Consider the following 57,107-nt stretch of genomic DNA (forward strand, 5'->3'; position numbering starts at 1 on the left):
CTGTAGTACTAAGCGTTTTTAGCGTATCCGGGTTACATGCGACGGGTGCGCATAAAAAAACGGCGGCTGGGTCAACCCAGTCGCCGCTTCATGGCCATCTCGATTTATCGATATCAACCCGTCAGGATATCGCAATAAATTTGCGGATCACGCTACGTTGCTCGTCGCCGTGACCCGTGCATTCGCCGACGCCACCGCCGTCATGTTGATGATCCGCCGCACGGTCGCGGCCGGCGTGAGGATATGCACCGGTTTATCCGCGCCAAGCAGGAACGGCCCGACCGTCACGCCTTCGCCGCTCACCATCTTGAGCAGGTTGTACGTGATATTCGCGGCCTCCACGTTCGGCATGATCAGCAGGTTTGCCTCACCGGTCAGCGTCGAGCCGGGGAATGCGGCCTTGCGCACGACCTCCGACAACGCCGCATCACCATGCATTTCGCCATCCACTTCCAGATCCGGCGCACGCTCGGCGATCAGCTTGCGTGCCTCCGCCATGCGCTTCGATGAAGCCGTCGGCACGCTGCCGAAGTTCGAGTTCGACAGTAACGCGACTTTCGGCGCAATCCCGAATTTCTCGATTTCGCGCGCCGCCAGGATGGTCATATCGGCGAGTTGCGTGGGCGTTGGGACCTCGTTGACATAGGTATCGCTGATGAAGAGGTTGCGCCCTTGCAGCATCAGCAGATTCATCGCGGCGAAGTTCTCCACACCTTCCGCTTTACCCAACACTTGCTCAATGAATTTGAGATGGTCATGGTACGTATCGATCATGCCGCAGATCATGCCGTCGGCATCGCCCAGTCGCACCAGGATTGCACCGATCAGCGTGTTGAACTTGCGCAGCGCCGCCTTCGCGTTGTCCGGCGTCACGCCTTCGCGTGCGGCGATATGGTGATATTCCTGCCAGCATTTCTGATACCGCGGATCGTCTTCCGGATTCACGATCTCGAAATCGGTGCCGGGCTTGAGCTTCGAGCCCATCTTCTGAAGGCGCATTTCCACCACCGCCGGCCGCCCGATGATGATCGGCTTCGCGATCTTCTCCAGCAGTACGAATTGCGCGGCGCGCAGCACACGTTCGTCCTCACCCTCGGCGAACACAATACGCGCCGGCGCTGATTTCGCCGCCGCAAAAACCGGCCGCATCACCATGCCCGTGCGATAAACGGTCGTGCCCAGTTCCTCGCGATACGCGTCCATGTCGTGAATCGGCCGCGTCGCGACGCCCGAATCCATCGCGGCTTGCGCAACGGCCGGCGCGATCTTGATGATCAGCCGCGGATCGAACGGCTTCGGAATCAGGTAATCCGGGCCGAATTCGAGCGAATGGCCTTCGTAGGCTTTCGCGACTTCATCGCCTTGATCGGTCTCTTCGGCCAGTTCCGCGATCGCGCGCACGCACGCGAGTTTCATCTCTTCGGTGATCGTGGTCGCGCCCACATCCAGCGCGCCGCGGAAGATGAACGGGAAACACAGCACGTTGTTGACCTGGTTCGGATAGTCCGAACGGCCAGTCGCGATGATCGCGTCCGGGCGCACCTTCTTCGCCTCTTCCGGGCGGATTTCCGGCTCCGGATTGGCGAGCGCGAGGATCAGCGGCTGCGTGCCCATGACCTTGACCATTTCCGGCTTTAGCACGCCGGCGCTCGAACAGCCGAGGAACACGTCGGCGTTATGGATGGCATCGGCGAGCGTGCGGTCCGGCGTATTGGCCGCGTACCGCTCCTTCGACGGATCCAGGCTGCCGCGTCCTTCATAGATCACGCCTTTCGAATCGCAGACCAGGATGTTCGACTTGTTCAGCCCAAGGTGAACGAGCAAATCGAGACACGCGATGGCCGCGGCGCCCGCGCCCGAACACACGAGCTTCACTTCGTCGAGCTTCTTGCCGACCACTTTCAGGCCGTTGAGAATAGCGGCCGATGCAATGATGGCCGTGCCGTGCTGGTCGTCGTGGAAGACGGGAATCTTCATGCGCTCGCGCAGCTTCTTCTCAATGTAGAAGCACTCCGGCGCCTTGATGTCCTCGAGGTTGATGCCGCCGAGCGTGGGCTCGAGCATCGCGATGGCATCGACGAGCTTGTCCGGATCGGTCTCCGCGAGTTCGATGTCGAATACGTCGATACCCGCAAACTTCTTGAAGAGACAGCCCTTGCCTTCCATCACCGGCTTGGCGGCGAGCGGCCCGATATTGCCGAGACCGAGCACAGCCGTGCCGTTGGTCACGACGCCGACCAGATTGCCGCGCGCGGTGTATTTCTGGGCGTCAAGCGGTTCGTCGAAGATCGCCATGCAGGCAGCGGCCACGCCCGGCGAATAAGCCAGCGACAGATCCAGCTGGTTGGACAAGGGCTTGGTCGGCGTAACCGAGATCTTGCCGGGCTTCGGGTACTGGTGATATGCGAGGGCGCTGAGCTTCAGTTGTTCGTCCATGATAGGCCTGAGACGTTTAGGAAAAGAGTTGAGAAAATGAGTGGAATGAAGGGCTCGGAAGCTGTGCGCGGACGTGCTCAAACGTCGTTACGGATCAAATGGATTTCGCGCGCCCGGCCGGATTCGATTCGATGACGCCGCGCAACGACCCGGCACATAGGCAACAACAGCGTTTGCACCGATGCGAAACACCCGGCCATAGCATTTTTCGGGGATAAATAGTGTACACCGCGCCATAAAATTGACGCACAGCACCATTTTCAACAGAAACGGTGCGTGGGCATGCAAAACCGTATGCATCGATTGCACGACAACTCCCGGATTCGCAAGACAATTCCAGCAACGAACAACCACTTCGCGATCGTCCCCGTCTTGTCACTCGGGTAAAATCTCGGGCTACGCGCGCATCGAACTCCGTCGACATTCCTCTCGACCGGACGTTACCGCTACGCCAGGCGCCAATGGCCGCCGCCGCTTGATCGCCAATCAAAACTGGCCCCAGGCGCCCCTTCAAAATCCAAGGATTCGCCCATGACAGGCCTCGACCGCCAGACGATCTCCGACACCACCGCCAAGATGCTGCTCGAAGTCCAGGCTGTGCATTTCAACGCGGACAAACCATACATTTTCACGTCAGGATGGGCGAGTCCGGTGTACATCGACTGCCGCAAGCTGATTTCGTATCCGCGCGTGCGCCGCGCCCTGATGGAGATGGCCGAGACCACGATTCTGCGCGATGTCGGCTATGAGCAGATCGACGCGGTCGCGGGCGGCGAGACGGCGGGTATCCCTTTCGCCGCATGGCTATCCGACCGGCTGATGGTTCCCATGCAATATGTGCGCAAGAAGCCAAAGGGTTTCGGCCGGAACGCGCAAATTGAAGGATTGCTGACGGAAGGCCAGCGTGTGCTGCTGGTAGAAGACCTGACCACCGACAGCCGCAGCAAGATCAATTTCATCAACGCGCTACGCGCGGCCGGCGCGAGGGTGAACCACTGCTTCGTGCTGTTTCATTACAACATCTTCAAGGAAAGTGTCTCGGTATTGAAAGATATCGACGTGGAACTGCACGCGCTGGCTACCTGGTGGGATGTGTTGCGCGTGGCGAAGGAAGCGGGTTATTTCGAAGCAAAGACGCTGGATGAAGTCGAGAAATTTTTGCATGCTCCGGCTGAATGGTCGGCGGCACACGGCGGCGTAACGGCGTCACCGCAATAATCCGTTGACACTGAATTTTCTTTGCAATAAAAAAAGCCGCTCGTTTCAATAAACGAGCGGCTTTTTTATGCAACGATATTAACGATTATTACGTGTTGGCGGGAATAGTATCGTCAAGATTCCCATCGCCCACGTAAGCCGAGAGATTCAATAACGCGTTACTCTGGGCATATTGAAATAATTCAGAATCCCGTTCAATCCCCAACTTGCGCATGGCGGTATTTTTTTGCGTGCTGATCGTTTTAATACTGCGCTTCAACTGCGCGGCAATTTCAGTAATCGTCATGCCGGACACGAATAAACGCACCACTTCGAGCTCCCGTTTCGACAACACCACGTCGCGCTGCTGACCACTCGCCGACACGCCCATGCTGTCGAGCGCGAGACGCACCGACGGCCCGATATATTCCTGCCCTCGCATCACATGAACGATGGCCAGTCCTATGTGGCTCAGATCGTCTGACTTATTGATCACGGCCGTCACACCCACTTCACGCAAGCGTTTCAGGAGCGCGGGATTTTCGAGCATGGTCAACACGACGATGCGCACCGCGCGGAAACTGACCCCCGATATAACCCAGCAACGGCATGCCGTCGCCATATCGACCGCCCGGCATGGCGAGGTCGGACACGACCACGTCGCAGGGCGATTTTTGCAAAAACTGAATCAATTCTGTCGATTGACGCGCCTGACCAATCACTTCTATGTCGGGAAATTTCAATAGCGCCTGCGCGGCGCCAAACAGAATGACAGGATGGTCATCGGCGATAATGACTTTTATCCGTTGACCCATTATTTGCCCCTCGCTCGTAAATGGACAAATCCCTCGCGCATTATCGGCAATGTGCTCTCGTTCATTACATTGTCCCTTCGGCCGGGAGAGCGAAGCTGCGGCTATACCCTACGTTACCGTGTTGCCCCTCGCTTAGTCTTGTTTTGAACATTTGAAAAGTTTTATCCTTTCGCGAAATGTTAAACTTGAATCCGCATCTAAGCCTATTTCTGAGACAAAATACATCGTTGCAGTGGGTGAAACGCCAGATTTGGCTGCGTCCGTGACAGGAGAACTCGCACCATGCGCTTGGGGATCGGGCTTGTGGTTTGTGCTGTGTACCGCGTTGTTGGTTGGCGTGTCGTCAGGTTCCGAATTTCCCGCCGCTCGTTGCTGCTACCGGTTTTCTGCGCCGCGATGGTATCAAATGTGCCGCGTGCGGTCGCCGAAGTTATTGCCGCAGTCCCTTTCACGTTGACAAGTACCGACCTCGCCGCGAACCAGCGAATGCCGCTCGCGCTCGTCTTCGACCAGAACGACTGCAAGGGTGGCAACCGTTCGCCACAACTGTCATGGCACGGCGCGCCGGCCAGCACGCAAAGTTTCGCGGTCACCGTCTTTGACCCGGACGCCCCCGGCCGCGGCTGGTGGCACTGGGCCGTCGCGGGCATTCCTGCGAGCGTCACGCAGTTGCCGTCGAACGCAAGCGCCTCGGGCGCCTTGCGCAAGGTGGGCGCGGTGGAATCGCGCAATGACTTCGATATCGACGGTTACGCGGGTCCTTGTCCACCGCCGGGCAAACCGCATCGCTACATCATCACCGTCTACGCGCTCAACAGCAGCGACTTGCGCCTGCGCCAGAGCAGCCCCGCGCTCATGTTCGAGCACGAGATCCGTACAACGACCATCGCCAGCGCGCAACTCGTGGTCACCTACGGGCGCTGAGCGGCCTTTATGGCGCGTCGGCGCGTCGAAATTAGCTTTGCTAGACTCGCCGGTGAGCTTCACCGGCGTCGTTTTTTTACAGCCGGCCAACTTTTATCGCGAAGGCGCGTGGCTCCGCCTGGTTCTCGGGCAGCCTGCGGCTTTGTATCGCAGACAGGAATGACATGTCGAAAATCGTTATCGTTTATCACAGCGGCTACGGCCATACGAAAAAAGTCGCCGAAGCCGTGCTGGCCGGCACGATCGACGCCGGCGCCGACGCGAAGCTGCTCGCCGTCAGCGACCTGGATGACGCCGGCTGGGCCGAGCTCGACGCCGCCGACGCGATCATCTTCGGCGCGCCCACGTACATGGGCGGCCCGTCGGCGGACTTCAAGAAATTCGCCGACGCCAGCTCCAAACCGTGGTTCGCGCAATCGTGGAAGGACAAGATTGCTGCCGGTTTCACCAACTCGGCGACCATGAATGGCGACAAGCACTCGACTATCGCCTATTTCATCACGCTCGCGATGCAGCACAGCATGATCTGGGCTGGCACGGGCATGATGCCGTCGAACACGAAGGCGGCGACGCGCAACGACCTGAACTATGTCGGCGGTTTTTCGGGCTTGCTGGCGCAATCGCCGGCAGACGCATCGCCCGACGAAGCCCCGCCGCCCGGCGACCTGGAGACGGCGAAAGTGTTCGGCGCGCGAATCGCGGCGGTGACGGCGCGGTGGAACGCGAAGTAGATTTTTCGACGGCGTTGCAACGGTTTTTAGGCCAATCGACCGATGTCCCCGGCAATGCCATCGCGTTGTCGCGGAAGCGCATTAAAATGGCGTTTTGACCACGCTCGGGCGATATGACGTCCGGGCGCGACCGAACCCAGCGAGATCGAGATGACCACGAAAGTATTTGTCGACGGACAGGAAGGCACCACGGGTCTGAAGATTTTCGAATATCTGTCCGGGCGGCGTGACGTCGAGGTGTTGCGTATCGAGGAAACGCTCCGCAAGGACGTGGAGGAGCGCCGGCGGCTGATCAACGCGTCAGACGTCACGTTCCTGTGCTTGCCGGATGTCGCTTCACGCGAGTCGGTTTCGCTGGTGGACGCGGACAATCACCGCACGGTGGTTATCGATGCAAGCACGGCATTTCGCACGCACGACGACTGGGCATACGGCCTTCCCGAACTGATGCCGGCGCAACGCGAGCGCTTGCGCACCGCAAAGCGCATCGCGGTGCCGGGCTGTCACGCATCGGCGTTCCTGCTGGCCATGAAACCCCTGGTGGCGGGCGGTCTCGTTTCCGCCGATTTCGCTGCGCACGCGTATTCCATTACCGGTTACAGCGGTGGCGGCAAGAAGATGATTGCGGACTATGAAGCGGGTGGAAATCCGCGGCTTGACAGCCCGCGGCCTTACGCGCTCGGCCTCACTCACAAGCATCTGCCGGAAATGGCAGTGCGCTCGGGCCTGAAGCAGGCGCCTGTGTTCACGCCGATCGTCGGCAACTTCCTGAAGGGCCTCGCCGTCACGACGTACTTTTCGCCCGATCAACTCTCGCGTGCCGCCAAGCCGCAAGACGTTCAGGCTTTGCTCGCCGAGTACTACACGAACGAACCGTTTGTGCGCGTGTTGCCGTTCAGCGCGGATAGCAATCTCGATGACGGTTTCTTCGACGTCCAGGCCTGCAACGACACGAACCGCGTCGAGCTGTTTGTGTTCGGCAACGAGGAGCGTTTTGTCACCGTCGCGCGCCTGGACAATCTGGGCAAGGGCGCCTCAGGTGCGGCAATCCAGTGCATGAACCTCGCGATCGGCGCTGACGAGGAATCTGGCCTCTCGCGCTAATCCGATTATCGATTCAAACGAATGTTGAGCGCGCCCGAGCGCTCATCGCTAAAGGCCGGTTTCCGCTATTGAGCGAAACCGGTTTTTTTTCGCCTTCAATCTGCGCTCGGGCGCGCTCTTCAAATCCCCTTCTCGAAATTTCACCGCAGGTCAATCGGAACTTCGGCCGCGGTTTCCATAGGGATTCTCCCAATTTATTTACGAACGTTCGTTCGTCGATGATTACGCGTTTTCGCACTTAAACCTTCTTCGTTTTTCATCGAAATGAAAAGTATTTTCCCTAATCAACCTTACGGAAAAACTTTTGTTTCAATGCGCCGGCAGTGCCTTATCAGTCAAGGCGCGGCCGGAAGACCACTGTTTGAATCGGTCTTTTAGACGTTTCAGTCGGTTGACATACGAAAAAGTCATAGCGAAATTACACGCGCAAAACTAGATAAGGGAGACAGCGGTATGTCGTATGCCATTTCGAAAGGACTCGCGCTCGCACTTGCGAGCGCCCCGTTGTTTGTTGCATGCGGTGGCGGCAACGCCGACAACCCGGGTCCGATCAACACGCCGCAATGTTCCGGCGCGAGTTGTGGCACGCAAGGCGCGCCGGCTGTCGGCGCGGGCGCGGGACCGCTGTGTCCGGCCAACGCAGATATTGTCGCGAGCACGTATCTGGGCGGCGCGGGCAGCGGTGAGATCGTGAGCCTGAACATCGATGCCGTTAACATGAAATACACGCTGAAATGGCTCGAATCGCCCATTCCGCTGGTCACGGGCACCGTCAATCCCACCCGCAAGGGCACAACGATCGTGGGCGCAGTGGTGCACCCGCCCGCAGGCACGCTGCCCACCGCGGAGCAAACGCGTTGCGCGTTCGTGCTGACGCCGGGAGGCGGGCTGGCATCGGACGGGTCGACGTATACGACCGCCGCCGCGTTCAACCAGGCGAATCCGCCGACCATTTTCATCGGTCAGGGGGTGGCCGGCGGCGGCATTCCGGGCGCGACCGTGCAATACAGCGGCGCGACGCTCACGGCCGACGGCGTCCATGCCTTTCCCGGCGTCCCGCCGCTGTTCCCGGTGCCGAACCGTCACTTCGACTTCTATCCGTTCATCGGTTTTTCGACGGTGAGCACGAACGTCGCGGATCTCAAGGGCACGTATAACGCACTGCTTTACCACCTGGTTCCATCGAATAACTACTCGACCACGACCACGCAAGCCCAGGAATCCTTCGATGCCGCCGGCAACTGCACGGTGCCCGTGCCGGCATCGAACACAACTTGCCAGACGACGGGCGGCGCCTGGACGGCGAACGCCAGCGGTTCGTACTTCACCAGCGCGGTCGCGCCGCAAGTGCAGGGCAAACGATCGTCACCGGCGTTGACGGCTCTCGGCTTCCCCGCGTTTCCTGCCGTCGCGAACGCGAACATGGTGATCGGCAAGATCAACGGCGCCATCGTGCCGATCGTCGCGCGCACGGGTCAGGTCTTCGTGCCATCGCCACTCACGCCGCTGAACGCGAGTGCCTCGCAAGTCGACGATGAATCCGGCATCGCCATGCTCGCTGCGAACACGGTGCTCAAGTCGGGCGCGTTCGATGGCGGTTACGTCGGCGCGGATTCGAACTTCAAGTACACGGCGACACTGCTGCAAGGTCCGGTCGGCTCGTTCATCAATCCAACGACGCAAGCTTCCGAGACCGGTTTCGGTATGAGCTACGCGCAACAGTTGCCTGGCTTGATCGGCGTGCAGGACCAGAAAGGCGGCCAGGGCGCGCTGATTTCGGCGGGCGGGCTGTACGGGATCTTCATTGCAGGCAGCACGGTGAACGGTGGCCTGAGCTCCACGTCCGCTAACGCCGATACGCCGGCGAGCCCGTACTTCGGTATCGGTGCGCTGCTCAGCAAATAAGCATTGCTAAGCACGCAACACGTACACAAGCACACAAGACCAGGGCCGGCACGCGCCGGCTGCCAACGAACGAATAAATGTGGATGGAGACAGCGGTATGAAATGGAGAACCTTTGCGTTGGGTGCGTCAATCGCCAGCGTCACGCCGTTCCTCGGCGCCTGCGGCGGCGGCAGCGACGCGCCTCAAGCGCCGGTCGTCCGGCTGTGCCCGGCATCGCTCGACTACACGACCACCTTCACCGGCGGCGGCGGCAGTGGTGAACTCGTCAAGCTGCAACTCGACACGACGAAACTCACGTGGCAAGTGACCTACGTAGAGTCGCCGATCCCCGCCGTCACCGGCACAGTCTCCCCCACTCGGGCCGGCACGACCCAGACCGGCACGCTGACGATGGAAACCGGCCTGCCCACGCAAAAGCTGAATCAGTGCGCATACCAGTTGAACGGTGCGACGCTCGATGCCACGCGTCCCGCGCGCATCTTCGTGGGCGAAGGCGTGGCAGGCGGCACGATTCCAGGCAAGGAACTCCAGTTCGGCGGGATTCTGGGCCAGGGCGTGGTACCCGACCGGACCTTTCCGTATTACCCGTTCATCGGCTTCTCGACGCTCGAGACGAATCTCGCCAACGTCGCCGGGACGTATAACCAACTGGGCTATCACGAGATTCCGTCGCAGAACTATGCGCGTCTCGCCGTCGATTCGAAGATCACCATCAATGCCGACGGCACCTGGCAAGAATGTGACAACACTGGCGTGAACACCGGCAAGTGCCAGCAGGCGGGGTCGAACTTTGCACAATCGCCGGATGGCAGCGGTGCATTCGTCACCAACAACTTCCTCGGGCAAGGCAAACCGACGCTCGCGGCTGGCGCGCTCGGCAAGGGCTACATGATCGTCGGCAAGTTGCGCGGCCAGAACGTGCCGATCGTCGTACGCGCCGGCACCGCGAACGCGACGATCACCACAGGCATCCCGCCTTTCGCCGACGACGAATCCGGCATTTCCATGATGTCGCCGCAGACCAACGTGGCGTCGGGATCGGTGAATGGGGAATACGTCGGCGTGGATAACGCCTTCAATTACCGGACGACCGCGCTCAGCGGCACGCAGGCCACCTTGATCGATCCGTTCCAACCGTCGCAGGTCGCGTTGTCGCGCGCGCTCAATCTCGATTACACGGAAGTCGTTCCGGGTCTGGTGACATCGACGGTAGTGGGCGCGTCGACCGGCACGACGCCGAGCGGCAAGTTCATCTTCTCCGGTGGCGTGTTCGGCTACCTCGACCAGAGCGACCCGACAACACCGTATTTCACCATCGGCTCATTTGTGCAGTAACCGTCCGGCAGCCCATCAAGAACGGCTGCATGCGAACAATGCCCGGATTTCTACGAAGACGAGCAGCGTTCGCATGACGGCCTGTAACCGAAGAGAGACGAAATGAAAAAGCTTTTGGCTGCGGGAAAACCGTTGGCGGTCGCGGTGGCAGCGTGTGCGTCACTGTCAGCACATGCGCAAAGCGCCGGCGATAACGTCGTGGGACTCGGCTGGTTCCACGTCATGCCACAGGATTCGAGCGATGCGCTGACCACGCATGTCGCGCCCACGCCGATCAATACGCCGCTGCGGTTGCCGTCGCAATTCACGTCGGCGGGCACAAGCTTGTCGACGAAGAGCGCCGATACCTTCGGGCTCGTCTTCACGCACTTTTTCACCGATCATATTGCGACCACGTTCGTAGGCGGTGTGCCACCCGAGTTCGAACTCGATGGTCACGGCACGATCCAGCCGCCGGGACCGGCAGGTGCGCTGGGCAACCAGAATCTCGATCAAACCAATCCGATCGTGAAAAGCGTGCGGCAGTGGAGCCCTGCGCTGATTTTCCAGTACTACTTCAATTCGCCGAGCGCGGCGTTCCGGCCGTTCGCGGGCTTGGGCGTGTCGTACAACTTCTTCACGAACATCAAGCTGACCAACGGCTTCGTCACATCGACGCAGAACAATCTTGGTGCGGTGCTGGCGGCGGGTGCGGGCAAACCGGGACAGACGTCGGTGGAGGCGAAGGCTTCGTCGTCGTGGCAGCCGGTGTTCAATATCGGCGCGACTTATAACTTCGACAAGCACTGGGGTTTGATTGCTTCGCTGACCTACATTCCGTTGAAGACAACATCGTCGTTGATCATCAAGGCGGCTGACGGTACCGAGCTCGCTACAACAAAGTCAAAACTCAATGCCGATCCGCTGATTACGTTTTTAGCGGTGTCGTACAGGTTTTGATCGGTGCGGGCGAAACCGGGCGAGCAGGCGAAAAAAAAAGCCCGCCTAAGATGGGCGGGCTGAATCCATATCAGTGGAGACATGGAGGAGACGACCGAACTATACCAAAACTATTGGTGCAGCGCAACATCCCCGATTCTCCTCACATTGATTCGTTGCATCGATACAACATCAGGGCTGCGTCATCGAGAGGATAAAGCCCAGTTGATCGATGGAAACGGGCTTCACCAGATGGATATCGAAGCCCGCTTCCTGCGTCATCGCGTGGTGCTGCGGCTGGCCCCAGCCAGTCAGCGCAACCAGCAGCATCGCCGGGCCGTCGGGCAACGCGCGCAGCGCTCGCGCGGCGGAAAGACCGTCCATCGGCGACATGCCCAGATCCAGGATCACCACATCCGGCGAGAATTGCCGCGCGACATCGAGCGCTTGCGCTCCGCACGACGCCTGCGCCACTTGATGGCCCAGACCCGTCAGCAGATTGGCCAGACAGCTCAGGGCGTCGTCGTCGTCATCGGTTATGAGAACACGCTTGGTCACGACTGCCCCCTCATTTGCCCGACACCGCGAGCGTCAACTTTCCAGCACCGGCGGTGGTCGCGGTGATCTGCGTGCGCTGCCCACGCGGGCCAATATAAAAATGCTGGCGACCCGGCGAGTTTTGATCGTGTGTGGCCTCCGGCAGGCATGCGGCAATGTCCGCCGCCACGCCCTGCAACGCGTCAGTCGCCGATCCGGCGTCCGACGCTTTCGTCCACATGCAGGTATATGTACGGGCTTTCGCCGCGCACTGCGCATCACGGCCGTACGTCTGCGCGACGGCTTTGCCATCGTCGGGTCGCAGGGAGGTAAAACCGTCAGGCGCTGCCGCCACGATGCGCTTCAGTGCATCGCAGGGATTGGGGGTGTCGTCAGCGAGAGCGATCCCCGGCGTACTCAGGCATGCCCACGCAAGGGCCGCCGATGCCGCCACGAACATGAGACCCCGAAGAGTGCTTTTCATAGTGGGCGCTGTCCTGTCTCCGCTTCGTCTTTTTATAAGCTGGCTTTCCAGGCGACTTCCAAGTCGCTTCCAAGCCAGCTTCCAAGCTGGTTCGTCGCCAACGAGACCTTTTAAAAAGCCTGCACCGGCGGCGTGTGCCCGTATGTGCGCCACCGAATGCTGTCCGATTCGAAACACTTCAAAACCTGAGGCAGACGGCGCGACAAGTATAGGGAACGTTCCCGTCCATTGCCGCTATTTCTTGCCGATACAACGCCGTCGCATCCGGGCTTTACAACTGTGCTTTACAACTGCGCAAGAATCACACCTTCTTTCCCGCGCGCCGTGCAGCGACTTTTCCCAGCACCGCCAAGTCCTTGTCGCCGTCGCCTTGGGCAAGAACGTCGATGAGGTTGTCGCGCACCAGGCTCCCCACCGGCAGCGCCACGTTCACGGCGTCGCCGGCTGCAAGCGCGAGCCGCACGTCTTTCAGCCCCAGCCGCGCCCTGAACAACGCCGGTTCATAACGGTTGTCGGCGATCATCCGGCCGTAGCCCTGGTACACCGGTCCCGGAAACAGCGTGTTTGTGATTACGTCGAGGAACGCGTGCGGATCGATGCCATGCCCCGTCATCAACGACGCCGCCTCCGCAGTTGTTTCGATCGCCGATGCCAGCATGAAGTTCGCTGCCAGCTTGAACACGCTCGCGTGTTGCGGTGCAGTACCGACGCGCCAGGTCTTCTGACCGATGACATCGAAGATGGGCTGGACGCGTGCGATGGCATCATCCGCGCCCGCAGCCACGATGTTCAGCTTGCCCGCCGCCGCCACATCCGGGCGCCCGAGCACGGGCGCCGCGACATACGCCACGCCGTGCCGCTCGTGCAGGCCCGCAAGCTCCTCGCAGAACGCGACGGAAATCGTCGCCATGTTCACGTGCACAAGGCCCTTCGGCGCGCGCTCGAGCAGGCCGCTGTCGAGCAGGACCGAGCGCAACGCGGCGTCATCAGCGAGCATGGAGAACACCGCGTCGCCGGCGAACGCTTCATCCGGCGACGCAACCACGCGCGCGCCGTGTTCGGCGAGCGGTTTCGCGGCATCGGGCGAACGGTTCCAGACGCGCACCGTGTGGCCTGCCTTCAATGCATTCAGCGCCATCGCGGCGCCCATGTTGCCAAGTCCAATAAACCCGATATCCATGTCGTGCTCCTGTGTCGACCAGAGTTCACGCTTTAGCGGGTTACTCTGGTCCCATGCAACTTTCGTTGCGGTTGACAAATGCGATGAGTTCCCAATGAACCCGGCGCCAGCGCGACTCAAAGCAGGCGCGTCGAAGCGATGCGATACTCGAATCCATGACGACTGCCACGTTCCGTTTTCATCGGGAGTTAAATGAGTTCCTGGCGCGGCCGCAGCGCGAACAGGCGTTTGCGTGCGCGTGTCCGGCGGCGTCGACGACCAAGCATATGATCGAAGCTCTCGGCGTGCCGCACACGGAAGTAACGCTGATTCTACGCAACGGCGTGCCTGCAGGTTTCGATACGCCTATCGAAAACGCTGACTTTATCGATGTCTATCCGCCCGGCGTGATGCCGCGCGCGCTCGAAATCGCGCATCCGCTGCGCGCGCCGTTGCGGCTGGAGACGCTGCGTTTTATCGCCGATGCACATCTTGGCGCGCTCGCTCAACTGCTTCGGCTAGCCGGTTTCGATACCCGCTATGACAATCATTTTCCCGACGATGAAATCGAGCAGCTTGCGCTGACCGAACATCGCGTAGTGCTCACGCGCGATCGCGAATTGCTGAAGCGCCGCACGCTCGTCCACGGCTGCTACGTGCGCGCGCTGCAACCCGATGCGCAATGGCGAGAAGTCGCAACGCGGCTCCGACTCGCGCAACACGTCCGCCCTTTCCGCTTGTGCCTGATGTGCAACGCGCCGCTGCGTCGCGCAAGTTCGGATGAAGTGAGCGATCGTGTGCCGGAAGGCGTGCTCGAACGGCACGCACGTTTTGTCACTTGCGATGTGTGCCGGCGGGTATTTTGGGAAGGATCGCACTGGAAGCGGATGCGGGCGCGAATCGAAGAACTGATGGACGGCGCGCCGGGCAATCCACCGGTTCCGGCGTCCGGCTAACAGGCCGGCCGCGCGACGTGCGTACAATACGCGCCTCGGCCTTCGTGCCTCTATAGCTTTTGGAGCTTCGCGTGAAAAAATTCGACCTGGAAAAAAACAAGGCGCTCAAGCTCGCCAACGGCTTGAAGCAAAACAGCGCGTCGAGCTTCGGCCCGCAAACCGCGCAGCCGAAACTCGACAAGCGCGAACAGCGCCGGCTGGATCAGGAGAAAGGGCTTGTGCCGTTCGCCTGCAAGCTGGACAGCGATCTCGTCAGGCAATTGCAGGAACTTGCGGCCAAGCATGAAGGCGGGATGACGGAAGCGCTGGCGGACTTGCTGGTGAAGGCGGGGCTGGAACGTAAGGCTGCGGTTTAAATTAGTACGATGAGCTTGGGCGAATGAACGCGGCTGGCTCAATGCGGCGTTATGACCGCTGAACGTCGCGGAGGTAAAGCGCAGCGCGGAGTTATCGTCTGCTGAATAAAGAGGCCGTTCCGGCGTGTCGCGGAACGGCTTTTTAACGTTGCTTCCGGCCTCGATTTCGCCGCGTGCTTGGCTTGATCTAAATAGTCAGATCAATCAAACACTCCCTTCCTTCTCGATCACCAGAATCCGCGCGATACCGACCGGCTCGGCAATATGCTCATCGCCGGGCTGGGCGTGAAAGATATCGCCGGCATCGAGCAGCACTTCTTCCTCCACGCCGTCTCGCCGCACGCGCATGCGCACCTGGCCGTGCATCACCGCGAAAACCTCCTCGCCGTCATTCACGTGCCATTTATATGGCGCGTCGGTCCAGTGCAGGCGGCATGAGACGCCATTCATGGTGGTGATATCGAGTGCGCCCCACGCGCGCTCGGCCGTAAATTCGCGGCTTTTAACGACTTTCATTAGTGTTCCATCAAGACATCAGGACAAGACCCGCGCTTCGTCGACATCGGCGTGGCGCGCGGCAGGAATGAAGGCGACCGCGATGATCGACAGTGCGATGCCCACCATCACGTAGAACGTTGGCGCCAGCGGCGAACCGGTCACCTTGATGAGCCACGTCACCACGAATTGCCCGAAGCCGCCGAACAACATGACCGAGACGTTGTACGCAATCGATAACCCCGTCGAGCGGATATGCGCCGGGAACAACTCGGCAAGCAGCGCGCCGAACGGCCCGTAATACCCGGCGAGCGTGATCGATAAAATGCCCTGCACGATAATCAATCGCGTCACGCTGGGTTCAGCGGAAAGCCACACGAACAACGGATAAATGATCACGAGCGTGACGATCAGCGACCACAGCGACAATCCCTTTCGGCCGATCCTGTCGGACCACGCACCCGCCACCGGCGACAACACCGTCAGCAGCAAATTGCCCACGATCAAGGCGGTGAACGACTGGCCGAACGGCAGCTTCAGTTGCTTGACGGCGAACGTCGGCAGATAGCCGATCAGCACATAGACCGTCACCGTCAGCGCGATGACTGCGCCGAGTCCGCACAAGACTTCGCGGCTATGTTCGCGGAACACTTCGCCGAGCGTCGCGCGCCGCGCCATCTTTTGCGCGTGAATGAACGCCTCAGTTTCAAGCATGTTGCGCCGAAGATAAAACCCCACCGGTCCAATGATCAGCCCGAAGATAAACGGCACGCGCCATCCCCACGACATCAGCGCTTCGGGCGACATATTGCGCGTAATGATCGATCCGACGATAGCACCCAGCAGCAGCGACGCCGCCTGGCTCGCCATTTGGAAGCTGCCGTAGAAACCGCGCCGGGAGAAAGGTGCTGCTTCGATCAGCAACGCCGTTGCGCTGCCGAACTCGCCGCCGGCCGAGAAACCTTGCAGCAGGCGCGCAAACACGATGATCAACGGCGCACCGAGACCGATGGCCGCGTAAGGCGGTGCGATCGCGAGCAGGAGAATGCCGAGCGTCATCAACGCGATCACCAGTGTCAGCGCCGCTTTGCGTCCGGCGCGATCGGCGTAGAGACCGAGCACGATGCCGCCGATGGGCCGCATCACGAACGCCACGCCGAAGGTCGCGGTGGTGAGGAGGATGGAGGAGTAGTCGCTGGTGGTGGGGAAGAACAGCTTCGAGATCACGACGGTCATGAAGCTGAAGACCACGAAGTCATACCATTCGAGCGCGTTGCCGATCACGGCCGCCACGACCGCGCGGGTGTTCGGCGTTCTGCGCAAAGCGCCGGAACCACTGGAACCGTTGGAGCTGCCTCGTCTCACCGTTGCCATGTCGCCTCCGCCCGTGAGGGCGTTTCGTCTGCGCTGGGTTGTGTCGCGTGCGTCGAAGGTGCGGCGATTCGACGCACCGGGTCAGATGCCATGCGAGTGTAAAGAGCGCTGAGATCGTTTTCAAGCGACGATAAAAAACGCGCCCGGCCCAAGTGGCGGGGCGCGTTTCGATGTTAGCTGAGTGCGTCAGTTTCTAGTTGTGGGCTGCTCAGGCTTTCTTGTTATACGCGTTGCACCAGCCCTTCGATGCAACCTGCTTGCCGCCAAACATGGGACATCCGGCGAAAGCGTCGGTAGGTTTGCCTTGATAGAACGAGCAGTTGCCGCAATCCTGGCCGGCGGCGTAGCGCGGGAATTTGGCTTTATCGACGGTCGTGGCGTCGAGCTTGTAGCCCAGGCTTTGCGCCATCGCATCCGATTCAACCAGCTTGACGGGATCGGCGGCGAACGCGGTGCGCGACACCGCCAGTGCCGATGCCACGCCAATGCTCGAGATCAGGAACGTGCGTCGTGAGGATTTCATGAAAATGTGCTCCGTTGTATTGGGGGTGTGCGCCGTTCTTGTCGACGGCGATGTCAAAGGATATCAACGTGGAGCGCAACGCACTTAGCCAAATCTTTGAGATAAGCGAGCGCTCATTCATCCCAGCATCCGCGCAACCTTTTCCGCAATCGCCAACGAAGCGGTCAATCCGGGGGACTCGATGCCAAACAAATTTACCAGTCCCGCCATGCCATGCGCCGCCCTTCCCTGAATCAGAAAGTCAGCGGCCGGCTGCCCCGGCCCGGAAAGCTTCGGCCGAATCCCTGCGTAAGCGGGTTGCAGCGCGTCGTCGGGAAGATTCGGCCAGTACGCGCGAATCGCTGCGTAAAAACCAGCCGCGCGCTGCGGATCGACGGAGTAGTCAATTTTCTGGATCCATTCCACGTCCGGACCAAACTTGGCCTGCCCGCCCATGTCCATGGTGAGATGCACGCCTAGTCCGGCTTCGTTCGGCATCGGATAGATCAGGCGCTCGAACGGCGTCCTGCCGCTCACGCTGAAGTAATTGCCTTTCGCGAAATACAACGGCGGCACATGGCGCGCGTCGAGCCCGCGGATGTTGCGCGCGATCTGGTTCGCCCACAGCCCCGCGCTGTTGATCACGCAGCCGGCCTGGAAACGCATCGGCGCCTCGCCTCCGGTTTCCACAATAAACGAACCATCGCGAGCATCGATATCCGTCACGGGCGTATGAAACGCCACCGTCGCGCCGTCGCGTTCGGCGTCGCCTTGCAAAGCAAGCATCAATTGATGACTGTCGATAATGCCGGTCTGCGGCGACAACATCGCTTCCACGCACTGAAGTTGCGGCTCCAGTTCCATGGCCTCGGCGCCGCTCACGCGCACCAGATCCGTGACGCCATTTTCAACAGCCTTGTGCTGGATCGCCGCGAGTTGCGGCAACTGGTTACGCGCCGTGGCAACGAGTAATTTGCCGCAGCGGTTGTACGGAACGCCATGCGCGTCGCAATACTCGTAGAGCATCGCGCGGCCGCGTACGCACAAGTCGGCCTTCAGCGAGCCGCGCGGGTAATAAAGACCCGCGTGGATCACCTCGCTATTGCGCGAACTCGTGCCGATCCCGACCGCTTCGCCCGCCTCGAGCACAATCACCTCGCGACCGCGGGCGGCCATCGCCCGCGCGACGGCGAGTCCGACCACGCCAGCGCCAATCACCACACATTCGATTCTGTCCATCTCACTATTCTAGGCCAGCCGGCGGAGCTGGCTCAGGTGCTTTATTGCGCTTTGTTGCATGATTCTCAACGTCAATTCCAGCGAGACCTCATTTTCCGAAACAATCGAGGCTGAATCGAGAAATATGGCCTTTTTGCCCGGAAAAAGTCAGTTTCAGGCCATATTTTGAGGGGTTTTTGCAGGTTTGGGCAATTCAGTTCGCTCAAAACCCGATCGGTTTCTTCCGGCTGCCATTACCGAGTTCAATGTCCTTCGCCTGCACCTCATGCCGGTTATCGATACGTGCATTGCCGAACGCATTGAGCATCGCGCGCCGCATTTCACGTGGCGACGCCTTCGTCAACGCATCGAGCGGCGCGTCGCCGAGTGTTTCCGGAAAGCGCGCGCCCCACGCATGCGCGCTGCGGATCTCGTGATAAATCGACTGCGCGATACGGCGCGCGCCATCGCGATCCGGCGGCGCGATCTCGTAGACGTTCATCCGGTTCAGCAGCGGCTCGGGAATCGTGTTCGCCTGATTCGCCGTCGCGATCCACACGACGTTGCCGGCGTTGATCGGGATCTCGGCGAATTCATCGATGAAACTCTGCGCCGTATCGTGTTCAAGCAACGCGTACAGCGCGCCGAGCGGGTCGTATTGTGCGTCGCCGGTGGCTTTGTCGATTTCATCGACCGTCATCACCGGATTGGCATAGCTGCCGTTCACCAACGCATCGAAAACCTTGCCCGGCTTTGCATTGCGCCATTGCGACGACGCGCCCGACAAGATCCAGCCCGCGGTCAGCGAACTCATGGCGAGGTAATGACAGGACGTGCCGAGCAAGCGCGCAAGCTGCTTCGCGAAATGCGTCTTGCCAATACCCGGATCGCCGAGCAGCAGCATCGGCATCAATTCGAGCCTGTCCTCAGTTTCGAGACACAGCGCGATCTGCTTGCGGATGTCGTTGAGCGGTTCCTCGAAATTGGGCAGATCGGCAACCAGATCGTCGATGGACGGCATTCTGTTCGGCTTCACGCAGAAGCGCAGATTGCCCGCTTTCAACATCTTTTCGTAAGTTGCGCGCAGCGCCTCGCTGCCCCCTTCGCTCAAGCCGTTCAACGCGGTTTCGACCTCGTCCAGGTCGTAGACCTTGCTGAACGACGCCACGGCGAGCTCTTGTTTGACTACGGCGGTGGTCATCGCTTTCCCCGAATTGTTGATCGATAAATTCAGTTTATCGGCCATAAAAATGCGCGCAAGCGAGCAGTCCCGGGCGTCTGCTGCTAATCGTTAAAAATGAGATGGCTTCGGCAGGCGAGCCGAAGCGCTTGTATCATCGACAGGTTGCGCTGCGCAAAAAACCGCTGCGAGCGGGTGCGAAAAGTGCGTCGCCTGACGCGTCGGGGCGCGAAGGATTACTGCAGCTTTTGCGCTCGCGTTTGTAGCTTTTGGAAACAGCAAGCGCTGAACGCAAGCATCAGATCAATGTCAGAAAACAAGCTACCCGGATCGAAGGGGCCATGGCCCATACGTAATAAGGGATCAGGAGAAAAGCTCATATGTTGAAACATCACACGGCAATGTTGCTGTTCTGCGCCGCGATCACTGCGCCTTTCAGCGCCCTTGCGCAAAGCACGCCGCCGCAACCAGTCAAATGGGAATTGCAGGTTTTGCAGGACGGTCAGCAGATCGACAGCTTCACCGGCACGACGAGCGTCGGCCAAGCCCGTACCGATACCCACCATCACGTGGTGAAGAACAATGTAGGTTGCGCGGACAAACCCGCCGGCGATATCGACCTGCAGCGCACCCTCACCGTCTCTCCCATCCACGCCAACAGCGACGACATCACGCTGCAAATCGACGCCCAGGAAACGCTGCAGGACAGCAGCGCGCCCGTCACCGCGGCGGGTTGCAAGCTGCCGCCGCAGCCGCGTCAGGTCAACGCCGCGCATCCCGGACTGGTTTTGAAGCCCGGCGAATGGTCGACGTGGCAGATCGTCGATAAAAACCCGTCGCTCGCCTACAAGGTTCGTGCGACGCTGGCAACGGCTGCGCAGTAGCGCGGGCGCGCGTCGAATCACACTCGGCGCCGCCACGTCCCGCACCGCGCCGTTCAACTCCGCGGTCAACTCATTCATCGCATGCGAAATCCAGAACATTTCACCTCCGGAATTCCCTCCGCTCACGACACCCCAGACTTCGTGGCCGTGAGCTGGAACCTGCACAAGGGCCGCTCACCGCTCGGCCTCCAGGCGTGGAGCGCCATGCAGCGCTGGGTTCAGTCGACCAAAGCCGATGCTTATTTCCTGCAGGAAGCCATGGCGCGCCGGATGCCGCAGCCCGTGCTGGCCGCGAGCTTCGGCAATCCGCTCGATGCCCCCGTCGACGACATCTGGCATTGCCAGGCGACGGAAATAGCGACATCGCTCGATCTGCAGATCGCGCTCGGGCAGAACGTCTTCAAACCGTCGTGGCGACACGGCAACGCGATTCTTTCACCGCATCCGCTCGATCTGGGTGGACGCTGGGATATTTCGGCGCATCGGTTCGAACGGCGGGGTTTGCTGGTCGCGCGCGCCACGTTCGCCGGGCGTTCGGTCACGCTGCTGTGCGCGCATCTCGCGCTCACGCGGGCGGCGCGGTTGCGGCAGATGAACTGGATCGCCTTATGGATTTCGAAGGAAGCGCCTGAAGGGCCGCTCGTTCTGGCGGGCGATTTCAACGACTGGCGCAACGACTCCGTGCCGTTGTTCGGTGAACTCGGTTTGAGCGAAGTGGCGACCATGCTCGGTGAATCCGGGCGGACCTATCCGGCGTTTTCACCGGCGCTCGCGCTCGACAAGATGTTCGTGCGTGGGATGAAACCGGTGGAATGGATCACGCCAACGCAGGACACTGCTTGGCTGTCCGATCATCTGCCGTATATGGCGAAGTTGCGGGTGGAGTGAGGCGGGGTTTTTACGATTTTTGGCCGCCAGAAAACGACGCAGCAATCACCGTTTCTATCGCCGTGAACGACACGGGCTTCACCAGATGATGATCGAAGCCAGCATCGCGGGCTTCCTGCTTGTCGCTGTCCGCGCCGTAACCGGTCAACGCGATCAGCAAAGCCGTTTTTGTCACTGCGCGCGTGCGCAATTCCCGCGCGACGTCGAAGCCGCTCATTCCCGGCAAGCCGATATCCAGGATCACTACCTCGGGCGCGAAGTCATCGACTATCGCGAGGGCGCTCGGGCCGTCGTGCATGACGCGCACCTCATGACCGAGCGTCTCGAGCAACATCGACATGGCTTCGGCTGCATCGACGCTGTCGTCGACGAGCAAAACCCGGCGCGGTTGTGTTGATTCGCCCGGCGCGCCGTCGATCGTCGTCATTGTGCTTCCCTGCATTTTTGAGATTTCTGAACGTGCTCTTACGGTTGATCAATCAAGCACGCGGATAATTTCAGGATGATACCGGGAAAGTGGAAGGCGGCTGTCAGGTGGTTGCTAATCCGGGACCGCGCGGTGTCCAGCCGAAGCGCGCCGTGCTTGTCTCGCCCGGCATCAACACCCCGCCGCCCACGTCCTCTCGCAACGCATCGAGATTCAGAAAATCCACCGTATTCGTCACCGGTTCCACGCACAGCAAATCCCGATGCGCCGCGGGTGCGTATAGGACCATGTGGTCGAACGGGGTATCAGCGGAAAGCGTGACGCTGCGGTGTTCGTCAGGCCAGTCGATGATCGCGGACCTCGACCAGCGGGCGAAGTTGTTGTCCAGATCGAAGGTATCGGCGGATAAGCCTTCCGGCGATGCCAGCAGATCAACGCATGGATGTGCACCGAGAAACGTCGGCAGGAGATCCTTTGTGGCATGCCACATCGCGCGGACGTTGGTGCGGATGCGCGTGGCGGGCGTGCGCGGGTAGTAAGGATGGTGGCCCATGCCGAACGGCATGGGTCGATCGGCGAGATTGCGCATCGACATCGTGACGAACAAGCCTTCTGAAGCGTCAAGTTCAAAACGCTGCGTCGCTTCGTATCGATACGGCCAGTGGTGCGCCGGTTCATCGCCGGGTTCGTGGTTCAGGTGTAACTCGACCGCGGTTGCCGATACCGAGCCAACACGCCACGGCCGCCGCCACGCGTGCCCATGCAGCGCGTGATCGAACGAGTTGCCATCGCGGGAGAGATCGACCTTTTGGCCATCGAAAACAAAACGCGCGTCGCGAAGGCGATTGCAATACGGCAGCAAGGGAAAGCTCGCCATGCCAAGCGGGTTGCAGGAGGCGAGCGCGTCAGCCGAAGCGGGACGCAGCCAATGCCACGGCGTGGCGCTAGTGACCCTGTCTGGCAGATCATAGAACGCCGCGATCGCGCCGCCTACGTGCGGCGCAAGCAACACCCGCCGATCCCCCGAGCGCAGTTCGATTAGCTCGCGATCATTCAACGCGATGCGAAACGCGTCGTTAGCGTGCTTCGTGGTGGGCTTGGCGGTGGCGTTCAATATGCGAACCGCTGATAACTTTCGTCGAAGGTCCGCGGCGTCTTCTCGACTTGCGGGCTGTAGCGCAGCAGCCGTTTTCCGCGTGCAGGCAGTGCGGCGAACACGTCGCGTGGCACTTGTATTTGCACTTCCGGCCGGAAATACCACGAGCGGCTATAACCGATAACGACCATCGGACGCGGGGTATCCGTGAAATTCGGCGTTCCTCGATGTAACCCGCGCACATCGCGGATCATCACGTCGCCGAGTTGCATCGGGACACGTTCAGCCGGGAACTTGCCGCGAGCCAAACCCGCAAGCGCCTCCTGCCGCGATATCCGATGCGTGCCGCGCGTCGTTTCCAGCGAGCCGTTTCGTTCATCTACATCAACGAGCGGAAAATTCACCGCCAATTGGAACGACGGTGTTTCGGGGAAGTCATCGAACAAAGGTGGCGTGTCGCGATGCCAGCCCTGGAAGTCGGAACCACGCACGGGGGTATCGGTGGCGAGCTGACACATCACCGGATCAGGCCCGGCGATTCGCTCGACGATCCCCAGCACGTCGTCGTCGCAAAAAATGGCGGGGTCGGCGAATTCGCCTTCGAACGGCAACGTGACGTAATACCGGCCCGGCCCGCGATTGCCGCTGCCGCCCTGCTCCTGCGCCGCGTCTGCATGGGGCTTAAACAGCCGCTCGAAAGCCGCGCGCCATGTTTCGAGCGTCGCACGCGAGAAATGGCTCGGCAGCAGGACAAAACCATCACGTTCGAAATCCTCAGCAAGCGTTTCGCGAGCGCGCTCGTCGTAGCGGGCCATCGTCGTCTCCTTGTGTTGCGCCACGCGAGTCGGGCGCGGTCGGCACGTGCGGCTTTCATCGAACCGACAGCCACGCGTGTGCCCCGAGAATCGCATGATCGTTATCGGCTAGTCAATATTATTAGTAATAGTACTTAGATCAGCCTAATCGCGTTGAAAGCCATGTATATCAGTGGTTTCGGAGCGTTGTCGGTAGGAAATATTAGTGGTACTGTCGGCGGCATCCAAAGAACGTTTCAGCGCATCGACAACGCCGCCTTTTCGCGGCCTCAAAAAATGAAAAAATCCACGCAACGCCGTCCGACGATGACCGACATCGCGAAGCTGACCGGCGTGTCGCAATCCACCGTGTCGCTCGTGCTGAACAACGCGACCGGCGCGAAATTCTCCGATACCACGCGCAACAAAGTACTCAAGGCGGCGCAGGATCTCGGCTACCGGATGACGACGCGCGAGCCGTTGGACGCAGCGATCACGGCGGATGAAAAGAACCTGATTGTTTATTTAGCGGACGAGATTTCGACAAGTCCGCATCCGGTGGTGAACATCGACGGCGCACGCGATACAGCGTTCGCAAACGGCCGGATGCTGGCGGTTTACTCGACGCATGGCAACGCGGAAATCGAGCGGCAAGTACTCGACGCGACGCTGACCAATCCGAACGTCCTCGGCGTGATCTACGCAACCGTGTACACGCGCAAGGTGACGCTTCCGGCTGCGCTTTCAAAAGTGCCGACAGTCTTGCTGAACTGCTACACAAGCGATTCAGAGCTTTCATCGGTGGTTCCGGCCGAGGTCGCGGGTGGCCATACCGCGACGGAATATTTGCTGAACGCGGGGCATCGAAGAATTGGGTATGTGAACGGCGAGCCCTGGCAAGACGCGTCGCGCGACCGGCTGAAAGGGTATCGGATGGCGCTCGCGACGGCTGATCTTCCATTCGCCGCCGAGCTGGTGCGTGAGGGTGACTGGAGCTCGGGTTCTGGCTTCGAACAAACGCTTTCCCTGATGCGCGAATCCAACCCGCCGACCGCCATTTTCTGCGCGAACGACCTGATGGCGCTCGGCGCGATCGAAGCGCTCAAGCAGCTTGGGCTACGCGTGCCGGAAGACGTATCGATACTCGGTTACGACGATCAGGAAATCGCCCGGCATACTCATCCGCCGCTTTCCACGGTCGTCTTGCCGAACTACGAACTGGGCCGATGGGCCGTCGAAACGCTGCTCCAGGAAGAGCACAACCGCGCCGCCGGCGCCCCCGTTCGTCGACGCACCGTGAAGCTCGATGGACCGTTGGTCGAACGCGCATCGGTAAGGGTAATCACCGTAGCAAAACAGCCAGAAATTAATAATATTAGCGATTGATCAATAATAGAATTCGGTGAAGTAATCGTCGCACGCCGACTTATTGAGATGGAGCGGAGAAGACGGAAAACAGAGCGGGACCGAAGCACCTAAAAAAGCAGGACCATCCATACCGGAGGAAGACATGCTGTCGCTTGAAAACTTCAACAAATGCAAATTCCCGTTGCGCGTGCTTGCCGCGTCCGTGCTCGCGCTGTCGATGTCGGTGGGCTTCAGCATCGCCCACGCCGATGACGCCGGCCTGCCGAAACTCGCGAACAAGAAGCCACTGCGCGTCGGCTTCGCTCAGACCGAGAGCAACAACCCGTGGCGTCTGGCCGAAACCAAGAGCTTCAAGGACATCGCGGCGAAGTGCGGCTGGCAACTGGTGATGACCGATGCGAATAGTTCGGCATCGAAACAGGTCGCCGATATCCAGAGCATGATCGCGCAGCACGTCGACCTGATCGTGTTCCCGCCGCGTGAAGAAAAGCCGCTTGCGCCAATCGTGTTGCAAGCTAAGAAAGCGGGTATTCCCGTGATCCTGGTCGACCGTAACGTGGATCAATCGGTCGCGAAAGCGGGCCAGGACTACATCACGTTCATCGGCTCGGATTTCATCGACCAAGGGCAACGCGCGGCCAACTGGCTGATTAAAGCGACCGGCGGCAAGGCCAAGATCATCGAGCTGGAAGGGTCGACGGGCGCGTCCGCTGCGAACGATCGCAAGAAGGGTTTCGACGACCTGATCGCGAAGAATCCGGGTATGCAGATCGTGGCATCGCAAAGCGGCGATTTTGCGCGCGACAAAGGCCGGCAAGTCATGGAAACGCTGCTCCAGGCGCATCCCGATGTAACCGCCGTCTACGCGCATAACGACGAAATGGCGCTCGGCGCAATCGCTGCGATCAAGGCGGCTGGCAAGCAGCCGGGCAAGGACATCACGATTGTGACTATCGACGGAACGAAGGGCGGCATGGACGCGATCGCCGCCGGCGAACTCGGTGCGAGCGTGCAGTCGAGCCCGTTCTTCGGCCCGCTCGCATGCGACGTGGCGCAGAAGTTCGCGAAGGGTGAAACGATCCCGCCATGGGTGAAAGTCTCCGACCGCTTCTACGATAAAAGCAACGTAGCGCAGAGCATGCAATACGGCTATTAAGCGGACGCCTTCAGCGAACGTGTGACGCTTGGTACAGAGCAACGAAGGTGTTCGAAGCGGCGCGCCCGGTCTTTAGCGGGCCGTCGCTTCTTTTGTATCCGGCGGATGGACCGCATTGATCGCGGGAAACCAACGCCAGGGAGACGCGCTAGATGAACACGCCGCAATCTGGATCTTCCTCCATGACCCGCCCGCCGCTGCTCGAGATGCAGGACATCGACATCAGCTTTGGCGGCGTAGCCGCGTTGCGCCATGCGCGGTTGTCCGTGTCAGCCGGAGAGGTGCATGCGCTGATCGGACAAAACGGCGCGGGTAAATCGACGCTCATCAAGATTCTCACCGGCGCCTATCGGCGCACGGCCGGCACCATTCGCTTCGATGGTCGCGAAGCCGATTTCCGCAGCCCGAAAGAAGCACGCGAAGCCGGTATTAGCACGATCTATCAGGAGATCAATCTCGTCCCGTTCCGCTCGATTGCCGAGAATATTTTTCTGGGCCGCGAGCCGCGCCGGTTTGGCTTGATCGACTGGAAGACGATTCATCGGCGCGCACAGGAATTGCTCGACTCCTTTGGCTTGCAGATCGATGTGAGCAAGCCCGTGCGTGAGTTTTCGACGGCCATTCAGCAAATGGTGGCGCTGGCGCGGGCGGTATCGTCGGAGGCGAAGATGGTCATCATGGACGAGTCCACGTCCTCGCTCGATGAACGCGAAGTCGAGTTGCTGTTCAGCGTCGTGCGGCGTTTGCGCGATGATGGCCGCGCAGTGATTTTTGTGTCGCATCGGCTGGATGAATTGTATGCGCTATGTGATCGCGTCACCGTGATGCGCGATGGACAGACCGTGGCGCAAAGCCCGATGGCCGCGCTCGACAAACTGCAACTTGTGACCACCATGCTCGGCCGCACGCTCGCTGCCGTCGTGCATGAAGACAGCGCCGTGAAGGAAGCCAATCTCGCGAAACGCGGGGCGACGGCGATCAGCGCGACGAACATCGGTGCGGGCGCGAAGGTGACGGACGTATCGCTCGATGTTCACTCAGGCGAGGCTGTCGGTCTAGCCGGGCTGCTCGGCTCGGGCCGCACGGAAACCATGCGGCTGATGTTCGGCGCGGATCCGGCCGAGCGGGGTTCGCTTTCCATCAATGGCAAGCCAGTCACGTTCAAGTCGCCGCAAGACGCGATTGCGCGTGGTATCGCGTATCTCACCGAGGACCGCAAAGGCGATGGCATCGTGCCCGAGTTGTCGGTGCGCGACAACCTCACGCTCGTGTGTCTGCGTACGCTGACAAAACGCGGCGTAGTCGATGTCGCGCAGCAACGGGAGATCGTGGATCGGTTTATCGAATCGCTGGGGATCAAATTGCGTTCACCCGATCAGCCGATTCGGGAATTGTCGGGCGGTAACCAGCAGAAGGTTTTGCTGGCGCGCTGGTTAGCGACGAACCCAAGCTTGCTGCTACTCGACGAGCCCACACGAGGAATCGATGTCGGCGCGAAAGCCGATGTCGCCAAGATCATCCGCGACTTGCGCGACTCGGGGCTGGCGGTGTTGCTGTCGGCATCGGAACTGGAAGAGCTCACTGCGGTGGCCGACCGCGCGGTCGTGATTCGCGATGGCAAGAGCGTCGCCGAACTCGACGGCGCGCGCATGAGCGAGGCGTCGATCATGGACGCGATCGCTTACGGATCAGGCGAGGAATCCGCGCTGGCCGAAGCCGTCGATGCTAAAGAAGGTCAGCCATGAATCAGAAAACGCAGCCGGCCACAGCCGCCCCGCTTGTACAAGCAGCGCCGAAGAAGAAGTATCGAATCACGGTTCAACGCGAGATCGCCGTGCTGCTCGCGATGATCGTCTTCAACTTGCTCTTCACGCAGCACTTCTGGTCGCTGCAGACCTTCAACGTCAACCTGACGCAAGTGGTGACGATTGTGATCGTCGGCATTGGGATGACCCTGGTCGTGGCGACGGGGGGTATCGATTTATCGGTGGGCGCGTCGATGGCGATTGCGGGTTCGCTCGCGCCGATGATCTTCATGAACATAGCGGGACCGTTCGGCATTGCATTAGCCTTTGTCTTGCCCGTAATGGCCGCCGCCCTCTGCGGCGTGTTCAACGGCTTCCTCGTGACGAGGCTTGCCGTGCAGCCGATTGTCGCGACGTTGGTGCTGTTCATCGCGGGAAGGGGCATTGCGCAAGTGTTCACCGATGGCAGCCTGCAAGCCTTCAACAACCCTGCGTTCCAGTGGATCGCGCTGGGTCGCGTGGCGGGCGTACCGGCGCAAGTGTTCCTGATGCTCGCGCTCGTCGCGTTGTTTGCATGGATCGTGCGCAAGACCTTATTCGGGCAGTACTTGCTCGTGACGGGCGGCAACGAACAGGCCGCCTACTTGAGCGGCATTCCAACGGCGCGCGTGAAGATGATCGCGTACACCTTGTGCGCAGCGCTCGCGGGGTTGGCGGGGTTGATATCGATATCCGTGAATTCTTCGTCGGATGCCAATGTGATTGGCGTAGGTTCCGAGCTCGATGCGATTGCTGCGGTCGCGGTCGGCGGGACGGCGTTGACGGGCGGCAAGGCGTACATAGTCGGGACGTTGATTGGCGCGCTGATCATCCAGTTGCTGCGATATACCCTCCTCGCCCACGGCATTCCCGACGCGGCCGCGCTCGTGGTGAAAGCGGGCATCATCATTGCCGCAGTGTATGTACAGCGGCGTCAGCGCTAGGGAGATATCGACGTGAAAAAGAACCTTCCCATTCTGTTGGCGTTAGCGGCGTTGCTCGTACTCGGCGTGCTTCGATACGACCACTTTGCATCGGCCTACAACATCAATTCATTCTGGCGATACAACTCGATGTTCGCGTTGATATCGGTGGGTATGGCGTTCGTGATCATCACGGGTGGCATTGACTTATCGGTGGGCGCGGTGGCGGCGTTGGCGAGTGTTGTAGCGGCGTTGGCAAGTCCACATGGCGGCATGGTCGCAGTACTGGCCGGCGCGGGAGCGGGACTCGCGGTCGGCATGTTGAACGGCCTGGTCATTACGCACATGCGGATCTTGCCGTTCATCGTGACGTTGGCGACGAGCCTCGGAGCGCATGGAATGGCGTTATTGCTGGGGCATAACGATGCCGTCTCAATCGCGCCCAGTTCGAGTTTCGGCAACTTCGGCCAAGGCGATTTATTGGGGCTGCCGATACCGGGAATCGTGGCGGCCGTCGCTGCGATATTGGGCTGGCTGGCGCTAAGAAGCACACGCTTCGGGCGACATGCGCTTGCAATAGGCGGCAGCGAAGAAGCATCGCGTTTAATGGGGTTGAATGTGGACCGGACGCTGGTGGCCGTCTATGCGTTGAGCGGTTTGCTGGCCGGATTAGCGGGCGCGATTCTCGCTGCGCAGTTCGGCGCGGGCCAGCCAAACGAGGGCGTGGGCTGGGAGTTGTTCGCGATATCGGCGGTGGTGTTGGGCGGGACGTTATTGACCGGCGGACAAGGATCAATAGCAATGACGATTGCCGGCGTCACGCTGCTGGGTTTGGTGTTCAACCTGCTCAACTTCGAGAACGGCTTGGGTTTTATAAGCCTGTCGGCGTATTGGCAATCGGTAATACGGGGCGTGTTTTTGTTGCTGGTGATCGTGCTGCAAGCTCGGGTGTTGAGGAAGCGGGTGACGGTGACGAAGCTTGCTCATTGAGATATGAGAGCGCAAGCTCCGAGGCTGACAATCTGCTAACTTATGGTGACTAACCCAGCCCCGCCCCAGAAGGCGAAAAGCCGCCATGTTCGACCTCTTCGACGACATCCCCAAGCCCGACATCGTCTGGCTGCCAGACTGGCTGGATGCAGCGACTGCATCGGACACGTTAGCGGCGCTGATCGATGAAATCACCTGGCAGCAGGACGTCATGAACACGCCCGCCGGCAAGGTGCCCTTCCCGCGCTTGACGGCCTGGCAGGGGGACCCCGGCGCGGTCTACGTGTACTCCGGCATCCGCAACATTCCCAAGTCGTGGACCCCGACGGTCCTGACGTTAAAAACACAGGCAGAAGCAGAATCGAAGACCCGCTTCAACAGTGTGTTGCTCAACCGCTACCGCACGGGTATGGACAGCATGGGCTGGCATGCGGACAAGGAGCGCGAGTTGGGGCCACAACCGGTCATAGCCTCAGTGAGTTTGGGAACGACGCGAACCTTCGAGTTCCGGCATACCAAAACCCGCCAGACGCATGCGCTTCAACTCACGCACGGCAGCTTGCTCATCATGCAGGGTCGCACTCAACTCGACTGGGCGCATAGAGTGCCGAAGGAACCGGAAGCTCGCGGCGAACGGATCAACCTCACCTTCCGTTACGTGGATTCGTCGGCGACGCCGAAACGCCCATAGATAGGCTCAACGCTTGGCGACAAAATCAATCTCGACAAGTGCATCGCGAGCCAACCCCGTCACGCCGATACACGTGCGCGCCGGCAACGGCTTAGGCAAGAAATAGCCTTTATAAACCTCGTTCATCGCGGCGTAATCGCGTTTGAATTCAGTCAGGAAAATCCGCACGCTAACCACGTTATCCAACGACAACCCGATCCCTTGCAGCACAAGAATCAGGTTATCCATCACCCGTCGCGTTTGCGCCTCAACGCCCTCGGGCAAGGGCTTCGAGTCATCGGCGGGATCGGTCGGCATTTGACCGGTGAGAAACACCCAGCCATCCGCTTCGGCTGCGTGAGAAAAAGGACCGACCGGCGTGGGCGCGGTATCGACCATCGAAAAGGTGGGCAGCGTCATTGCGTCTCCTTAAAAAGCACAGATCGATAACGTAACGGATCAAAAATCCGGACGCCGGGCTAGGAGATCACAAATTCATACGATCATGCGCCAATGAAAAGGGCCGTTCCAACGTCGATCGGAACGGCCCTTCTTTGTGCGGAATATTTCGCGATCCAACCGGCGCCTTAGCCGATCAGAGCGCCAGTCAAAACTCAATCACGGTCACCGTGGTGGTCGCCGTGCCAGCCGTGATCCCGCCCTTCGTCATGGCGCCATTCACGGTGACGCCATTCGCGTTCGCGCCAGCCCTCGTCGCGATAACCACCATAGCCGCCGTAACCATAGCCCACGACGACAGGCGGTGGCGGCGCAACGTACACCGGTGCCGGCGCGTAGTAACCCGGCACGCCGATCCCCACGGAGACATCGACGTGAGCGGACGCCGCCGCTGACACCATCAACGCGCTCAAGCCCAGTACAGCACCCAGGATCTTCTTATTCATTGTGTCTCTCCGTGCACATGGTGTGCAAACGTGTTGTTTACGCAACCGAGTGTAGGAGGAGCTCGCTGATACAGGTGCTACCAGAATGCGATAAAGGTAACGAAGCGTATCTTTTCTTAGAACCCCGCCGCCAGTCCATCTCTGCGGCTATCGCTGGCTGCCACGTAACCGCGCTCGGGATCGTTGCGGTCCAGCTTCCAGATGTACTGGCCCGAACCGAAGTCCATATAAGGATCGTCGACGGATTTGATCGTGTGGCCCAGCTCTTCTAGCGCCTTCACCGTTTCGTGATCAAGCGTCGATTCAACATCGACGGTGAAATCGCGGTTGACCTTCCAGCGCGGGGCATCGCAGGCAGCTTGCGGTTGCTGGCCGTAGTCGAGCAACCGCACGATGGACTGCAGATGGCCTTGCGGCTGCATGTCGCCGCCCATCACGCCGAAGCTCATCACCGCTTCCTGAGTACCGTTCACCTCTTGCGTCAGGAACGCTGGAATGATGGTGTGGAACGGCCGCTTGCCGCCTTCCACCACGTTCGCGGATTTCGGGTCCATCGAGAAACCAAACCCACGGTTCTGCATCGCGATACCGGACTCCGGCACGACCACGCCTGAGCCGAAGCCCATGTAGTTCGACTGGATGAAACTCACCATCATGCCGCGTTCGTCAGCCACCGACATATAGATCGTCCCGCCCGCCGGCGGCATGCCGAAGTCGAAGTGCTTCGCCTTGTTCGGATCGATAAGCTTGGCGCGCTCGGTGAGATACGCGTCGTCGAGCATCTGCTCCGGCGTGACGTCCATGGAGCGCGGATCGGCGACGTACTGATAGACATCGGCGAAAGCGAGCTTCATGGCTTCAATCTGCAAATGCTGCGACTCGATCTTGTCGACAGCCAGCGACTTCACATCGAATTTATCGAGGATACCGAGCGCGATCAGCGCGGCGATGCCCTGCCCGTTCGGCGGAATTTCATGCACCGTATATCCGCGATAATCCTTCGATATCGGCTCGACCCAGTCGGCCTTGTAATTACGCAGATCGGCCGCCGTCATCGCGCCGCCGCCCTGCTTCGAGAACGCGGCGATCTTCTCCGCGATCTCGCCTTCGTAATACGCACGCGGTCCATGTTCGGCCAGCGCACGCAGGGTCTTCGCGTGACCCGGGTAACGCATCAGTTCGCTGACCTCCGGCGCACGGCCGCGCGGCATGAAGGCATCGGCGAAACCGGGCTGGTCTTTCAACTCCGGGATCGCCGCCGCCCACTTGTACGCGACGATGTTCGCCACCGCATGCCCGCGCTCGGCGATTTCAATAGCCGGTTCCATCAGATCGCCGAACGGCAGCGAGCCGAACTTCACGTGCAGCGCTTCCCATCCCGCGATCACGCCGGGCACGGTGACCGCGTCCCAACCGCGTTTCGGCTGGTTCGCCAGGCCGCCTTGCTCGCCGTATTTGTGCTTGAAGTAATCGACATTCCAGGCCGCCGGAGACACGCCCGACGCGTTCAGCCCGTGCAGCTTCGTGCCATCCCAAACGAGCGCAAACGCATCGCCGCCGAGGCCGCACGAAACCGGCTCGACCAGCGTAATCACAGCCGCCGCAGCGATGGCCGCGTCGACGGCGTTACCGCCTTTCCACAACATCCTCAAGCCGGCTTGCGCGGCGAGCGGATGCGAAGTGGACACAATATTGCGCGCGAACACGGGCAAGCGCGGGGTGGGATAGGGGTTCTGCCAGTTGAAGCGGGTCATGGGAAACTCGTCTCTTTGATTGAAGAAGGTATTGGGTTCAACGGGGTTCAAAGCTCACGCGGATCGAGTGCGTCCCGCAATCCATCGCCGAGCAGGTTGAAGCCGAGCACCGCCAGAAAGATGGCGATGCCCGGAAAGATCGACATCCACGGCGCCTGGCTCACGAAGTCCTTTGCGGTGTTCAGCATCGATCCCCACGACGGCGCGGGCGGCAATTGCCCGAGACCGAGGAACGACAGGCTGGCTTCCGCGATGATCGCCATGGCGACTGTGAGACTGGCCTGCACGATGATCGGCGGCAGCACGTTCGGAAAAATATAGCGGACGATAATGCGGAAGTGCCCAAGCCCGATGGCGCGCGCGCCTTCCACATAGTCTTCGGCCTTGACGCTGATTGCCTGGCCGCGCGTGAGGCGCACGAAGCGCGGCATCGCGGAGACGCCGATGGCGATCATCGCGTTCGTGAGACTGGGCCCAAGGAACGCAGCGAGCGCAATGGCGAGGATCAGGAACGGGATGGACAGCAGCGCGTCGGTGAAGCGCGAGATGATGCCATCGACGAGTTTGCCGAAGTAGCCCGCGAGCAAACCGAGCGGTACGCCGATCACCACAGCAATACCCACCGACACCACACCCGCCAGCAACGAAGCACGCGCGCCCCATAGCAAGCGCGTGAGCACGTCGCGACCGAGTTCATCGGTTCCAAACCAGTGAGTAGCCGATGGCGCCTGCCGCACCGTCATGAAGCTCGCCTGAATCGGATCGTAGGGCGAGAGCCACGGTGCAAAGATAGCCACGAGTATCACCAGCAGCACAATCGCCGCGCCCGCGACAGCCGCACGATTGCGCATGAAGCGACCCAGTGCGCGATTGCGCTTACGACGCGGCAAAACAGTTTCCGCAATAGTCGCCATCAGCTTCTCCTCAGCCGCGGGTTGAGCAGAATGTACAGAACATCGGCGAACAGATTCACCACGATAAATCCCACCGCCGTGACGAGCACCACGCCTTGAACGACGGCGTAATCGCGATTGAAAACGGCATCGACTACCAGCTTGCCGAAGCCCGGAATCGTGAACACTTGCTCCGTCAATACGGCGCCCGCGAGCAGTTCACCGAACAGCAACGCAAGCACGGTGACGATCGGAATCAGTGCGTTACGGAAGCCGTGCTTGACCACGACAGCGCCGCGTAACAGCCCTTTCGCACGCGCTGTCCGGATGTAGTCGCTGCGCAGCACGCTCAGCATCGCGCTACGCGTGTGGCGCATCAACTGCGCGCCGAGCGCCGCGCCAAGCACAAACGCGGGCATCAGCATGGTCTTGATGCTCAACCAGAAGTCCTCGGTCGGCGACACATATCCCGACGATGGCAACAACTGCCATTTCACCGATACCAGAAAGATCAGGATGATCCCGAGCCAGAAGTTCGGTATCGACATGCCGGTAAGCGCGAGCACATTTGCGCCGTAGTCGAGCGCACGTCCCTTGTTGGCCGCCGATAAAACCCCCAGCGGCAAACCAATGCCGATCGCGAAGATCATCGCCATGATGGCGAGTTGCAGCGTCACCGGCAACTTCTGCGCGATGAGCCTGGTCACCGGGACATCTGTTCTCAGCGATGCGCCGAGATCGCCATGCAGGATGTCCCGCACCCAGAGCGCGTACTGCACGGGCACGGGTTCATCGAGGTGATATTTCAGCCGCAATGTAGCGATGACCTGTGGGTTCTGGTCTTCGCCGGCCATCGCCAGAACCGGATCGCCGGGTAGCATTTTTTGCAGGCCGAAGATCATCATCGACACCAGGATCAGTGTCGGGATGGCTACGAGCGCGCGGTTGGCGATGATTCGCAACATAAGCGTGCTATCCCTTGATGCTCACGCCGCGCAGACGAATCAAGCCGTCGGGATAGGGCGCAAAGCCCTGCACCTTCTTGGACATCGCGTACGGCCACGGCTGGGCGTAGAGGTAGATGATCGGGTCTTCATCGGCGAGGAGCTTTTGCGCGGCGTCGTAGATCGGCTTGCGTTCGACGACCGTCGGTTTCACGCGCGCGTCGTCCAGCAGCTTGTCCACGTCGGGATTGCAATAGCGCCCGTAGTTCAGGTTGCCCTTGCACGTCACGAACTGATGCAGGTTGCCATCCGGGTCCGTGCGGCCAGACCAGCCCAGATACAACAATTCAAAGTCGCCTTTCGTCGATGCATTGAGCGCCGCGGCGTAGTCAGTCGGACGCAGCTTCAGGTTGATGCCGGCTTCGGAGAGCATGGCTTGCAGCATCTGCGCCATCTGGTTCGATACCGTGTTGTTGCCGAAGGTCAGCTCCACATTCAGTTGCTCGAAACCCGCCGCCTTCAACAACGCCTTCGCCTTCGGGATATCGCGTTTGGTGGTCTTGATCGATGCATCGAAGTACGGGCTGTTTGTCGGTATCGCCTGGCCGATTGGCGCGAAAATTCCGCCACCGATCACCTGGTTGATCGCGTCACGGTCGATGGCAAGCTCGAACGCCTGGCGCACACGTTTGTCCTTGAACGCCTTCGGCGCGCGCGGTCCGTTCGAGACGTTGAAGGTCAAGTCGTAGAAACCTAAGCCGCTCATCGAAATGAAGTTGAGGTTCTTGTCGCTCTTCACCGATGCCACATCGGAAGGCGCAAGACGTTCCAGCATGTCGAGCGAACCCGAACGCAGGTTCGCGAGGCGCACGGTGCTGTCGGGAATCGGCTGGAAGATGACCTTCTGGATCGGGTATTTATCGGCGTCCCAGTAGCCAGCGAATTTCTGCAGCACCACGCGGTCGTTCTGCACACGCTCGACGAACTTGTACGGACCGGAGCAGACCGGATGCGTGGAAACTCCCGCGTCATCGGTGAGCGTTTTCGGCGCGAGCATCATGCCGGCGCGATCGGTGAGCGTCGCGAGCAACGCGGCGTCCGGTGCTTTTAAGACGATCGCGACGGTGGAGTCGTCGACCACGTCTACGTGATCTATCGATGCCAGTTCGCTCTTGCGATTGCTCGCGGGCATCGAGCGCGAACGGTCGAGGTTCGCCTTGACGGCGGCGGCGTTGAACGGCTCATCGTCGTGGAATTTCACGCCCTGGCGCAGCTTGAACGTGAGTGTCTTGTTGTCGGCGCTCATGCTCCAGGAGGTGGCGAGCATGGGCACGATCTTCAGGTCCGGGCCGATATCCACCAGCGAATTGCACAGCGAACTGAACACAATCCGATCGACCACCTGCCCGCTACGTGCCGGATCGAGCGTACCGATATCGTCCTGCAAGCCAATCCGGATAGTCGAGTTCGACTGAGCCATCACGGCGCTGGTACTGGCGGCAAGCGCCGCGGCCAAGAGAATTTTTCGCATCTGAATTTCCCCGTTTTATCGTGTGTTCGATTGTTCTTGAATGCTGTTGTCGGCCAGCGTCTGGCGCTGCCGATACACCGCGAGCCGCTCGGTGAGCTTCGGGCTGACGACGGAAACCAGCGGCGCGCCGCCGCCCGCGTTTTGTATCTCGCGCCAGAAATGGCACGCGACGCGATGGCCGTTTCCCAGGGTTTCGCTCACCGGTTGCTCGTCGGCGCAACGCGCTTTTGCGTGCGGACAACGTGGATGAAAACGGCAGCCCGAAGGCGGCGTGGTCGGACTTGGCAGATCGCCCGTCAATGAAGGTTTGCTGCGGCGCTGTTGTGGGCTGCTCGCCGGAATCGCCTGCAATAACGCTTGCGTGTACGGATGCAAAGCTTGATCGAAGAGATCGTCTACATCAGCCAATTCCACGATTTCGCCGAGATACATCACCGCCACGCGATCACTCATGTGGCGGATCACCGCGAGGTCATGCGCGATCATGATCAGCGTCAGGCCAAGCTCCTGCTTGAGCGACTCGAGCAGATTGATCACCTGGGCCTGCACGGAGACATCGAGCGCGGACACGGGTTCATCGCCAACAATCAGTTTCGGCTCGCCCGCCAACGCACGAGCAATGCCGATACGCTGCCGCTGCCCGCCCGAAAACTCATGCGGATATCGCTCGGCGTAACCCGGCTGCAAGCCGACTGTGCGCAGCAGTTCAGCCACACGTTCATTGCGTGCGCTGCCCTTTGCAAGACCATGCAACGCAATGGGCTCGCCGATAATCTGCCCCACCGTCATCCCCGGATTCAGCGATGCAAACGGGTCCTGGAAAATGATCTGCATCTCGCGTCGCAGGTGGCGCATGGGCTCGGTGCCAAGGTGCGTGATATCGCGGCCTTGATAGATCACGCGGCCTTCGGTGCTATCGATAAGACGCAGCAGCAGACGTCCGAGCGTCGACTTGCCGCAACCGGATTCACCGACGATGGCGAAAGTCTCTCCCTGCTGCACGGAGAACGAGACCCCGTTGACCGCGTAGACGGTTGGCGCACGCGTGAACATGTTTCTGGTGCCGCCGAAGTGCTTCGTGAGTTCTTGCGCTTCGATAATGGGGTTCATGCGGTGGCCTCGCTCAAAGCGACCGCTTCAACCGGCGCGACCCAGCACGCCACCCGGTGCGAGCCGTCGACTACTTTATCCGGCGGCACTTGATCGATACATCGCTGCTCGGCGAACGGACAACGCGGCGCGAACCTGCAACCTTTCGGCATTTGCTCCGGCGATGGCACCGAGCCACGAATAGTCGCCAACGCGCCTTCGCGCTTCCCCACCGATGGAATCGCGCCCATCAAACCAATGGTGTAAGGATGCTGCGGGTCATCGAAGATTTCATTCACCGAGCCATATTCCACGATCCGCCCCGCATACATCACCGCGACGTAATCGGCCACTTCGGCCACGACGCCAAGGTCGTGCGTAATCAACACCATCGCCGTGCCGGTTTCGGCCTGCAGGCTGCGCACCAGCAATAAAACCTGCGCCTGGATGGTCACATCGAGTGCGGTGGTGGGTTCATCGGCGATCAGCAATTGCGGGCGATTGGCGAGCGCCATGGCGATCATCACGCGCTGGCGCATGCCGCCCGACAACTCGTGCGGATACGCATCGAGCCGCGTTTCCGGCGCGGGAATGCGCACGAGGCGCAGCATATCCAGCGCAACCTTCCGCGCCGCCGCGCCCTTCAATCCACGATGCCTTTGCACGCATTCCGCGATCTGATGCCCGATGGTGAACGCGGGATTGAGCGAGGTCATCGGCTCCTGGAAGATCATCGACATCCGGTTGCCACGGATATCGGCGAGTTCGCGTTCGGTCAGCTTGAAGAGGTCGCGGCCGTCGAACATCGCCTTTCCCGCGACGATATTCGCCGGCGGGCTCGGCAACAAACCCATCAACGCCAGCGACGTGACGCTTTTGCCGCAACCCGACTCCCCGACGATGCACAGCGTTTCGCCCGCGTTCACGGAGAACGAGACGTCCTCGACGAGATTCGGGACGTGCGCGGCGCGTGAGAATTTCAGCGAGAAGCCGCTGACTTCGAGTACGGGGTGCTTGGCAGGTTGATTCACCTGATCGGGGAGATCAGGCTGATTCACAGGCAGCTTGTTTAACGTCGACAAATTCCAATACTCCGCTGCGTGGCAAAACGGGCGGCGAGCCGGAGCCCTTATTCGGTTGCGGGCTGGTTGCCGCAAAACGGCGACTCGCGAGTCACGAAATTTTCATAAGTAATTATGTCGGTCAGGATGCATCAGGAAATATTAAACTTTCTTTTTGATGCTTAACTTTCTCTTGAATAACCAATGCCGACTATTCGAATGCTGAAGACGTTTCGAGCGGTTGCGCGGACCGGCTCGTTCGCGGCCGCCGCCGACAAGGTCGCGCTCACCCAGGCGGCTGTCAGCTTGCAGATGCGCGGGCTGGAGCAGGCGCTTGGCCGCCAGTTGTTTGACCGCAGCGCGCGCCAGATCGTGCTGAGCCGGCAGGGGCACGAGATTCGTCCGAAGGTCGAGCAGATACTGGATTTGCTTGATGAACTGGAAGCCACGCCGGCTGGGTCCATGCAGGGGCCCGTGGCGATCGGCGCTGTTGTCTCGGTGATTGGTGCGCTCTCGTTGGGCGTCGCCCGGCTAAAGACAGCACACCCTGGGCTGGATGTCCGTTTGTTGTCCGCCCGCTCGGATGAGCTGACAGTCATGGTGGAGCAAGGGGAAGTGGACATTGCGGCGGTGGTGGCGCGGCCCGATCAAACCCTGCCTGACACGCTCAAGTGGACGCCGCTATACACGGAGCCACTGATGCTTATTGTGAGCCGCGAGATCACGGATACGGATCCACGCCGGATCCTTGCCTCATACGGTTTCTTGCGTTTCGACCGGCGGGTGCGCACGGGCGTGGTCGTGGATCAGGCACTGACGGCGCTCGGACTGGAGGTGAACGAGTATCTGGAACTGAACTCCATCGAGACAATTGTCGCGTTGGTGAGGAAGAACGTGGGGGTGACGGTGTTGCCGCAACTGCATCGCGCGGGGTGGCAGACGGATCCGTCGCTGCGGCTGATTTCGATTGCACAGCCGGCGATTCTGCGGACGGTCGGGATGATCGAGAGGGCGTCGTATGGGCGCAGCGGGATCACCGCGGCCATCATTGATACGCTGCACGATTAGCTTGCTTGCGCCGGGCGAACGCAAAAACCCGCATCTGATTATTCACCGATCCCGAATAGTTAATTCAAAACTATCGAGACAATACTTCGATAGTAAGGGTATACACTGCATTTCATCGACGCAGTGAGCAACAAAAGCCAGCCACTGCGCCCCTTAAAACCCAAGCAAATCGGAGCGCATCATGAACAAGAATCTTATCGCCACGTTGTTGATCGCCACTTCTGCTGCCTTGGCAGCGCCGGCATTCGCAAGCAGCGGCTACGGCCCGGCACCTTCGTACAACCCGCTCGTCGGCGCACCGGCATCGCAACGCGGCCAAAGCGCACAAACCGTTGCGGCGGAAAACGCACAAGCTAACACCGACGCAAAGTCGTACGGCGGCGTGCAAGACACGCAATCGCAATCGGGCAGCCGTGTCCGCGCGAGCAACGAACTGTCGACCTACTCGCATAGATAATTCCGAGGCCGTACGGCCGGGAGCGATCGATCAACATCCGCTCCCGTCGTAACGCCAAAGAGTGCAAAAAGCCGATGCCGGGAGAACTTGCGTTCTCCCGGCATCGGCTTTTTGCATTTCTGCACGGTAAGCCTTATCTTCGATAAAAATAAACTGGACTGATACCACGATCAATTTATTATCGATTTGGCCTATGTGGAATCTGCCTGTATTTTCCATTACAGCGCGCTCCGGCCAAATCCCTTGATGCCGTACCGCGCGTCAATCGTAAAACAGCCTCCACAAGCCATGAGTTCTTCCCTGATCACCGTCTGCGTCAATGCCGTGCGCGACGAGGCCCCCGGCATCCGCTCCTACGCCATCTCGCGCGTCGACGGCGCGCCGCTTGACGCGTACGAGCCGGGCGCTCACATCGACGTAACCAGTCCCTCCGGCGTCACGCGGCAATACTCGCTGTGTGGCGACCCGGATCACCTGGAGCAGCATCTTTTTGCGGTCAAGCGCGAAGACGCGTCGCGTGGAGGATCGAGTTCGTTGCACGACCACGTGGAGGCTGGCACGCATTTGATAATCGGGCCGCCGCGCAACCTGTTTCGCCTCGACGCAACGGCCACCGAACATATCCTGATCGCGGCCGGGATCGGCATTACGCCGCTACTCAGCATGGCGTACCGCCTGGTTCGCCAGAAAGCCTCATTCAAGCTGCACTATTTCATTCGCGACCACGCCAGCGCGGCATTCCTCCCGTTGCTCTCGCAACCGCCATTCGCCGATCACGTGGCGCTTCACTGCGGCGTCGATCCGGATCGAGTCGATGCCGAAGTCATGGGGTGTCTCGTGGGCGTGAACCGCAACGCCCACCTCTACACATGCGGCCCGGGCGCGTTCATGGACAGAGTGGTGAGCGTTGCGGAACGATACGTCCCCGCTGAATCAATACATCTCGAACGGTTTGCCGCCGATCCCGCTGCGACCGCCGCCATAGCGCCTGCTCGCGATTCCTTCGAAGTGGAAATCGTCAGCACGGGATCCAGAGTGCGGGTGAACAAGGGCATGTCGATCGTGGAGGCGCTTGCGTCCATCGACATCCTTATCGACACGTCATGTGGCGAAGGCATTTGCGGCACCTGCATGGTCGATGTCGTCAGCGGCGAGCCTGAGCATCGCGATCAATGCCTGAGCAAAGCGGAGCGCGCGGGCGGTGCGGTCATTTGCTGCTGCGTCTCGCGTTCACGGTCTCCGCTTCTCGTCCTCGACCTCTAGCGCCGCCCTACGGAAACTGATCGAAGGTCTGCACCATCTCGCTCAGCAGTTCTCTAAGCCAGGCGTTGCCTTCGTCGTTGTCGAAGTTCTCGTGCCAATGCATCGTGACGGTCGCACCGGGTAATTGCACCGGCAATTCGTAGACCCGAAAGCGTCCATCGCGGTTAAAGATCTGGGCTAGCCGGCGCGGCAGGGTCGCGTAGTAATCCGTGACAGCGAGCACGCTGGGCAATGCGACGAAGTGCGGCAATTCCAGCAGTGTATTGCGCCCGACGCCCTGCGAGCGGAACGCGTCTTCCAGTGCGTGGTGACTGTGTTCGACCGACAATATTTGCACGTGCGGCGCTTCGGTAAACGCGGCCAGGCCGATTTGCGCGCCGCTCGGCAACCCCCGGCGCTTGCGCGTCATGCAGACATAGGTCTCCTCGAATAACAGCCGATGGCGCGTTCGCGCCGTGAGCTCCGGCAAATTGCCGATCGCGAAATCCAGCCGGCTTACCCTCAACGCTTCTTCAATCTCCTCCACGGGCGTCGGCTCGATACGCAACTTGACGCGCGGCGCAAGCCGTTGCAACGCCGCGCAGATCGGCGGCAGATACGCCAATTCCCCCGCATCCGATAACGACAGCCTGAAGGTCCGCGTACTGATGCTCGGATCGAAGCGTTCTGCATAGCGCAGTGCTTCGCGCACCGTATCCAGCGCCCGCGCCACGATGGCGGCCAGTTCGAGCGCGATTGGCGTCGGCTGCATGCCAACGCGCGTGCGGATAAAAAGCGGGTCGTCGAAGAGCGTGCGCAGCCGCCCGAGCGAATAGCTGACCGCCGGCTGCGACAACGCCAGCCGCTGCCCCGCGCGCGTCAGGCTGCGTTCTTCGATGATCGCGTTGAAGACACGTAGCAGGTTGAGGTCGACGTGATCGATAGAGGTCATGATATTTGCCGCATTGATGAACCTACCGATTTTAGATGAATTTGACCTATGGGCACCAGCGCCCGACACTTCGATTCATAACTAGCGTCACGGCCCTCCACTCTACTCAGGTCATCGATGAGCGATTTCCCCCACACGGCCTCTCAGGCCATCGACACGAGCGCGCTCTACAAGCGTGCCGAAGCCGACCGCGTTTCGCCGTCGCTTTATAACGATCCTGCGATTTTCGAAGCAGAGCTCGAACGCATCTTCTACAAGACGTGGATCTGGGTTGCCCATGAAAGCGAACTCCCGAAGCCGGGCGACTTCCGTACAACGACAATCGGACGCCAACCGGTGATCGTTGTCCGCGACAAGACCGGTGCAATCAATGTGCTCGAGAACCGCTGCCGCCATCGGGGCGCCACCGTATGCGAGCAGCACAAGGGCAACGCGCGCGGCTTTACCTGCCCTTATCACAGCTGGTCGTACGCGCTCGACGGCGCACTGCGCGCGCTGCCTTATGGCGACGGTTATGAAGGTATCGTCGATAAAACCGAACTGCCGCTGAAAAGCCTGCGCGTCGGTGTCTATCAGGGGCTGATTTTCGCGAGCTTCGACCAGTCGATCGAACCGCTGGAGGATTTTCTCGGCGGAGCGAAACCGTGGATCGACCTGTTCATGAAACAGGGCGCGGGATATCCGGTCAAGGCGAACGGCGAACACAAGTTCAAGTTCAAGGGCAACTGGAAGATCCAGCTCGAAAACACGACCGACCTGTATCACTTCCCGGTCGTCCACAAGTCATGGATGAAGACCATCGACGACGAAACCGCTGCCGCCATTACCAGCTTCATGACCAGCGACAAAGCGTTTTGCCGCTCGCTTGGCAACGGCCATAGTCTTGCTGTCCTGGTGCCCGAGATCGTCGACCTGGACGAAGACAACGGCGCGCCTATTCCGGCGCGCTACGAGGCCCTCGCGGAGTCTCTGGCGAAAGACTATCCGCCCGATCAGGTGAGGCGAATCGTGCGCTCGCTGATGGGCGTCGGCTTCAATCTGAACCTGTTTCCCAACCTGGCGTTGTCGATGGCGTTTTTCCGCGTGCTGCGGCCCATTTCCGTCGAGGAAACCGAGATCCGTCATGTTGCACTCGGCATGGACGGCGGCCCCGAGGAAGCCAACCGGGCGCGCTTGCGCGTGCATGAACATTTCCAGGGCCCATTCGGTTTTGGCAGCCCCGACGACGCCGAAGCGTGGGAGCGCGTGCAGCGCGGCTCGCATGCCGGACCCGATGTGCCGATCCTCGTCAATCGCGGATTGAACCGCGAAACCACGGCGGCGAACGGCGAAAAAACGGCACATGCCACCGACGAAACCGGCATGCGCGCCGCCTACGCGAAATGGCGCGAGATGATGGAGCAGCAATAACATGGACGATACCAACGCCCTCTTCATGCAGCCCGCGTTTGCGAAAGCCGTGCAGTTCATCTGGCGCGAAGCCGAACTGCTGGATCGAAAGGATTATCGCGCGTGGCTGGAACTGTGGTCATCCGACGGGTTCTACGTGGTTCCCATCGACCCGGCGGCGACCGACTTCGCAACAACACTGAACTACGTCTACGACGATCGCCACATGCGAGCCTTACGCGTGCAACGGCTGAGCTCGGGTTATTCACCGTCCGTCACGGACGCCGCGCGCACGGTACGCACCGTGTCGCGTTTCACAATCTCGAGTGACTCGGCGGACACGGTCGACGTACGCTCCGCGCAGGTGGTCGTGGCGTACAAGCGCGGTGTCGCCACGCTGTTTGCGGCGGACGTGGAGCATCGCATCAACCTGTCAGACGGTGAACCGCGCATCGAGCAGAAGGTTGTCAGGCTGATCGATTCCACCGACGCGCTCAGCGCGATCGGTTTCCTGCTCTAGTGCACTCCCGGGAGAAATCCACCATGACGGACAACGTATCGCTGCCTCTGCGCGTACTGTTTTGCTGCGGCGTGACCCAGAATTTCTTCGACCTTCCGCGCGAGCAGATCAGCGCGGTCTGGCAAGCGTATGGCGTCATGCTGAAGAGCATCGAGGCCATGGAAGAGGTCAAGGTCCTCGGCATCATGGACGACGACCGGCTCGTCGTGGGTCAGGCTGACAGTGCGCCGTGGACCTTCTACATCATGGCCGATGTCGCTAGCTTCGACACAGCGGCGGCCGTCTGCAACCTGTACCGGAGCACGCCCGTGGGTGAATACAACCTGTGGCGCTACGGCAAGATCGAAGCCCGCGTAGGCCGCGCACTGACCGTGCCGAACCCGACATGAACGAGCCGTCGAACGAGATGATGAAAGCGACGCTGGCCGAGATGACCGCCCGGCTCGCCGTGCTCGAGGCTGAGCGCGCGGTACGCCGGACCATGACGCGATACATGGCGCTGTGCGACGTTCCATCGGGCGGCTTACAGAACGAGACGCTTGCCGCGCTGTTCAGCGAAGATGCCGTATGGCAAGGCGTTGGTCCGCAGTACGCAGAAAAGTTCGGCGCGCTCACCGGCCGCGAATCGATCGTCGCGATGCTCGCGCGCTATCTGCCGCCCACGCCGCATTTCCGCGTCAACACGCACTTCCTGACATCGGAAACAATCGATGTCGACGCCCGCGCGGCGCATGCCACGGGACGCTGGATCATGTTGCAGGCATCGGGCTATGTGACGGGAGGCGCCGAGTTGATATCCGCGAGACTTGAAGTGGATTTCGTGCCGGCCACCGATGGCAAGAGCTGGCTCATCAGGCATTTCCGTACGCAGCGCCTGTTCGATGCCCCCTGGCAGGTTCATCCCTCTCCCGCCGGCGCCCTCGGCACCCTTCGGCAATGAACGAATTCATCAGCGAATTTACGCTTGGCGACGCCGACGGCCCGGCCATTGCGCTCAAGGACACCATCGACGTCGCGGGTTATCCGACGACGGCGGCAAGCCGCGCGCTGGCAGACGCGCCGCCGGCGGAACGTCATGCGGAGGTGGTGGACCGCCTGCTCGCGCAGGGCTGGCGAGTGGTCGGCAAGACCAACATGCACGAGCTGGCGTTCGGCATGACCGGAATCAACGACTACACCGGCACACCCGATAATCCACAAGATGAGACGCTCATTCCCGGCGGCTCGTCGAGCGGATCGGCTGCGGCGGTCGGGCTGCATCTGTCGAGTGCGGCGCTTGGAACCGATACCGGCGGCTCTGTGCGCGGTCCGGCGGCGTGCTGCGGCGTGATCGGCATGAAGCCGACGTTTGGGCGGGTGTCGCGACGCGGCGTCGCGCCTGCACGGACTACGCTCGATTGTGTCGGACCGTTTGCGCGCGAGATGCTGACGCTGATCGACGTGATGGCGGCTATCGCTCCCGGTTTCGATGAAGGCGTGGCGAACACGTTGCCGTCTTCGCTCAGGATCGGCGTGGCGTCCGTCGATGCAACCCGCGAGATCAGCGACGCCGTGACAAACGCTCCATCGCTAGCGGGCTTTGCATCGCGAAGCATCGAATTGCTCAACTTGCGTGCCGCTTTCGATGCAGGCCTGACCGTGATCAACGCCGAAACATGGGCAGCGTTCGGGCATCTGCTCGAGACCGGCAAGCTCGGTGCGGATCTGGACGCACGCCTGCGCGCTGCGTCGAAGACAACAGAGGCGGACTTGGTCGTCGCGGAATCGGTGCGCGCCCGCTTCACCGCCGAGGTCGATCATGCGTTGCAAAGCGTCGACGCCATCGTGCTGCCGACGCTGCCCGCGCTGCCGATCACACTCGAGGCGGCGAGAAACGGCACACCGGTGATTGCCATGTCATCCTTGATCCGGCCGTTCAATCTTAGCGGTCATCCGGCGCTCAGCCTGCCCCTGCCAATAGCCGGTTCGCCTCTGCGTGCAGGGTTGCAGATCGTCGGGCGCAGGGGTGCGGACGAACTCGTGTGCGCCATCGCTGCGTGCTTTGAAGCTTGTTTCGAGGCTTGTTTTGAAGGCGCGCTCGCTCAATGATAGGAGGCAGCATGCCGGATAGGGTTGTCCTCATCACCGGAGCGGCGCGGGGTCTCGGCGCGGTCATTGCGCGGCGCTTTCACGAGTCGGGATATCGCGTGGCGATCGGCGACATTGCCTTCAACGCCGCGCAGGACCTGGCGAGCGAACTCAGCGCCGATCATTCGACGGCGTTTGCGTTGAATCTCGACGTGACATCGAAGGCCGATTTCGAAGCCGCGCGCGATGCGATCCTGAACAAGTGGCAACGCATCGACGCGTTGATCAACAACGCGGGGGCATCGAAGGTCGTGCCGGTGATGGAAATCACTGCGGAGCAATTCGACCACGTGATCCAGGTGAATCTGCGCAGCGTGTTGTTCGGCTGCCAGGTTTTCGGTCAGCATTTCGCCGATGCCGGCGCCGGGCGCATCGTCAATATCGCGTCGCTCGCGGGGCAGAACGGGGGCTCTGCAACGGGTGCGCACTACGCGGCATCGAAGGGCGGCGTCATCACGCTTACCAAGGTGTTCGCCCGTGACCTCGCATCGCACGGCGTCACAGTTAATGCGATTTCGCCCGGGCCGATGGACTTGGCCGTAGTTCATGAAAGCGTGCCCGCCGACAAATTGAACGCGGTCATCGCGAGCATTCAAGGCGGACGTCTTGGCTCGGCCGATTACGTCGCCGATGTGGCAGTCACGCTCGCCGCGGAGAATGCGTACTTCGCAAACGGCGCTTGCTGGGATGTGAACGGTGGCTTGTTCATGCGCTGAAGTGTTCGCCTCTCAATCTCAAGCGACGGGCCATTTGATCCCGTCGCCTTTCCCCAATCAAACTGGCTTGCCTTCACTCGACGCCCAGTTCGGCATCAACGTATTCGTCGGCAAAGTTTCATCGACCATCTTCTTGGCGGTCTGAATGCCTGCAACCGGCAAGCCTGTCGGATCGAGCACGCCGATCTGCACCAGCACGGACGCCTGGTCCCAGTAGATATGCTCGTTGTACAGCTTGTCGCCGCGAAAACAGATGACCGCGAGCATGGGCACTTCGAAGTACTTCCCGGTCGGCTTGAGCCCCGGCAATAGCCAGTCTATTTCGCGATCGTGCGTCGCACAGAACACGAATTCGTCGACCACGCGATCCGCGCCGATAGTGCGCGACACCGGAATCAGACGCGTATCGGCGGGATTCGAATCGACGAAATGGTACTTGTAGAAACGCTTGAGCTGGTCATGGCCGACGCCGCCTGTCATCGTGGGAACGTGGTTGACGTAAGGCTGCGCCACCATCGTCGGCATAACGGCATTGACGTCGCGCGTGCCGAATTCGTAGTAGCAATGCATCTCCCAAAGCTGGTTCAGGTCGTACACGGGACCGAGGACTTTACGCAGCATGGCCATGGTCCGCGAATACGCCATCATGGCCGCGGGTTTGTCGAAGTGCTCGCGCTCGGGCGTGGCGAATGCATGATCGCAACCCGGGTACACATAGGTTTCAATCGATGGTTTTTCTTTCAGCGCTGCGATGATCTTTTCACGCGATGCGGTCGGCGTCATCACGTCGTTCTCGGCGAAGTGGAAGATCATCGGACAGTGAATCGCCGGGATCTTGCTCGTGTATGCATCGAGTCCCACGCCGTAGTAGCTCACGGCGCAATCTACATCGGTGCGCGCGGCTGCGAGCATCGCAAGACGGCCGCCCAGGCAGTAACCGATCGTGCCGACCTTGCCTGCCTGCTCGGGCAATGCGCGAATTGCGGCGAGGCTCGCGGCAATATCGTTGACCGCGTTCTCTTCGTCGAGCCTTTCGTTGTAACCGAGCGCTTCCTTGAAATCCGCTTCGCTGTAGCCGAGCTCGACGCCCGGCTTCATGCGCCAGAATAAATCCGGAACGAGCACCACGTAGCCTTCCTCGGCGTAGCGGTCGGCCATCGATTTCATGTACCCGTTGATGCCGAAAATCTCCTGAAGCAACACGAGGCCGGGACCGGACCCTTGCGCCGGCTTCGCGAGATACGCCGCGAACTTGCCGCCGTCGTACGCCGTCACCTGTATTGTTTGACCGCTCATCATCTCTCTCCTTGTTCGACGTTCAAAGATAACCCGCGAACTGCTTTTGTACTGCATCGCGATCGGCTGCGAGACCCGCACTGACGCCTTGCGCCATGCCGCCAACATACACTTCGTCGGGACCGTTCGCGAGCGCGGCGAACACGGCATCGACCACTTCGTCCACCGCAAGCTTTGGCGGCGGAAAGTCGCGGCTCATGTCGGTATCGATCGCACCGGGCAAGACGGCGAGTACGCGTACGTGATGTTCCGCGAGTTCGGCGCGCAGGCATTCCGTCATGCGTAACGCAGCCGCCTTCGACGCGCACAACGAACCCATCATGGGCAAGGCGACGCGCGCGAGAATCGACAGCATGTTGACAACCGCGCCGCGATTGGCGATCAGCGCGGGCGTGAACGCGCGGCACATGGCCAGCGTGCCGAAGTAGTTCACGTCCATTTCGGCGCGGGCAGCGGTGTGGTCGCGGGGAAGAATGGCTCGCTCGAGCCGGTTGATGCCGGCGTTGTTGATCAGCAGCGTGACATCGCCTGCCGCGGCGGCGGCTTGCACCACCTGCTCGGGATCCGTGATGTCGAGCGTGATCGGGACAATCCGCGAGTCGCCCGGCGCAAGGGCTGCGCAATCGCGCGCGGCAGCGTACACCTTGCGCGCGCCGCCTTCGAGCAGGCTCGTGACAAAGCGCGCGCCCACGCCGCGATTGGCGCCTGACACGAAGGCGACGGAATCTTCAATCTGCATCGCATGCTCCTGGTTAATAGGGACTCGATTCGAGGGACTCGAGTCGAGGAACCCGATATCACTTACGCTTGTATTCGACAGGCAGGATATAGCCGCTATCGAACGTCTTCACGTCGATATTCGATCGATACGCAATCGTGGTCACGGCCTGCAGCAAGGGCACGACCCACGATTTCTCCGACGCCTCCTGACTGAGCGCGCGATACCCCGCCATGCGCTTTTGTTCGTCGACTTCAGTCATCAGCGCTTCGACGCGCGGCGCGAGCGCATCGTCTTTCCACGCGGAAAAACGCAGGCGCGGGTCGAGAATGCGGCCCGTGTAGTTCTCGGGGTCACCGGTCGAATTGGCCCAGCTATAGAGCAGCACGCCGCTCATCTTCGTCGCCTGGATCTCACCGATCACCTTCGCCATCGTGGTCTGCGTGAGGTCGGCCTGAATGCCCACGCGCTGCCACATGCCGGCGATAGCGCGCGCCATGTCATAGTCGCTCGGGAACGTGCCGTTGGTGGTGAGAAACGGCACCTTCACCGGTTTGTTCGGACCATAACCCGATTTCGCCAGCGCCGCGATCGCGCGTTGCGGATCGAAGCCGATCTTGAAACCCGGCACGTCCGCAGGCGAACCGGGCGTGGCCGTGACCGACAACGGCACGGCTTCGCCGCCGTAGAACGCTTTGGACAGCGCGGCGGTATCGATGGAGTAATGCATGGCTGCGCGCACGTTTTCGTCGTCGAACGGCTTGACGTAGTTCGGCATGCGCAGCATGTAGATTTCGCTGTAGGGATAGACCTTCGTCGTGATGCCCGGCGTCTTCGCGAGACGCTGCGCCTCGCGCAGCGGAATCTGCACGGCGACGCCCGCGCGTCCGGACTCGACCGCGGCCACGCGCGCCGACGGTTCCGTCGTGATCTGGAACGTGACGTTCTTGATGGCCGGAACGCCGCCCCAGTATTTATCGAAGGCTTCGAGCACGATGCGCGAACCGCGTTGATAGTCGACCAGCTTGTACGGTCCCGCACCGATCGGCTTCGCCAGGAAACCATCGGTGCCGACCTTCTCCATGTACGCCTTCGGCACGATATAACCGGCGAGGAACGCAAGATAGATCGGCGCGGCCGGCGTCGGTTTGGCATACACGAGCACGGCGCGCGTGGGCGAAATGATCTCGACGTCCTTCAGCGTCTGGAACATGCCGCCGACAGCCAGTTTCTTGTCGGCGGACGGACGATCGTGAAGGCTGTATTTCAGGTCGGCGGTCGTGAGTTTCGAGCCGTCATGAAACAGGATGTCGTCGCGCAAGGTGACTTCGAGTCGCTGGTCGGTCTTGTCCTGCCACTTCCATGCCGTGATCTGGCGCGCTTCCAGCGCCAGCTTCGGCGAGTAGCGCAACGGCGAATCGAAGACGGTCTCGTAGATGGACTGCGCCTGCGGCACCGTGATCGCGGTCGGGTCCCAGGTCGGCACGTCGGAGATGTAAGCGATATTCAATACGTCGTCGCTTGCCTGACCCTGTGCACGAGCGAAGTCCCACGGCAGGATAAGGCCAGCACCTGCGGCCAGCGAGCCCAACAACCATTGCCTGCGCTTCGCGTCGATCTCGAAACTATCCATCGATACTCCTGTGTCCCGGCATCTGGCCGGATGAAGATGCACGAAAGCGTGCCGCAACCTTGGCTCGTAGCACGCGTGAAGATGCATTATTAACGCTCAGAAATTAACACTCAGAAACGATGACGCAGCCCCAATCGCACTTCAATCTGATTGGGCGTGCTCGACCGCTGCAAAACCGGCGCGAGATCGGCGTATTGAGCGTCACCGGCAGCGTGCATGTAAGTGGCCTGCAAGTAGGTATCGGTGCGTTTCGACAGGAAGTAGTCGACGATGGCATCGACATTGTGATACTTCGGCTTCTTCGAAGTCGCAGAGACTTGACCTTGCGTATAGCTGTATCCGGTGCCGAGTTGCACGGACGGTGTCACGAAGTAGCTCGCCACGATTTCGAAAATGTTGAACGTCACATGGCCGCTGATGTTGGCGCCGACAGTCGGGTCCAGTCCAAGGAATTTCGTGTTCGTGTAGTCGGCGCTGATTTTTGCGTTGCCGAACGAGTACTGGCCGCTGATACCGAACGACTGATACTTCGACGCAGCAAGGCCATAGTTCCCATCGACCGCGTTGGTCGCCGTCCACACGCCTTCGGGCACGGCTTCGGCTGGGTGATCGATCGATGTATACGCCGCTGCCAGTGCGACCGGACCGCCCGCGTATTTCACGCCGACCGACTTGACCGCGTCGCGGTTGGTCGCACCCGCTACGTTCCCAAACCCATAGAGCGCCGACGCCTGGATGCCCGAGATGATTGGCGAGGTGTATCGGACAGCATTGTTGATGCGGAAGTCGATGCCGGTGTTGTCGAGATCGCCAGGGTGCGGGAACAGGATGCCCCAGTTGCCGTTCGCGGTGTACAGGCCCACGTAGTCGCCCATGAGCTCGTTTTGACGGCCGAGCGTGACCGTTCCCAGGGTCTTGCTGGACACACCAACGTAAGCGGCGCGGCCGAATTCGCGGCCTTGTTGCCCCAGCTTGCCCGTATTGATGTCGAAACCGTTTTCGAGCCGGAAGATCGCCGACAAGCCTCCACCCAGATCTTCCGCACCTTGCATCCCCCAGCGGCTGCCCTGCGAAATGCCGCTTTGCATCTGATACGCCTTGTTGCCAAGTTGATTGTTCGAGAAGGTCAGGCCTTCGTCGATGATCCCGTACAGCGTCACACTGCTTTGAGCGCACACGGAGCCACTCGCGCACAACGCGGCGAGCGATGCAGCAATAAAAGGAGTTTTCACTTGGGTTCCGTTAAAAGATCGAAGGTGGAGAACGTGATTTCTTGATGTCGTGATTTCGTTTGCAGGTGACTTCGGGGTGGAACCAGCCACGCCGCGCGGATCGCCGGGGCGACAGCGTCCCATGACGCGTGAATGTTTTGTGTCTCCATTAACATTCTGAATTCAGATTATTTCAGTAAAAATTGGGCGTCAAGAACTTGCCAAAATTGTTTTTCGGGTAGAGGTGCGATGTAAGGCTGAGGTGCTTAGCCGATGGGTCGGCTTTGTTCGCCCTTTGCGGGGCGATCGGTACGAAACCGAAGATGGCGAATGGGACATTCGCTAGCCGCAGGGGCGGTGTGATCGCCGCGTCGATTCAGCAGAAGTCCTTCCTGCAAGCCTCTACTGGGCTTGCGCCGCGCTTGTTGCAATCGCTCGTCCGTACTGATCCAACCGATACGGCCGGCTTTGATGCGTCGACGCACGCCGTCGAACAACCCTGCATCGTCGCGATTTTTATTTGGCGCGCGCGTGCCCCAATACGATCAGTTTTCGCACAAGCACAACGCATTGCACGTGAGCCTTGACATGCGATTTTTCTGAATTCAGTATTCTTCAATAATCCATGTCATTTCCAAGGAGCAAGTCATGCCGTTAATGCGCGAAGCCGGTTTGCGCAACGATCTCGACTGACCCTCTCGCTATTTGAATACGGCGCTTTTGTCTGAACGAGCTTCATGGGCTGGTTCGGGGAAGCGCTTGTCCGTATGCGTTACATCACTCTCGCCTTATGACATCGACTTCGCCCTATCTCGCCTTCAGGCAAACCGCACTGCAGTATCCGGACAACGATTTTCTGCATATTCCTGCATCCGCTCGCAAGCATTACGCAACGCCGGAGCCGCTGACGTTGCGCTATGGCGAAACGCTGGCGCGGATCGAAGAACAGGTCGGGCGCTATCGCGATGCGGGCTATCGCGCAGGCATGCGCGTCGCGCTGCTGCTCGACAACCGGCCGGATTTCTTCTTTCATTTCTTCGCGCTCAATGCACTCGGCATCAGCGTGGTTCCGCTCAACGCCGACTCGCGTCCGCATGAAATAGCGTATGTGGCTGAACACAGCGAGATCGTGCTGGCGGTTGGCATCGATACGACGCGGTCGCTTCTGCATGCTGCACTCGATGGCAAAGTGCCCGTTGCCGATGCGAACGCCTCTGCGCTACCCAGGATTGAAAGCACGGGTCACGCGGCGACTACGCCGTCCATCGACGATGAATGCGCCATTCTTTACACGTCCGGGACCACGGGCAAGCCCAAAGGCTGCATTCTCGACAATCGCTATTTTTTATCGATTGGTGAGATTTACATCACGGAAGGTGGACTGTGCGAAGTCCGTCCGGGCGTCGAACGTCTGATCACGCCGCTGCCGCTATTCCACATGAACGCGCTAGCCTGCTCCACCATGGCCATGGTGTTGTCCGCCGGCTGCGTGATCCAGCTCGACCGGTTTCATCCGCGCAGCTGGTGGGCGGACGTGGTGCAAAGCGGCGCGACGATCGTCCATTACCTCGGCGTCATGCCCGCGATTTTGCTAGGCATGGAAGCCGATGAACCCATCACGCATTCGGTGCGTTTCGGCTACGGAGCTAACGTCGATCCGAAACAACAGCAGGTGTTCGAGCGGCGCTTTGGCTTCCCGCTCATCGAAGGGTGGGCCATGACCGAGACCGGCGGCGCCGTGGTGATTGCGTCGAGCCAGGAACCGCGCCATGCAGGCTCGCGATGTTTCGGACGGCCGCGTCCAGGCATGGAGGTGAAACTCGTCGATGCCGAATACAACGAAGTCGCTAACGGCGTGCCGGGCCACATGCTGGTGCGCCGGGAAGGATCCAATCCGCGCCTCGGTTTTTTCCGCGGCTATCTGAAAGACAATTCTGCAACCGAAGCCGCGTGGCAACACGACTGGTTCCATACCGGCGATATCGTGCGTCGCGGCGACGACGGCAGTCTTCATTTCGTCGACCGGCAGAAAAACATCATCCGTCGATCGGGAGAAAATATTGCGGCGCTGGAGGTGGAAGCGTGCCTGCTCGATCATCCCGATGTGCGCCAGACTGCGGTGATCGCCGCGCCCGATTCTCTGCGCGATGAAGAAGTGATGGCCTGCGTGATCGTGTCGCCGGAAACGCTGCGCAGTGAAGCGACCGCGCGCGCGTTGCAGACGTGGTGCCTGGAGCGGCTCGCGTATTACAAGGCGCCGGGCTATGTTGCGTTCGTGGACGCGTTGCCGGTGACATCGACGAATAAAGTGCAGAAGACGCAGCTTGCCGCGTTCGGCGCGGACCCATTGAACGCGCCGGAATGTTTTGACTTGCGGGCGTTGAAGAAGCGAGTGAGTTAGTCGCTGAAACCTACAATGGCGCCGTCGCTTTCGACACGAAGCGAGACGACGGTGCCGGGTACGAGCAAGCGCTCAAGCCGCGCAATGACGCGCGGCCCGGCTTGAGTCAGCACCGTCGCAATGTAAGCGATATCCCCTCCGGCCTTCCCCGCCCGATGATGCAACGTCGTGACGTCTTCAACGCTACCCTTGGAAGCATCCACCTCGACGAATTCATCGCGCCCACACGACGGACACAGCAAACGCCGGGGAAAATCGACATGACCGCACGCAACGCAAGCAAAGACATTCATTGCGCGGCTCCCCCTTCGAGCACCACGGCATTCGCACACATGCCGTATCGATACTGCACCATGCCGTAACCGCTCACCGCCGCGAAACGCGCGTCGCCCACCTGCCGCGTGCCTGCCTCATGACGCAGCTGGGTGATCGCTTCGACCAGTCCATGCATGCCCGCCGCCGCACCCGCTTGTCCCGCTGACAATTGCCCGCCCGACGTATTCACAGGCAAACGGCGTGACGCAATGCGCTCGTGGATAAACGTGTGCAAGTCGGGCTGATCGTCGGCGAACCCGAGGTCGTTCAGTTGCGCGAGGATCATCGACGGATAATCGTCATAGACCGAGACGAGGTTCATATCGGCGGGCTGGAGGTTCGCGTCACGCCAGAGTGCGTCACGAACACCTGCAAGGCCAGTTACCAGGCCGTCGCCATGCTGATGATCAACGTTATACGACGCGCGCAGTGCGCGAATGCGAACCGGTGAACCCGCAGCACAACGATGCGTCGTTGAGGTCAGCACAATCGCATTCGCCCCCGACACCACCGGCACGCAATCAAAGCGACACAACGGTTCGGCCACGAGCGGCGCGGCAAGATACGCATCGAGCGTCAACCGCTCACGGTAGACCGCCAGCGGATTCACAGAGGCCCACTCGCGTTGCGCAATGCACAGTGCCGCATAATCCTCGCGTGTCAGTTGCGAGGCGCGCATCTGGCGTTGCGTGAGCATCGCGAACAAGGGGTTCGGACCGCCCGTGTTCAACGGCCGAAGATGCGTTCGCGTGGTGACGTTGTAATTCTCGACGAGAGACGTGAAATCCGCCGCCTCGAAATGATCGCCGCTGACCAGGACGATCACATTCGCGTCGCCGGCCTGAATGGCGCGCGCGGCATGTTGCAACAGATTGATCCCACTCGCGCCGCCGTGACAGTCGTCCATACACCAGCTCACGCGCAAGCCGGCGCGCCACGCAAAGTCGATCGCATGATCAGGTGGCAAGGTGAACGACGCAACGCCAAGACCATCGACTTCATTCGCCGACAGTTCAGCCTGCAACAGCGCGGCCTTCAGGGCCTGAGCGAGCAAACCCGCTGTGCTCGTGCCGGCCGGTGCGTGACGCGTGTACGGCACTTCGACCGCGGCCACGATCGACACTCCGGCGAAGTCGTTCATCGCGTGGACGTGTCAGACCGCATCGTCGCTGTTGAGAAAATACTGCTGCTCGGCGTCATCGATAAAACCTTGGGTCGCCGCGCGCACCTTCATGGGATCGCGATCCACGAAGCCTTTCAGCAACACCTGCATGCCGTCGGCAATCAGCTTCATCGTGCCCGGTTTCGTCATGGTTCCATGACGCACCTGGCGTGTGTGGTCGGCGAAGCGCAGGATCGTGCCTTTCAAGCGCATGTTCAACACGCCTTCGAGCCAGATCGCGCGGAACTCGACATTGGCCTCGGTCATCAGCGCAATGTCCTTGCGCTCGAACGCGCGACGACATTTGCGATACGCCGCGCCCATGCCGGCGAGTTGTTCATCCGTGAGCACGGCGGCCGCCGCAGCCGCCGCGCCCGGCTCGAGCATGCGGCGCACTTCGAAGATTTCGCGCACATCTTCGCCGGTCAGCACCGGTGTGACGAAACCGCGCGTGGTGCCGACCAGATACCCCTCGTTCACGAGGCGCAGCAGCGCCTGACGAACTGGCATACGCGTGCACTCGAATTCCTCGGCGATCTCGTAATCGAGCACGCGGTCATCCGGGCCGATCTGACCGCGCTGAAGGCGGCCCAAGACTTCCTGATAAACCGACTCCATCAATGTAGCCGGGCGCAGCGCAGTCCGTCGCGGCTGCTTGATAACCGTCGGGTCGGCGGTTGCCATGGTGTTCTCCATTGTCTTGTCTTGCGGTCGCACGCCGCCGCGAAGGCGGCAGTGCCGTGCAAATAATTATTGTACTGGCTGTCTCCCAGCCAGCCTCTCAAAGCATGATGTTTATGCCGCGTCCTCCAGCTCGGCAGGCGGCCATAGCGTTCCCGCATGATCGCTCGGCACCGCGTCGATCAATGCGCGCGTGTACGGATGACGCGGCGCGGCGAATACCTCCTCGGTGAGCCCCTGCTCCACCACTTCGCCGCGACGCATCACGAGCACGCGGCTGCACAGGTAGCGGACCACGGACAAATCGTGCGAGATGAGCAGCAGCGCAATCTGCCGCTCGCGACGCAACTCCAGCAGCAGATTCAGGATCTGCGCCTGGACCGATACATCGAGCCCCGACACGATTTCATCGGCGACGATCAATTGCGGCGATGC

The 57,107-nt window shown here is 60.5% G+C and carries 56 protein-coding genes and 1 pseudogene (1 of these 57 running past the window's edge); 27 read left to right on the forward strand and 30 right to left on the reverse strand.

Features of this window, described 5'->3' with window-relative positions; translation table 11 throughout:
- Window positions 1-147: 147 nt before the first annotated feature.
- The gene (locus EOS_RS25480) at window positions 148-2,436 is read right to left on the reverse strand and encodes an NADP-dependent malic enzyme (RefSeq protein ID WP_047894960.1); all 2,289 of its coding nucleotides are present in this window, start codon (window positions 2,434-2,436) and stop codon (window positions 148-150) included.
- 531 nt (window positions 2,437-2,967) lie between these two features.
- Between EOS_RS25480 and EOS_RS25485 the strand changes: the two genes are divergently transcribed.
- Window positions 2,968-3,654 carry an orotate phosphoribosyltransferase gene (locus EOS_RS25485; RefSeq protein WP_047894961.1) on the forward strand — a complete coding sequence of 229 codons (687 nt, stop codon included), beginning with the start codon at window positions 2,968-2,970 and terminating at the stop codon, window positions 3,652-3,654.
- An 88-nt stretch (window positions 3,655-3,742) separates the two neighbouring features.
- Here EOS_RS25485 and EOS_RS25490 read toward each other — a convergent pair.
- A pseudogene (locus tag EOS_RS25490) lies at window positions 3,743-4,448 on the reverse strand (response regulator).
- Window positions 4,449-4,844: 396 nt separating this feature from the next.
- On the opposite strand from EOS_RS25490, the gene EOS_RS25495 reads away from it, so the two are divergent.
- From EOS_RS25495 to EOS_RS25520, 6 genes are all read left to right on the forward strand, one after another.
- Entirely contained in the window at window positions 4,845-5,372 is a 528-nt protein-coding gene (locus tag EOS_RS25495) for a YbhB/YbcL family Raf kinase inhibitor-like protein (RefSeq protein WP_082163521.1), read from the forward strand.
- Between the two features lie 164 nt (window positions 5,373-5,536).
- On the forward strand, window positions 5,537-6,103 hold the full coding sequence (locus EOS_RS25500) for a flavodoxin family protein (RefSeq protein WP_047894962.1): 567 nt from the start codon (window positions 5,537-5,539) through the stop codon (window positions 6,101-6,103).
- A gap of 150 nt (window positions 6,104-6,253) precedes the next feature.
- Window positions 6,254-7,207 (forward strand): N-acetyl-gamma-glutamyl-phosphate reductase, encoded by a 954-nt coding sequence (gene argC / locus EOS_RS25505; RefSeq protein WP_047894963.1) that lies wholly within the window; start codon window positions 6,254-6,256, stop codon window positions 7,205-7,207.
- 453 nt (window positions 7,208-7,660) lie between these two features.
- A complete protein-coding gene (locus tag EOS_RS25510; protein WP_047894964.1) occupies window positions 7,661-9,112 on the forward strand; it encodes a DUF2957 domain-containing protein in 1,452 nt (483 codons plus the stop codon).
- Window positions 9,113-9,209: 97 nt separating this feature from the next.
- A complete protein-coding gene (locus EOS_RS25515) occupies window positions 9,210-10,448 on the forward strand; it encodes a DUF2957 domain-containing protein (protein ID WP_047894965.1) in 1,239 nt (412 codons plus the stop codon).
- Window positions 10,449-10,550: 102 nt separating this feature from the next.
- A complete protein-coding gene (locus tag EOS_RS25520; protein ID WP_047894966.1) occupies window positions 10,551-11,387 on the forward strand; it encodes an OmpW/AlkL family protein in 837 nt (278 codons plus the stop codon).
- Between the two features lie 171 nt (window positions 11,388-11,558).
- Here EOS_RS25520 and EOS_RS25525 read toward each other — a convergent pair whose 3' ends face one another.
- From EOS_RS25525 to EOS_RS25535, 3 genes are all read right to left on the reverse strand, one after another.
- A complete protein-coding gene (locus EOS_RS25525; RefSeq protein WP_047894967.1) occupies window positions 11,559-11,924 on the reverse strand; it encodes a response regulator in 366 nt (121 codons plus the stop codon).
- A gap of 10 nt (window positions 11,925-11,934) precedes the next feature.
- Window positions 11,935-12,387, reverse strand: a complete 453-nt coding sequence (locus EOS_RS25530; RefSeq protein ID WP_047894968.1) for a hypothetical protein — start codon at window positions 12,385-12,387, stop codon at window positions 11,935-11,937.
- 301 nt (window positions 12,388-12,688) lie between these two features.
- Complete coding sequence (locus EOS_RS25535) at window positions 12,689-13,687, reverse strand: NAD(P)-dependent oxidoreductase (RefSeq protein WP_326972948.1); 999 nt, start codon at window positions 13,685-13,687, stop codon at window positions 12,689-12,691.
- A gap of 35 nt (window positions 13,688-13,722) precedes the next feature.
- Between EOS_RS25535 and EOS_RS25540 the strand changes: the two genes are divergently transcribed.
- Entirely contained in the window at window positions 13,723-14,502 is a 780-nt protein-coding gene (locus EOS_RS25540) for a Mut7-C RNAse domain-containing protein (RefSeq protein ID WP_047894970.1), read from the forward strand.
- A gap of 71 nt (window positions 14,503-14,573) precedes the next feature.
- A complete protein-coding gene (locus EOS_RS25545; RefSeq protein WP_047894971.1) occupies window positions 14,574-14,858 on the forward strand; it encodes a hypothetical protein in 285 nt (94 codons plus the stop codon).
- Between the two features lie 204 nt (window positions 14,859-15,062).
- Here EOS_RS25545 and EOS_RS25550 read toward each other — a convergent pair whose 3' ends face one another.
- From EOS_RS25550 to EOS_RS25570, 5 genes are all read right to left on the reverse strand, one after another.
- Complete coding sequence (locus EOS_RS25550) at window positions 15,063-15,374, reverse strand: cupin (protein WP_047894972.1); 312 nt, start codon at window positions 15,372-15,374, stop codon at window positions 15,063-15,065.
- Between the two features lie 18 nt (window positions 15,375-15,392).
- A complete protein-coding gene (locus EOS_RS25555) occupies window positions 15,393-16,727 on the reverse strand; it encodes an MFS transporter (protein ID WP_047894973.1) in 1,335 nt (444 codons plus the stop codon).
- A gap of 208 nt (window positions 16,728-16,935) precedes the next feature.
- Window positions 16,936-17,250, reverse strand: coding sequence for a high-potential iron-sulfur protein (locus tag EOS_RS25560; RefSeq protein WP_047894974.1), 315 nt, complete (start codon window positions 17,248-17,250; stop codon window positions 16,936-16,938).
- A 117-nt stretch (window positions 17,251-17,367) separates the two neighbouring features.
- Entirely contained in the window at window positions 17,368-18,468 is a 1,101-nt protein-coding gene (locus EOS_RS25565; protein ID WP_047894975.1) for an NAD(P)/FAD-dependent oxidoreductase, read from the reverse strand.
- A gap of 202 nt (window positions 18,469-18,670) precedes the next feature.
- Window positions 18,671-19,648, reverse strand: a complete 978-nt coding sequence (locus tag EOS_RS25570; RefSeq protein ID WP_047895038.1) for an AAA family ATPase — start codon at window positions 19,646-19,648, stop codon at window positions 18,671-18,673.
- Window positions 19,649-20,007: 359 nt separating this feature from the next.
- On the opposite strand from EOS_RS25570, the gene EOS_RS25575 reads away from it, so the two are divergent.
- Together EOS_RS25575 and EOS_RS25580 are read left to right on the forward strand one after the other, a co-directional pair.
- Window positions 20,008-20,511, forward strand: a complete 504-nt coding sequence (locus EOS_RS25575) for a hypothetical protein (protein WP_047894976.1) — start codon at window positions 20,008-20,010, stop codon at window positions 20,509-20,511.
- Window positions 20,512-20,592: 81 nt separating this feature from the next.
- Window positions 20,593-21,399 carry an endonuclease/exonuclease/phosphatase family protein gene (locus EOS_RS25580; protein ID WP_047894977.1) on the forward strand — a complete coding sequence of 269 codons (807 nt, stop codon included), beginning with the start codon at window positions 20,593-20,595 and terminating at the stop codon, window positions 21,397-21,399.
- A gap of 10 nt (window positions 21,400-21,409) precedes the next feature.
- On the opposite strand, the gene EOS_RS25585 is transcribed toward EOS_RS25580, so the two are convergent.
- The 3 genes from EOS_RS25585 to EOS_RS25595 form a co-directional block, all read right to left on the reverse strand.
- Window positions 21,410-21,826 carry a response regulator gene (locus EOS_RS25585; protein ID WP_047894978.1) on the reverse strand — a complete coding sequence of 139 codons (417 nt, stop codon included), beginning with the start codon at window positions 21,824-21,826 and terminating at the stop codon, window positions 21,410-21,412.
- A gap of 103 nt (window positions 21,827-21,929) precedes the next feature.
- A complete protein-coding gene (locus tag EOS_RS25590; RefSeq protein ID WP_082163522.1) occupies window positions 21,930-22,889 on the reverse strand; it encodes an aldose 1-epimerase in 960 nt (319 codons plus the stop codon).
- A gap of 47 nt (window positions 22,890-22,936) precedes the next feature.
- Window positions 22,937-23,737, reverse strand: a complete 801-nt coding sequence (locus EOS_RS25595; protein WP_047894979.1) for a phytanoyl-CoA dioxygenase family protein — start codon at window positions 23,735-23,737, stop codon at window positions 22,937-22,939.
- Window positions 23,738-24,043: 306 nt separating this feature from the next.
- Here EOS_RS25595 and EOS_RS25600 point away from each other — a divergent pair, with 306 nt between their 5' ends.
- From EOS_RS25600 to EOS_RS25625, 6 genes are all read left to right on the forward strand, one after another.
- A complete protein-coding gene (locus EOS_RS25600; RefSeq protein ID WP_047895040.1) occupies window positions 24,044-25,102 on the forward strand; it encodes a LacI family DNA-binding transcriptional regulator in 1,059 nt (352 codons plus the stop codon).
- Between the two features lie 124 nt (window positions 25,103-25,226).
- The gene (locus EOS_RS25605) at window positions 25,227-26,240 is read left to right on the forward strand and encodes an ABC transporter substrate-binding protein (protein WP_047894980.1); all 1,014 of its coding nucleotides are present in this window, start codon (window positions 25,227-25,229) and stop codon (window positions 26,238-26,240) included.
- 182 nt (window positions 26,241-26,422) lie between these two features.
- Window positions 26,423-27,985 carry a sugar ABC transporter ATP-binding protein gene (locus EOS_RS25610; RefSeq protein WP_047894981.1) on the forward strand — a complete coding sequence of 521 codons (1,563 nt, stop codon included), beginning with the start codon at window positions 26,423-26,425 and terminating at the stop codon, window positions 27,983-27,985.
- Window positions 27,982-28,968, forward strand: coding sequence for an ABC transporter permease (locus tag EOS_RS25615; RefSeq protein ID WP_047894982.1), 987 nt, complete (start codon window positions 27,982-27,984; stop codon window positions 28,966-28,968). The genes EOS_RS25610 and EOS_RS25615 overlap by 4 nt, the downstream gene beginning before the upstream one ends.
- 12 nt (window positions 28,969-28,980) lie before the next feature.
- Complete coding sequence (locus tag EOS_RS25620) at window positions 28,981-29,937, forward strand: ABC transporter permease (protein WP_047894983.1); 957 nt, start codon at window positions 28,981-28,983, stop codon at window positions 29,935-29,937.
- Window positions 29,938-30,022: 85 nt separating this feature from the next.
- Entirely contained in the window at window positions 30,023-30,628 is a 606-nt protein-coding gene (locus EOS_RS25625; protein WP_047894984.1) for an alpha-ketoglutarate-dependent dioxygenase AlkB family protein, read from the forward strand.
- 6 nt (window positions 30,629-30,634) lie between these two features.
- Here EOS_RS25625 and EOS_RS25630 read toward each other — a convergent pair whose 3' ends face one another.
- The 8 genes from EOS_RS25630 to EOS_RS25665 all read right to left on the reverse strand — a co-directional run bounded on the left by EOS_RS25630 (window position 30,635) and on the right by EOS_RS25665 (window position 38,781).
- The gene (locus tag EOS_RS25630) at window positions 30,635-31,027 is read right to left on the reverse strand and encodes a RidA family protein (RefSeq protein WP_047894985.1); all 393 of its coding nucleotides are present in this window, start codon (window positions 31,025-31,027) and stop codon (window positions 30,635-30,637) included.
- 194 nt (window positions 31,028-31,221) lie between these two features.
- Complete coding sequence (locus EOS_RS25635; RefSeq protein ID WP_047894986.1) at window positions 31,222-31,512, reverse strand: hypothetical protein; 291 nt, start codon at window positions 31,510-31,512, stop codon at window positions 31,222-31,224.
- A 116-nt stretch (window positions 31,513-31,628) separates the two neighbouring features.
- A complete protein-coding gene (locus EOS_RS25640; protein ID WP_047894987.1) occupies window positions 31,629-33,266 on the reverse strand; it encodes a gamma-glutamyltransferase family protein in 1,638 nt (545 codons plus the stop codon).
- 47 nt (window positions 33,267-33,313) lie between these two features.
- Complete coding sequence (locus EOS_RS25645) at window positions 33,314-34,180, reverse strand: ABC transporter permease (protein ID WP_047894988.1); 867 nt, start codon at window positions 34,178-34,180, stop codon at window positions 33,314-33,316.
- Window positions 34,180-35,124, reverse strand: a complete 945-nt coding sequence (locus tag EOS_RS25650; RefSeq protein ID WP_047894989.1) for an ABC transporter permease — start codon at window positions 35,122-35,124, stop codon at window positions 34,180-34,182. The genes EOS_RS25645 and EOS_RS25650 overlap by 1 nt, the downstream gene beginning before the upstream one ends.
- A 7-nt stretch (window positions 35,125-35,131) precedes the next feature.
- Window positions 35,132-36,634, reverse strand: a complete 1,503-nt coding sequence (locus EOS_RS25655) for an ABC transporter substrate-binding protein (RefSeq protein WP_047894990.1) — start codon at window positions 36,632-36,634, stop codon at window positions 35,132-35,134.
- A gap of 15 nt (window positions 36,635-36,649) precedes the next feature.
- A complete protein-coding gene (locus EOS_RS25660) occupies window positions 36,650-37,744 on the reverse strand; it encodes an ABC transporter ATP-binding protein (RefSeq protein ID WP_047894991.1) in 1,095 nt (364 codons plus the stop codon).
- Window positions 37,741-38,781, reverse strand: a complete 1,041-nt coding sequence (locus tag EOS_RS25665; protein ID WP_235442970.1) for an ABC transporter ATP-binding protein — start codon at window positions 38,779-38,781, stop codon at window positions 37,741-37,743. The genes EOS_RS25660 and EOS_RS25665 overlap by 4 nt, the downstream gene beginning before the upstream one ends.
- Window positions 38,782-38,988: 207 nt before the next feature.
- On the opposite strand from EOS_RS25665, the gene EOS_RS25670 reads away from it, so the two are divergent.
- The 3 genes from EOS_RS25670 to EOS_RS25680 all read left to right on the forward strand — a co-directional run bounded on the left by EOS_RS25670 (window position 38,989) and on the right by EOS_RS25680 (window position 41,572).
- Window positions 38,989-39,852 carry a LysR substrate-binding domain-containing protein gene (locus EOS_RS25670; RefSeq protein WP_047894992.1) on the forward strand — a complete coding sequence of 288 codons (864 nt, stop codon included), beginning with the start codon at window positions 38,989-38,991 and terminating at the stop codon, window positions 39,850-39,852.
- Window positions 39,853-40,033: 181 nt separating this feature from the next.
- Window positions 40,034-40,309: a hypothetical protein gene (locus EOS_RS25675; RefSeq protein WP_047894993.1), complete on the forward strand. Its 276-nt coding sequence runs from the start codon at window positions 40,034-40,036 to the stop codon at window positions 40,307-40,309.
- A 288-nt stretch (window positions 40,310-40,597) separates the two neighbouring features.
- Window positions 40,598-41,572 carry a PDR/VanB family oxidoreductase gene (locus EOS_RS25680; RefSeq protein WP_047894994.1) on the forward strand — a complete coding sequence of 325 codons (975 nt, stop codon included), beginning with the start codon at window positions 40,598-40,600 and terminating at the stop codon, window positions 41,570-41,572.
- Between the two features lie 7 nt (window positions 41,573-41,579).
- On the opposite strand, the gene EOS_RS25685 is transcribed toward EOS_RS25680, so the two are convergent.
- Window positions 41,580-42,503 (reverse strand): LysR family transcriptional regulator, encoded by a 924-nt coding sequence (locus EOS_RS25685; RefSeq protein ID WP_047894995.1) that lies wholly within the window; start codon window positions 42,501-42,503, stop codon window positions 41,580-41,582.
- 117 nt (window positions 42,504-42,620) lie between these two features.
- Between EOS_RS25685 and EOS_RS25690 the strand changes: the two genes are divergently transcribed.
- From EOS_RS25690 to EOS_RS25715, 6 genes are read left to right on the forward strand one after another with little or no spacing between them, the layout of a single operon-like run.
- Window positions 42,621-43,913: an aromatic ring-hydroxylating oxygenase subunit alpha gene (locus EOS_RS25690; RefSeq protein ID WP_047894996.1), complete on the forward strand. Its 1,293-nt coding sequence runs from the start codon at window positions 42,621-42,623 to the stop codon at window positions 43,911-43,913.
- Window position 43,914: 1 nt separating this feature from the next.
- Window positions 43,915-44,412, forward strand: coding sequence for an aromatic-ring-hydroxylating dioxygenase subunit beta (locus EOS_RS25695; RefSeq protein ID WP_047894997.1), 498 nt, complete (start codon window positions 43,915-43,917; stop codon window positions 44,410-44,412).
- 23 nt (window positions 44,413-44,435) lie between these two features.
- Window positions 44,436-44,801: a hypothetical protein gene (locus EOS_RS25700; protein WP_047894998.1), complete on the forward strand. Its 366-nt coding sequence runs from the start codon at window positions 44,436-44,438 to the stop codon at window positions 44,799-44,801.
- On the forward strand, window positions 44,798-45,352 hold the full coding sequence (locus EOS_RS25705; RefSeq protein ID WP_235442971.1) for a nuclear transport factor 2 family protein: 555 nt from the start codon (window positions 44,798-44,800) through the stop codon (window positions 45,350-45,352). The genes EOS_RS25700 and EOS_RS25705 overlap by 4 nt, the downstream gene beginning before the upstream one ends.
- Window positions 45,349-46,500 (forward strand): amidase, encoded by a 1,152-nt coding sequence (locus EOS_RS25710; protein ID WP_047894999.1) that lies wholly within the window; start codon window positions 45,349-45,351, stop codon window positions 46,498-46,500. Before EOS_RS25705 ends, EOS_RS25710 begins: the two co-directional genes overlap by 4 nt.
- Before the next feature lie 11 nt (window positions 46,501-46,511).
- A complete protein-coding gene (locus tag EOS_RS25715; protein ID WP_047895000.1) occupies window positions 46,512-47,255 on the forward strand; it encodes an SDR family NAD(P)-dependent oxidoreductase in 744 nt (247 codons plus the stop codon).
- 57 nt (window positions 47,256-47,312) lie between these two features.
- Here EOS_RS25715 and EOS_RS25720 read toward each other — a convergent pair whose 3' ends face one another.
- The 4 genes from EOS_RS25720 to EOS_RS25735 form a co-directional block, all read right to left on the reverse strand.
- Window positions 47,313-48,551: a dienelactone hydrolase family protein gene (locus EOS_RS25720; protein WP_047895001.1), complete on the reverse strand. Its 1,239-nt coding sequence runs from the start codon at window positions 48,549-48,551 to the stop codon at window positions 47,313-47,315.
- 22 nt (window positions 48,552-48,573) lie between these two features.
- The gene (locus EOS_RS25725; RefSeq protein ID WP_047895002.1) at window positions 48,574-49,290 is read right to left on the reverse strand and encodes an SDR family oxidoreductase; all 717 of its coding nucleotides are present in this window, start codon (window positions 49,288-49,290) and stop codon (window positions 48,574-48,576) included.
- A 58-nt stretch (window positions 49,291-49,348) separates the two neighbouring features.
- The gene (locus EOS_RS25730) at window positions 49,349-50,902 is read right to left on the reverse strand and encodes an ABC transporter substrate-binding protein (RefSeq protein ID WP_053064040.1); all 1,554 of its coding nucleotides are present in this window, start codon (window positions 50,900-50,902) and stop codon (window positions 49,349-49,351) included.
- A 110-nt stretch (window positions 50,903-51,012) separates the two neighbouring features.
- A complete protein-coding gene (locus EOS_RS25735; protein WP_235442972.1) occupies window positions 51,013-52,134 on the reverse strand; it encodes a porin in 1,122 nt (373 codons plus the stop codon).
- Window positions 52,135-52,903: 769 nt separating this feature from the next.
- Between EOS_RS25735 and EOS_RS25745 the strand changes: the two genes are divergently transcribed.
- The gene (locus tag EOS_RS25745) at window positions 52,904-54,514 is read left to right on the forward strand and encodes an AMP-binding protein (protein WP_047895004.1); all 1,611 of its coding nucleotides are present in this window, start codon (window positions 52,904-52,906) and stop codon (window positions 54,512-54,514) included.
- Here the strand turns inward: EOS_RS25745 and EOS_RS25750 are convergent.
- From EOS_RS25750 to EOS_RS25765, 4 genes are all read right to left on the reverse strand, one after another.
- On the reverse strand, window positions 54,511-54,807 hold the full coding sequence (locus EOS_RS25750; RefSeq protein WP_053064041.1) for a Zn-ribbon domain-containing OB-fold protein: 297 nt from the start codon (window positions 54,805-54,807) through the stop codon (window positions 54,511-54,513). The two genes, EOS_RS25745 and EOS_RS25750, sit on opposite strands and share 4 nt — an antisense overlap.
- On the reverse strand, window positions 54,804-55,970 hold the full coding sequence (locus EOS_RS25755; RefSeq protein WP_047895005.1) for a thiolase family protein: 1,167 nt from the start codon (window positions 55,968-55,970) through the stop codon (window positions 54,804-54,806). Before EOS_RS25755 ends, EOS_RS25750 begins: the two co-directional genes overlap by 4 nt.
- Window positions 55,971-55,982: 12 nt before the next feature.
- The gene (locus tag EOS_RS43660) at window positions 55,983-56,675 is read right to left on the reverse strand and encodes a GntR family transcriptional regulator (RefSeq protein WP_053064042.1); all 693 of its coding nucleotides are present in this window, start codon (window positions 56,673-56,675) and stop codon (window positions 55,983-55,985) included.
- 111 nt (window positions 56,676-56,786) lie between these two features.
- On the reverse strand, window positions 56,787-57,107 hold the final stretch of the coding sequence (locus EOS_RS25765; protein WP_047895006.1) for an ABC transporter ATP-binding protein. The gene runs 1,554 nt beyond the window's last position; only the last 321 of its 1,875 coding nucleotides appear in the window; the start codon falls outside the window, past its right edge; the stop codon is at window positions 56,787-56,789.

The organism is Caballeronia mineralivorans PML1(12) (assembly GCF_001028175.1).
GTDB classification, from domain to species: domain Bacteria; phylum Pseudomonadota; class Gammaproteobacteria; order Burkholderiales; family Burkholderiaceae; genus Caballeronia; species Caballeronia mineralivorans.

Bases quoted from the DNA above. Each gene is read 5' to 3' on its own strand.
- EOS_RS25615 (WP_047894982.1), top strand. From the start codon at position 27,982: ATGAATCAGAAAACGCAGCCGGCCACAGCCGCCCCGCTTGTACAAGCA.
- EOS_RS25570 (WP_047895038.1), bottom strand. From the start codon at position 19,648: ATGACCACCGCCGTAGTCAAACAAGAGCTCGCCGTGGCGTCGTTCAGC.
- EOS_RS25645 (WP_047894988.1), bottom strand. From the start codon at position 34,180: ATGGCGACTATTGCGGAAACTGTTTTGCCGCGTCGTAAGCGCAATCGC.
- EOS_RS25755 (WP_047895005.1), bottom strand. From the start codon at position 55,970: ATGAACGACTTCGCCGGAGTGTCGATCGTGGCCGCGGTCGAAGTGCCG.
- EOS_RS25695 (WP_047894997.1), top strand. From the start codon at position 43,915: ATGGACGATACCAACGCCCTCTTCATGCAGCCCGCGTTTGCGAAAGCC.
- EOS_RS25710 (WP_047894999.1), top strand. From the start codon at position 45,349: ATGAACGAATTCATCAGCGAATTTACGCTTGGCGACGCCGACGGCCCG.
- EOS_RS25700 (WP_047894998.1), top strand. From the start codon at position 44,436: ATGACGGACAACGTATCGCTGCCTCTGCGCGTACTGTTTTGCTGCGGC.
- EOS_RS25705 (WP_235442971.1), top strand. From the start codon at position 44,798: ATGAACGAGCCGTCGAACGAGATGATGAAAGCGACGCTGGCCGAGATG.
- EOS_RS25510 (WP_047894964.1), top strand. From the start codon at position 7,661: ATGTCGTATGCCATTTCGAAAGGACTCGCGCTCGCACTTGCGAGCGCC.
- EOS_RS25630 (WP_047894985.1), bottom strand. From the start codon at position 31,027: ATGACGCTGCCCACCTTTTCGATGGTCGATACCGCGCCCACGCCGGTC.
- EOS_RS25555 (WP_047894973.1), bottom strand. From the start codon at position 16,727: ATGGCAACGGTGAGACGAGGCAGCTCCAACGGTTCCAGTGGTTCCGGC.
- EOS_RS25610 (WP_047894981.1), top strand. From the start codon at position 26,423: ATGACCCGCCCGCCGCTGCTCGAGATGCAGGACATCGACATCAGCTTT.
- EOS_RS25745 (WP_047895004.1), top strand. From the start codon at position 52,904: ATGACATCGACTTCGCCCTATCTCGCCTTCAGGCAAACCGCACTGCAG.
- EOS_RS43660 (WP_053064042.1), bottom strand. From the start codon at position 56,675: ATGGCAACCGCCGACCCGACGGTTATCAAGCAGCCGCGACGGACTGCG.
- EOS_RS25640 (WP_047894987.1), bottom strand. From the start codon at position 33,266: ATGACCCGCTTCAACTGGCAGAACCCCTATCCCACCCCGCGCTTGCCC.
- EOS_RS25550 (WP_047894972.1), bottom strand. From the start codon at position 15,374: ATGAAAGTCGTTAAAAGCCGCGAATTTACGGCCGAGCGCGCGTGGGGC.
- EOS_RS25585 (WP_047894978.1), bottom strand. From the start codon at position 21,826: ATGACGACGATCGACGGCGCGCCGGGCGAATCAACACAACCGCGCCGG.
- EOS_RS25685 (WP_047894995.1), bottom strand. From the start codon at position 42,503: ATGACCTCTATCGATCACGTCGACCTCAACCTGCTACGTGTCTTCAAC.
- EOS_RS25730 (WP_053064040.1), bottom strand. From the start codon at position 50,902: ATGGATAGTTTCGAGATCGACGCGAAGCGCAGGCAATGGTTGTTGGGC.
- EOS_RS25715 (WP_047895000.1), top strand. From the start codon at position 46,512: ATGCCGGATAGGGTTGTCCTCATCACCGGAGCGGCGCGGGGTCTCGGC.
- EOS_RS25485 (WP_047894961.1), top strand. From the start codon at position 2,968: ATGACAGGCCTCGACCGCCAGACGATCTCCGACACCACCGCCAAGATG.
- EOS_RS25480 (WP_047894960.1), bottom strand. From the start codon at position 2,436: ATGGACGAACAACTGAAGCTCAGCGCCCTCGCATATCACCAGTACCCG.
- EOS_RS25575 (WP_047894976.1), top strand. From the start codon at position 20,008: ATGTTGAAACATCACACGGCAATGTTGCTGTTCTGCGCCGCGATCACT.
- EOS_RS25595 (WP_047894979.1), bottom strand. From the start codon at position 23,737: ATGGCCCGCTACGACGAGCGCGCTCGCGAAACGCTTGCTGAGGATTTC.
- EOS_RS25565 (WP_047894975.1), bottom strand. From the start codon at position 18,468: ATGGACAGAATCGAATGTGTGGTGATTGGCGCTGGCGTGGTCGGACTC.
- EOS_RS25560 (WP_047894974.1), bottom strand. From the start codon at position 17,250: ATGAAATCCTCACGACGCACGTTCCTGATCTCGAGCATTGGCGTGGCA.
- EOS_RS25530 (WP_047894968.1), bottom strand. From the start codon at position 12,387: ATGAAAAGCACTCTTCGGGGTCTCATGTTCGTGGCGGCATCGGCGGCC.
- EOS_RS25500 (WP_047894962.1), top strand. From the start codon at position 5,537: ATGTCGAAAATCGTTATCGTTTATCACAGCGGCTACGGCCATACGAAA.
- EOS_RS25720 (WP_047895001.1), bottom strand. From the start codon at position 48,551: ATGAGCGGTCAAACAATACAGGTGACGGCGTACGACGGCGGCAAGTTC.
- EOS_RS25750 (WP_053064041.1), bottom strand. From the start codon at position 54,807: ATGAATGTCTTTGCTTGCGTTGCGTGCGGTCATGTCGATTTTCCCCGG.
- EOS_RS25670 (WP_047894992.1), top strand. From the start codon at position 38,989: ATGCCGACTATTCGAATGCTGAAGACGTTTCGAGCGGTTGCGCGGACC.
- EOS_RS25605 (WP_047894980.1), top strand. From the start codon at position 25,227: ATGCTGTCGCTTGAAAACTTCAACAAATGCAAATTCCCGTTGCGCGTG.
- EOS_RS25495 (WP_082163521.1), top strand. From the start codon at position 4,845: ATGGTATCAAATGTGCCGCGTGCGGTCGCCGAAGTTATTGCCGCAGTC.
- EOS_RS25725 (WP_047895002.1), bottom strand. From the start codon at position 49,290: ATGCAGATTGAAGATTCCGTCGCCTTCGTGTCAGGCGCCAATCGCGGC.
- EOS_RS25660 (WP_047894991.1), bottom strand. From the start codon at position 37,744: ATGAACCCCATTATCGAAGCGCAAGAACTCACGAAGCACTTCGGCGGC.
- EOS_RS25540 (WP_047894970.1), top strand. From the start codon at position 13,723: ATGACGACTGCCACGTTCCGTTTTCATCGGGAGTTAAATGAGTTCCTG.
- EOS_RS25680 (WP_047894994.1), top strand. From the start codon at position 40,598: ATGAGTTCTTCCCTGATCACCGTCTGCGTCAATGCCGTGCGCGACGAG.
- EOS_RS25635 (WP_047894986.1), bottom strand. From the start codon at position 31,512: ATGAATAAGAAGATCCTGGGTGCTGTACTGGGCTTGAGCGCGTTGATG.
- EOS_RS25690 (WP_047894996.1), top strand. From the start codon at position 42,621: ATGAGCGATTTCCCCCACACGGCCTCTCAGGCCATCGACACGAGCGCG.
- EOS_RS25580 (WP_047894977.1), top strand. From the start codon at position 20,593: ATGCGAAATCCAGAACATTTCACCTCCGGAATTCCCTCCGCTCACGAC.
- EOS_RS25625 (WP_047894984.1), top strand. From the start codon at position 30,023: ATGTTCGACCTCTTCGACGACATCCCCAAGCCCGACATCGTCTGGCTG.
- EOS_RS25520 (WP_047894966.1), top strand. From the start codon at position 10,551: ATGAAAAAGCTTTTGGCTGCGGGAAAACCGTTGGCGGTCGCGGTGGCA.
- EOS_RS25650 (WP_047894989.1), bottom strand. From the start codon at position 35,124: ATGTTGCGAATCATCGCCAACCGCGCGCTCGTAGCCATCCCGACACTG.
- EOS_RS25675 (WP_047894993.1), top strand. From the start codon at position 40,034: ATGAACAAGAATCTTATCGCCACGTTGTTGATCGCCACTTCTGCTGCC.
- EOS_RS25515 (WP_047894965.1), top strand. From the start codon at position 9,210: ATGAAATGGAGAACCTTTGCGTTGGGTGCGTCAATCGCCAGCGTCACG.
- EOS_RS25600 (WP_047895040.1), top strand. From the start codon at position 24,044: ATGACCGACATCGCGAAGCTGACCGGCGTGTCGCAATCCACCGTGTCG.
- EOS_RS25655 (WP_047894990.1), bottom strand. From the start codon at position 36,634: ATGCGAAAAATTCTCTTGGCCGCGGCGCTTGCCGCCAGTACCAGCGCC.
- argC (WP_047894963.1), top strand. From the start codon at position 6,254: ATGACCACGAAAGTATTTGTCGACGGACAGGAAGGCACCACGGGTCTG.